Here is a 57671-nt window from a genome sequence, read left to right as displayed (position 1 = left end):
CCAGGAATGATCTCGTGGATGTCCTGGTCGCTTAAATTCGGGTTGCGCAGCAGGCTGACACAGGCTTGGGCTACCTCACGCAGGTTGTGCGACGGAATCTCGGTGGCCATCCCGACAGCAATCCCCGATGCGCCGTTAAGCAACATGATGGGCAAGCGGGCTGGCAAGGTCACCGGCTCTTTCTGGCTGCCATCGTAGTTGGGGATAAAGTCCACCGTGCCTTCGTCCAGCTCGTCCAGCAGCAAACGCGAGAACGGAGTCAGGCGCGCTTCCGTATAACGCATAGCGGCGGCATTGTCGCCATCGCGCGAGCCAAAATTGCCCTGCCCGTCCACCAGCGGATAGCGCAGCACAAAATCCTGCGCCATACGCACCATGGCGTCATAGGCGGCCTGGTCACTGTGGGGGTGATATTTACCCAGCACATCCCCCACCACGCGCGCCGATTTCACAGGCTTGGCCGTTGGGCCCAGACCCATGGCATCCATCGCATACAGAATGCGGCGCTGTACCGGCTTCTGACCATCGGTCAGGTCGGGCAAAGCCCGTCCGCGTACGACCGAGACGGCGTAATCCAGATAAGCCTGTTCCGCATAAGTCCCCAGCGTGATGCTATCGTCCGATCCCGCCGGCTCAAAATCCAATTGATTGCTGTCCATAAATAACTCTTAAATCGGGCTTAGACGTCCAGATCGGCCAAATTGCCTTTTTCTTCCAACCAGGCACGGCGGGCAGAGGCCTCGCCCTTGCCCATCAGCATGGTGAACATGGCCTGCGTGCCGCTTAAGCCATCTTCGCCCCAATGCACTGGCAATAAACGACGGGTATCCGGATTCATGGTGGTATCCCACAACTGCTCCGCACTCATTTCACCCAAACCTTTAAAACGGCTGATGCTCCAGGACTCGTTGCGTATGCCTTCATTGCGCAACTTCTCCAAAGTGGCATCCAGCTCGCCCTGATCCAGACAATAGATCTTGCGAGCCGGGCGTTTGCCAGCGGCAGGCACATCGACGCGGAACAAAGGTGGGCGCGCCACATACACGTGCCCGGCTTCGATCAGCTTGGGGAAATGGCGGAAAAACAAAGTCAGCAAGAGCACCTGAATGTGCGAGCCGTCCACGTCCGCATCGGACAGGATACAAATGCGGCCATAGCGCAAACCGGACAAATCCGGCTCGGACTGGGCATCATGCGGGTCCACGCCAATGGCTACGGAAATATCATGAATTTCCTGGTTGGCGAACAGGCGATCCCGGTCCACTTCCCAGGCGTTCAGCACCTTGCCGCGCAGGGGCAAGATGGCCTGAAATTCCTTGTCGCGGCCCATTTTTGCAGAGCCACCGGCCGAGTCGCCTTCGACCAGAAATAGTTCGGAGCTCTCCAGATCGTGCGATTCGCAGTCCGTGAGCTTGCCGGGCAACACGGCTACCCCGGAGCTTTTACGTTTTTCCACTTTCTGGGCCGAACGGGTACGGGCCTGAGCCTGACGCACCGCCACTTCAGCCAATTTTCGACCCTGATCCACATTCGCATGCAGATGCAGTTCCAGTGCGTTGCGTACATAGCCACTGACCAGACGCACGGCATCGCGGCTATTGAGTTTTTCCTTGATTTGCCCCTGGAATTGCGGATCCAGCACTTTGGCCGACAGCACAAAACTGGCACGGGCAAAAACGTCCTCAGCCTGCAGCTTGACGCCCTTGGGAATCAAACTGTGCAGCTCGGCAAAGCTGCGCACGGCCTGATACAGACCATCACGCAAGCCCGATTCGTGCGTCCCCCCGGCACTGGTCGGAATCAGATTGACATAAGACTCGCGCACAATCTGAGAGTCCAGGGTCCAGGCCACGACCCAATGAGCCCCTTCACCAGGGGAGAAATTATCGTCATCTTTCGGGGCGTACTGGCGGCCCTCGAATAGAGGCACCAACAACTCCACGCCGTCCATCTCTTCTTGCAAATAACCGCGCAAACCGTCCTCATAGCACCATTGCTGGCGCTGGCCGGTTTTCTGCTGCACCAGCTCCACGGTCACCCCTTCCAGCAAGACCGCTTTGCTATGCAGGATGTGCGTCAGTTGAGCCAGGGGAATCTGGGCGGAGTCAAAGTACTTGGGGTCAGGCCAGACCCGCACACGGGTCCCGGTCTTGCGCTTGCCCACGGTGCCCGTCTGGGTCAGGGGCTGCTCCAGCTCGCCGTCGGCAAACACAATTTCATTGGCTTGCCCGTCGCGCCAGACCAGCACTTCCAGGCGACGCGACAAGGCGTTGGTCACCGACACACCCACCCCATGCAAACCGCCGGAAAAGGCATAGGCTCCGCCATTGAGCTTGTCGAACTTGCCCCCGGCATGCAGTCGAGTGAACACCAGCTCAACCACGGGCGCATTCTCTTCAGGATGCAAGCCAACGGGAATACCGCGCCCATCATCCTCGACCTGGATACCGCCGTCCTCCAGCAAGGTAACGGTCAGGGTGCGGGCAAAACCAGCCAGGGCTTCGTCGGCGGCGTTATCGATGACCTCCTGCACAATATGCAGGGGATTATCCGTGCGGGTATACATGGCCGGGCGCTGCCGGACCGGTTCCAGCCCTTTAAGCACCCGTATAGAAGATTCGTCGTAACGTGTAGTAGACAACTTGATTCCCGGTAGATCGTACAGAAAAACGCTATTTTACGAGTGGTTAGGCGCCAGTGGGGAAACGCTTTATTGGCGCGCGTTGCGCAGTGAATGCACATTATCAACCAGACGCAATGGTATCCTGTCAAAAATTGGCAACAAGACCGTCGCAATTGGCCGTAGAATACATTGTGCTCAGGTCACGCCACACGTATAGTTTTTCGTTATCTTTTATTTTTTTGCATTTTGCCATGAGCGACTCCATCATTCACGTTACAGACGCCTCCTTCGAGAGCGACGTCCTCAAAGCCGACCTTCCTGTTTTGGTCGATTATTGGGCTGCCTGGTGCGGCCCCTGTAAAATGATTGCACCTTTGCTTGATGAGGCGGCCGAACTGTATCAAGGTCGTGTTATCATCGCTAAGCTCAATGTCGATGAAAATCCCGACACTCCTGCTCAATTCGGTGTTCGCGGTATTCCAACGCTCATGCTGTTTAAAGACGGTAAAGTCGCCCAGACTAAAGTCGGTGCACTTTCCAAGTCTCAACTTAGCGCGTTTCTCGACAGCTCCCTGTAATCTCTGATTAACCGCACGCAGGCCCATCGCTGGCCTGCGGTCTGCTGCTGAAAGCCCTTCCCCACACTCATGCACCTGAACGAATTAAAAGCTCTGCACGTCTCGCAGCTGCTAGAAATGGCTGCCACTTTGGAAATCGACAACGCGAACCGCTTGCGCAAGCAAGAGCTGATGTTCGCGATCATGAAAAAGCACGCCAAAAAAGGCGAGCAGATTTTCGGTGACGGGGTGCTTGAAGTCCTGCCGGATGGTTTTGGCTTCCTGCGTTCGCCAGAAACCTCCTACCTGGCCAGCACAGACGATATTTATATCTCTCCCTCGCAGATACGCCGTTTCAATCTGCACACAGGCGACTCCATTGAAGGCGAAGTGCGCACCCCTAAAGACGGTGAACGCTACTTTGCCCTGGTCAAGGTCGACAAGGTCAACGGCATGCAGCCCGAGGCCATCAAACATCGCATCATGTTTGAGAACCTGACCCCGCTGCATCCTGATCAGCCCATGCGCCTGGAGCGTGACATCAAAAGTGAAGAGAACATCACAGGCCGTATCCTGGATATCTTCTCGCCTATCGGCAAGGGCCAGCGCGCCCTGATCGTAGCCAGCCCCAAATCCGGTAAAACCGTGATGATGCAGCACATGGCTCACGCCATCACGACCAATTACCCCGAGGCCGTCATGATCGTCCTGCTAGTGGACGAACGCCCCGAGGAAGTGACCGAAATGCAGCGTACCGTACGCGGCGAAGTGGTGGCCTCCACCTTTGATGAACCCGCGACGCGTCACGTACAAGTGGCCGAAATGGTGATCGAAAAGGCCAAACGCCTGGTTGAATTGAAAAAAGACGTGGTGATCCTGCTGGACTCCATTACCCGTCTGGCTCGCGCCTACAACACTGTGGTCCCTGCTTCGGGCAAGGTATTGACCGGTGGTGTAGACGCCAACGCCCTGCAGCGCCCCAAACGCTTTTTTGGTGCTGCCCGTAATCTGGAAGAAGGTGGCTCCTTGACCATCATCGGTACTGCCCTGATCGAGACCGGCAGCCGCATGGACGAAGTCATCTATGAAGAATTTAAAGGTACCGGCAACTGCGAGATCCATCTGGAGCGCCGCCTGGCCGAAAAACGCATTTACCCTGCCATCAACCTGAACAAGTCAGGTACACGTCGCGAAGAATTACTGATCAAACCCGACCTTCTACAAAAGGTCTGGGTTTTGCGCAAATTCATCCACGGAATGGATGAAATTGAAGCCATGGAGTTTATCCTGGACAAAATCCGGGCAACAAAGACCAACTCCGAATTCTTCGACATGATGAAGAAGTAAATCGAACATCCTGCGCAAGCCTCTCTATACGAGAGGCTTGCTTGCGATGGGCGTATTGATCGGGTGCAATCCCATGCATCCATTCTTTCAATCTGCTGAGTTCTACTCGAAATCTCAGTATTGCAAACAGAGTTCGCTTGCAATGAAATCTATCTCTCTAGAACAGTTCCTAGCCAGAGTGCAGTCCCGCGACCCAAGTCAGCCTGAATTTATGCAGGCCGTACGGGAAGTGATGACCAGCTTGTGGCCCTTCATCGAGAAAAACCCCCAGTACGCCGACCACGGTCTGCTCGAGCGTCTGGTTGAACCCGAACGTGTTATCCAGTTTCGTATTTCCTGGGTAGATGATCGTGGTCAGGTTCAGGTCAATCGCGGTTTCCGTATTCAGCACAATAATGCCATTGGTCCTTTCAAGGGCGGCATGCGCTTTCACCCCTCGGTCAATCTGTCTATCCTGAAGTTCCTGGCTTTTGAGCAGACCTTCAAAAATGCCTTGACCACCCTGCCCATGGGCGGCGGCAAAGGCGGCGCGGATTTTGATCCCAAAGGCAAATCAGATGGCGAAGTCATGCGCTTTTGCCAGGCCCTGATTGTTGAGCTTTACCGTCATCTGGGTCCAGACACCGACGTTCCTGCAGGTGATATCGGCGTAGGCGCGCGTGAAGTGGGCTTTATGGCCGGCATGATGAAAAAACTCTCCAACAGCGCGGCCAGTGTCTTTACCGGCAAGGATTTGTGCTTTGGCGGCAGTTTGATTCGTCCTGAGGCCACGGGCTATGGCACCGTATATTTCGTACAGGAAATGTTGGCACGTAAAGGGCTGTCTTTAGACGGCATGACAGTGTCCGTTTCTGGCTCGGGCAATGTCGCTCAGTACGCCATTGAAAAATGCCTGGACCTGGGTGCCAAAGTGGTGACCGTTTCCGACTCGCAAGGTTGCGTGGTGGATATGGATGGCTTTACGCGTGAAAAACTGGCGGCTCTGATGCACATTAAAAATGTACAGCGCGGCAGCTTGGTCGATTATGCCCAACAACACCGCCTGCTGTACGAGCACGGAAAACGTCCTTGGCACATCCCCGTCGATGTCGCCCTGCCTTGCGCAACCCAGAACGAGCTCGATGGCAAAGACGCCGAAATTCTGATCAAGAATGGTGTGCGTTGCGTCGCCGAAGGTGCCAATATGCCCAGCACGCTGGACGCAGTCGATGCCTTTATCCACGCCAAGATTCTGTATGCCCCAGGTAAAGCCAGCAATGCTGGTGGTGTCGCCGTCTCTGGTCTGGAAATGAGCCAAAACGCCCAGCGTTTGAACTGGACACGTGAACAAGTTGACGCAAAGCTGCACTCCATCATGCGTGACATCCACGAAAATTGTGTGAACTATGGTCAAGAAAGCGACTTCATCCACTACGTTAACGGCGCCAATATTGCCGGCTTTGTCAAAGTCGCCAATGCCATGCGTCATCAAGGTGTTTATTAAGTTTTGCGCCTTGCTCAGTAGTCAAAAAACCGCCCACAAGGCGGTTTTTTTTGTCCACAGAATCCGACATTCATATAACGGCAGCCAGATAAGCTCCCTGAAAAAAGCTCGTCAGCGCTCCACAAAAAATCAAAACCGAGCTTTTTGATCCACCGCCGCTGCCATGGCCTTGCCAATCGTGGCTATGGCCGCATTGCGCGCTTCCATCGAGGCCTTGGTTTCCGTGATGTAGACAGCCGCCACCAGCGGCCCACGCTCAGGGGGCCACATCACCGCCACGACACCGCGTGTGCCGTAAGCGGCTGCCCCGGTTCGGTCTGCTACGGTCCAGCTTTCAGGAACGCCAGCTCGCAACAAGGGTCCGCCCACTTCGTTATGGCGCAACCAGTCAATCAGCCGATCACGGTCTGAGGCTTTAAGCGCGTCGCCCAAAACCAGATTCCGCAAAGTTTGCACCATGGCTTGCGGGGTCGTTGTGTCGCGCAGGTCGCCGGGCGTGGCTTCATTCAAGCTGGGCTCGTTGCGATCCAGGCGCGTCACCGTGTCACCCACGCCACGAAGAAAGGACGTGATAGCCTCAGGCCCGCCCAGAATCTCCAAAACCCCATTAGCGGCACTATTGTCGCTGTTGCGCATCGTGATCGCACACAATTGAGCTGCTGATACCTGCTGGCCGATCAGCTCCTTTGTGGTGGGTGCGTAAGACTGAATGGCCTCCTCCTTGATCAGCCAGGCAGTTTTCATCGCACCTGGCCCTCGGGCCAACAAAGCCGCACAGATCAAGGCCTTGCTGGTACTGGCCATAGGAAAGCGCTCATCGGCACGGTATTGCCACCACTGCCCGTCTGCCGTGTCCAGTACGGCCAGACCAACACGGGCCTGCAAGGACTGTTCGACCTCTTGTACGGCCCGAACCACCGGATGGGTTTGCGCCCCAACAGCATGGAAAGACAGGCCCGCCACAACCAATGTCGCTGCCAGTCGTTTCAGTCTATGTGCGCTCATCGGCCCATCCTTGGTATAAGAGTTAAATCACGAAAAAACCTTGCTGCTACCCTGACGAAGACCTACGCAAAAGCGTTTTGGGTAAAGCGCCTGGTCTCAAGGCTCAATCCGCGGCTGCTTCTCTTTTTTCGCAGTGCTGGCCGCCGGCACCTCCAGCTCTTTGAGCTGCGGATCATCAATCTTGCCTGTCACTGCATAAGAGACAGACAGGTGACTGCTCATTGGGATCTGCATCAACCACTGCGTCAACAAAGCCCCTACCCCTACCATCGGGTTAACCGTGAAATAGGCCGCAATCGCCGCGCCGCTCATATCCAGATTCGGATTGACCACCGCAATCAAATCCAACGTCTCATCCTTGATATCAATCCAGCCTTCCAGGTTGACCGCTCCCGCCGGTCCCTTGATCTGATAATTATCCAGCTCCAGCTTGCCCTGCGACAGGTTCATGCGCCCGGTCAGGCTATCGAATGCAAAGCCTTGCTTCACGGCGCCGAACAGGTCCATATCCAGTCTGCTCAAGCGTGAAATGGACTGCAGGCTGAGCAACTCCAGCAATTTGGCCGAGCGTGATTTCAGGCTAATAAAGCGTCCTTTACGTAGATCCACATTGAACTGGCCACGAATGTTGCGCTTATCAAAAGACCAGGGGAAATTACTCCAGAACAAGGCGGCCTGAACCGTTCCCTCGCCATCTTTAATGGACTCTGTCAACAAGCCGCTGACATCCACAAACTGCCCCAAATTGCTTACCTGGCTATTGGCGAGCAATTCCAGCCCTCGCTGTGGCCCACTCAATGCCAAAGAACCGTAACCGTGCAGTTGCATGCCCTGTGCGTTCAAGGAAACGTTTTCAAGGGTCCATTTGTGGCCCTTTCCTGCGGGCTTGCCTTTGGCTTCCAAAGCACCAAAGCGCACGCCCTGTATCTGCAAATCATCCACCTTGAACGAGATCGCAGGCAAAACCAGATCATCGCTCATGGGCAGGTCGGCGTCGGGCCAAGCCCAATCCGGCCTGCCACCATTCAGGTACAAATGGGAAAAATTGGCGTTGAACATGCCGGTATAGCGGCCACCTTGATGCTGCGCCTGCAAACGCCCTTCAGCTTGCTTGGCCTTCAGGCTCAGAAACAAGCTGCCAGCGGCATCTTCCGTGCTTTCCATCTCCAACTGATCCAGCACTTGCCCTCTAAAAAATGCCTGATCCGCTTTCAGGCGCACCCGCTCCAGCAAAGGCAACAGGGGACGGCCCGACGGAATCAAAGGACTGCCGTCCAGATTCTGACCGAACTCCTCGACAACTCTCTCCCAGGCATCCAGATCCATACGGTCATAGCGGCTATGCAATTCCAGGCCACGTTTGGGCCAACTCACCAGCCCCGGCGTTCCCATGCTGCCACTTTGAAAATAGCTGCCTTGACGGGAACCTTGAGCATGCAACAGGTTCAACAAAAAGGTCTGTCTGTCTTGCAGGCTGATCTGCAAGCGGTCCATCTTGGCGGCAGAGTCGCTGCTCCAATCTGCCTTCAATTTGGCTGCACGCTCAGCAGGTTTGTAGAAAGGCTCGGGCAAGTTCAGCGCCAGCCCCGTCAGATCGGACTCCGCGCCAAAGGAAAAAGAACCCTTGGCATCGAGCTTCATTAATACCTGATAGGGAGTCTGCCCTTGCAGACGCTGCACGCCCTTCAATTCCAGGTATTGCTCCAGACCTTGCGCAGTGATCACACCATTTATGCGCAAACCGGGCTTGCCGGGCTCGAGCACACCACTGATTTGGGTGTCGCCCCCCAGCACCTTGCCCGTCAAGGTTTGGGCACTGACGCCCTTTTCACTGAAGGCGAGCTCGCCCTTTAACGCCGTCAATGACGGAGCTTCAGGCATGTACTGAAACTCGCTATTGTTCATCTGGATTTGCCCCTGTACCTGGGTGTCATCCGCATTATCCAAAGGAACCTGCAATTTGATGGGTACAGTCCAATCCCCTTTAACGCGACTGTCGGCCAGCAAGCCATCCAGCAAGGCGTTCAGGGGGGACTGGTGCACCAGGGCCAGATAGCTGGTCGCTGGAGCCTGAGACACGCCCTCCAGCTTCAGAAAGCTGTTTTGCTCCAAGGACGTGATGTGGGTCTGAATATCGCGCAGCACAATATCCGGCTGCTTGGCGATAGGCATGCGCGCCTGCTGAGCCACAATATCCAGATTATCGTTATGCATGCGTATGCTGCCTTGTATGCCTTCCAGACGTGGCCAGGCCAAACGTTGGGGCTGGGCAGGCTGATAATCCACAATCCCTTCACCCAAAATCCCGACCACTTCAAAGCTGCCATCCGCCGGGCTCAGGCCATACGGGAAGGTGTCCAGGCCACCTTGCAAGCGGATTGTCCCGTCTCGTACCGCCCCCTGTACCAGTCCAGCCTGCATCCATTCACGCGCCAAAGGGTTGACCGTCAAAGGCAGGTAATTCACCAAAGCCGCCAGATTCAGGTGCGTGAATTGCCCCTGCCAGTCAGCCACACCCGCCTCAAACTTGGCATCCTCACGCCAGCCACCTGTTAATTGCGCATCTAAATCAGGATTACGCAGAGCCAGATTCATGTTGCCAAGGCGCAGTCTGGCCTGCTCATCGCGATGAACCATGCCTTGGGCATTGAGCTGATCCAATGCCAAATAGTGGGCAAACAAATCGGGCAGGCGCAGACCAAAGCCATTCATCGACAGCGTCCACTGCACATCGCCACTTTGCTTGCCTTGGGCCAATGCCTGCACATCACGTAAACTGCCATTGAGCTCCAGATGGGCTTGCTCCAACTGCAGGCGATCTTCGCTATCCGTCAGCACGGCCACATCCCGCAATTGGGCTGCCAGTTGCATCTGTACGGCCTGGGCGGCTTGAGGCTGACGGGCCTGGGCACGCACATCGATCCAGCCTCTATCCAGAATCACAGGTACGTCCAGCCAAGGGCGCAGCGCGGGAGTATCGACCCCATTGGCCTGCACCGTCATCTCCCAGGGTAAATCCATGACGTCTACATTTTCTGGCAGACGGCGCTTACCCTGCACCCGTAAGGCCAAAGCCAGGGATTCGCCCAGATCGGCGGGCAAGGCCGTAGCCAGATTGACCTCGTGCCAACCCTGCCTGTAGCCAATCTGCAATTCAATCGATGGCAGAGTCAAGGCAGGCGCGCCACGCAGATCATCCTGCCATTGCAAGGACGTACCCTGAATATGAATGCCACGCTGCTCCAGCAACCAACGAACCGGCCCTTGCCAGACTTCGGGTTCTGCTGGGGCACGGTCATTGTTGAGATCCAGTACCTGGCCCATCACCAGAATCTGGCCCTCAGGATCGCGCCGCACCGGGATCGTCAAACCTTGTACATCCAGCTGGCGCAATTGCAGCGAACCGCTGAACAAGGACTTCCAGCTGATATCGGCTTGCAGCTTGGGCAACTGCAACATGGGCTCTTGCCCTGGCTCTGACAGCGACAGGTTCGTCACAGAAAGATGGGGATTCCAGCCCTGCCAGTCGCCTTTTAATTCTTGAATCTGAACTTGCAGGCCGGTTTGCTCACTGATTTTCTCCACCAGATAGGGGCGCAGATTATCCAGTTGGGGCACGAGCAGATAACGTAGCCCGACAAGGCTTAGCATCAGCGCAAAATAGAGCACTAGCGCCAGTCGCACAAGCCCTCGAACTACCATGCAATCAATTCCCGAGTATAGTTAGATACGGTCATTTCCGGCCTTGTCAGACAAGTCATCTCACTTGTCGTCCCCCCTTATCCGAAAAGCCTCTTATCGTATGAGCCAGTCCATTATATTGAAGCCCGTGATGCAATGGTCCGGCCCCTTGCGTCGAAAAGTAAACGCTCAGCCACAATTTGGGGCGTGGTTGCAAGAACAAGCCCAGCACCCTGTCACCGCCACACTGATTACGCAATGGTATAGGACTTTACTGCCCGAACCCGATAATGATCGCTTGGCACAAGTGCGTCAGGCCTTGCGCCAACTGCGTGAACGGGTCTTTCTGGTACTGATGATCCGTGATATCAATGGTCTGGCCCCTCTTGAAGAGGTGATGCTGGCCATGAGTAGCCTGGCTGATCTGGCCGTGGCACAAGCGTATGAAACCGTCGCCCGACAACTGGCTGAAGTACACGGTATTCCTAAAAACTCGGAAACTGGCTTACCCCAGGAGATGATTATTTTAGGTATGGGTAAGCTGGGTGGAGGGGAATTAAACGTTTCCTCAGACATTGATCTGATCATGCTCTATGACGAGGACGGTGAGACCGATGGCCGCCGCCCCCTGAGCTATCACGAGTTTTACGGCAAAGTAACCCAGCGCATGATGCCCGTGCTGTCCGATACCGACGCCTTCGGGCAGGTATTTCGCACGGACCTGCGCCTGCGTCCGGACGGGGATTCCGGGCCGCTGGCCTGGAGCATGCAGGCGCTGGAAAACTATCTGGTCAACCAAGGCCGGGAATGGGAACGCTATGCGTGGATCAAGGCCCGCCCTATCAAGGCCCAGGCTTTTGAGGGCAGCCGCAGCGCCGGTGATGTGCATCACTTCGAGGCACTGCGTACCCCTTTTGTGTACCGCAAATATTTTGACTTTGATGCCCTGTCTGCCTTGCGCGGCCTGCGCGAGCGCATTCGCCAGGACTGGACGCGCCGCGCCCTGAACCGCAATGGCGTGGAAACCTGGCACAACATCAAGCTGGGAGACGGTGGGATCCGGGAAATTGAGTTCGTCGTCCAGCTCAATCAGCTGATTCGCGGGGGACGACAGCCTTCCCTGCAAACACCCAGCCTGCACAAAGCACTGCAAGGTCAATGTGCGGCCGGTCTGCTGGACCAGGAGGTCTGCGACAAGCTGCTGGCCGCTTATACCTTCTTGCGACGTGTCGAACACCGCCTGCAGTATCGCGAGGACGAACAAACCCATTTGCTGCCCCAGGACGAGGAGCTACGCACCGAGCTGGCGGCCACCTTGGGCCTGAGCCTGGCTGATTTCGACGAACAGTTAGGCCAGCACAGAAAATTTGTCTCGCACACCTTCCGCAACGCCTTCCGTCTGGCAGGCATGGGCGAAGAAGCCAGTACCGAACCTCCTGCGGCGGCTGCACCCGCCCCCGAAGAAAGCAAGGCAGAGCACGATCAGGCTTTGCAGGAACGCATCGAACAATTGCGTCAGGCTCTGCTAAATAGCCATCGTCTGCGCAGCCTGCCCAATGCCAGCCTGGATCGCGTACAGCGCCTGATCCCCTTGGCCGAGGACTACGCCTGCCGCTCCGAGAACCCGGAAGTCACCGCAACCCGCCTGTTCAACCTGATCGAGCTGATCGCCCAGCGTAGCGCGTATCTGGCTTTGCTGGCCGAGTACCCAGATACGCTGGCCCGCGTTGCCCGAATTGTCTCGGCCAGTCCGTGGGCCGCACAGTATCTGGCTCAATACCCGCTCTTACTGGACAGCCTGATCGAATGGCATTCGCTGATGGAGATTCCGGACTTTGCCGCCCTGTCCGAGCAAATGCGCCGCGATCTTGATGCCTGCCGCTTGCCCGATGGCCAAGCCGATGTCGAACAGCAGATGAACATGATGCGCGACTGGCAGCACCAGATCACGTTCCAATTGCTGGCCCAGGACCTGGAAGGTGTACTGACCGTCGAGGCTCTGGCCGACCAACTCTCGGCTCTGGCCGATATGATGCTGGCCGAGACACTGGAACGCACCTGGCCTCTGACACGCCCCCGCAGCCTGGGCCCAGAACACGACTCCTCACCGCACTTTGCCGTCATTGCCTACGGCAAGCTGGGGGGCAAGGAAATTGGCTATGCGTCCGACCTGGATCTGGTATTTCTGTACGACGATCCCAGCCAAGACAATGTAGAGCGCTACATCAAGCTGGCGCGCCGCATGACCAGTTGGTTGTCGGCCATGACCTCCTCGGGACGTCTCTACGATATTGACCTGCGTTTACGCCCCGATGGCGATGCCGGTTTGCTGGCTGTCAGCGTGGATGCCTTCGAGCAGTATCAGACACGGAGTGCCTGGTCCTGGGAGCATCAAGCCATTACCCGTGCCCGTTTCGTGACCGGGGATGCCCAGATCAAAAACCGCTTCGATGACATCCGCCGATCCATCTTATTGATGGAACGGGACCAACGCAAATTACGTGCAGATATTCTGGACATGCGTGACAAGATCAGTGCCGGACACCCCAACCGCAGCGAACTTTTTGACTTGAAGCACGACCGGGGCGGCATGGTGGATGTGGAGTTCATCACCCAGTATCTGGTGCTGTGCCATAGCCGCGAGCATCCCAAACTGCTGGAAAACCTGGGCAATATCGCCTTGCTGGGTATTGCCGCGCAGGCGGGCCTGATCGCGGTCGACCATGCTCAGGAAGTGGCCGATGCCTACCGCGCCCTGCGCCGCCGTCAGCACGCTTTGCGTCTGGAAGGAGCAGAAAAAGCCCGTGTGCCGCAATCTGAGCTGACCCAGGAACGGCAGGCCGTGACACGCCTTTGGGACGAGGTCCTGGGGTACTAAGGCAACAGATTGATTTCACTAAACTTTGCCAAGAATCTACAATAGTCGCATTGATTTATTGTGCGACCGACTCGGGACGCCTTTTTACTCGGATTCAGATTCATGTCCACTCAGCTCAATCGTCCAGTTTTAACCATGCCGGAGAAGCGCGAGAAATTGCTGCTGCACTCCTGCTGCGCCCCCTGTTCGGGCGAGGTGATGGAGGCCTTGCACGCCTCGGGGATTGAATACACCGTTTTTTTCTACAACCCCAATATCCATCCTGTACGCGAGTACGAACTGCGCAAGCAGGAAAACATCCGTTTTGCCGAACAGCACGGCATCGAGTTCATTGACGCCGACTACGACGTAGATAACTGGTTTGAACGTGTACGCGGCCTGGAGCACGCTCCCGAGCGTGGCGAGCGCTGCACGGTCTGCTTTGACATGCGCTTTGAGCGCACGGCCCTCTACGCCCATGAAAATGGCTACGACATCATCTCCAGCGTGCTGGGTATCTCGCGCTGGAAAGACATGAACCAGATCAACGACTGCGGCGAACGCGCCGCAGCCCGTTATCCGGAGATGAAGTACTGGACCTACAACTGGCGCAAAGGGGGCGGCTCGCAACGCATGCTGGAAATCAGCAAACGCGAGAACTTCTATCAGCAGGAGTACTGCGGTTGCGTGTACTCGCTGCGGGACACCAACCGCCACCGCCGCTCGCAAGGCCGCCCTCGTGTCGAGATCGGTGTGAAGTTCTACGGCAAGGACGAACTGGACCTGACACCGCCTCCAGCTCCGGTTCAAGAGAACGCTTAAAAATGGGGATAGGCTGGTGGCTGGATTGATCATCTCACTGGGGCCCATTCCTCTTGAGACCCTAGGCAGGAATGATTTAGAGGCCAGCCGATAGGCACTTAGCCGATTAACCTCCGCCTACGACACGGAATATCAGCATTCATCTAGATGCTGACGGCCAAGCGATCAAACCACTTCAATCCAAAACACCATCGCCTAGTCTCAAAGTCACGTGTTCCAAATAGCAATGAGCACAAAAAAACCGCCTTGGATTTCCAAGGCGGTTTTTCTTTACAACGTCGATGACGAGGTGCAACACGGCAGCCTACTTTAAAACGTCAACTTGAGTGACGCATTAAGCAATCCGGTAGCACCGTCGCCATCAAAGCCCTGCTGATTACTGGATACTGCGGGTGAACGTAAACTCGCCGTCCTTCCAGTCCACAGGCACCACGTCTTTAGGACCAAAGCGGCCTTCCAGGATCAGGCGTGCCACCGGGTTCTCAATATACTGCTGGATAGCACGTTTCAAAGGACGGGCACCGAACACAGGATCGAACCCGGCCTTGGCCAACTGCGCCAAAGCAGCGTCGCTCACTTCCAGATGCATGTCACGCTGAGCCAGGCGCTGATCCAGACGTTCAAGCTGGATACGAGCAATGGACTCGATGTGTTCTGCTTCCAGACTGTGGAACACCACCACCTCGTCGATACGGTTCAGGAACTCGGGGCGGAAATGCTGTTTCACTTCTTCCCACACCACTTCCTTGATCACATCGTAAGGCTCGCCCGACAAACGCTGGATATGCTGCGAACCCAGGTTGGAGGTCATGATGATCACCGTGTTGCGAAAGTCCACCGTACGGCCCTGGCCATCCGTCAAACGACCATCATCCAACACCTGCAAGAGCACGTTAAAGACATCCGGGTGAGCTTTCTCCACCTCGTCCAGCAAAATCACCGAATACGGTTTGCGACGCACAGCTTCAGTCAGGTAACCGCCCTCTTCGTAGCCCACGTAGCCGGGAGGCGCCCCGATCAAACGAGCCACCGAGTGTTTCTCCATGAATTCGCTCATATCGATGCGAATCATGTGATCCTCGGAGTCAAAGAGGAAGTTGGCCAATGCTTTGGTCAGCTCGGTCTTACCCACACCGGTTGGCCCCAGGAACAAGAAGGAACCATACGGGCGGGAAGGGTCAGACAGACCCGCACGCGAGCGACGGATAGCATCCGACACCAAACGTACCGCTTCACCTTGGCCGACCACACGCTTGTGCAGGTAGTCTTCCATTTGCAAGAGCTTTTCACGCTCGCCCTGCATCATCTTGGACACAGGAATACCGGTTGCACGCGAGACCACTTCCGCGATCTCCTCGGCACCGACCTGCGTGCGCAGCAAGCGAGGTTTGTCCTGATCGGCCTTGTCCATATTGGCTTCGGCCGCTTTCAGGCGCTCTTCCAGCTCGGGCAGCTTACCGTACTGCAGCTCAGCCAATTTATCGAACTGGCCCTTGCGTTGCAGCTCAGCCATTTCGGCACGAACTTTCTCGATTTCCTCTTTAACGACTTGCGAGCCCTGAACCGCCGCTTTTTCGGCTTTCCAGATCTCTTCATAGTCGTTGTACTCGCGCTGCAGCTTTTCCATCTCGTCATTGATGGCCTGCAAACGACGCTGAGAGGCTTCATCCGTGTCCTTGATGACGGCTTCACGCTCGATCTTCAACTGAATGATGCGGCGATCCAGCTTATCCATGACCTCGGGCTTGGAGTCAATCTCCATACGGATACGGGCAGCGGCCTCATCGATCAGGTCAATGGCCTTATCGGGCAGGAAGCGGTCCGTAATGTAACGCTGCGACAGCTCGGCCGCAGCCACAATAGCCGGGTCGGTAATCGCCACACCATGATGCAGCTCGTAGCGCTCCTGCAAACCACGCAGGATCGCAATAGTGGACTCCATGTCCGGCTCGTTAACCAGCACCTTCTGGAAACGACGCTCCAAAGCGGCATCCTTCTCGATGTACTGGCGGTACTCGTTCAGCGTGGTGGCACCAATACAATGCAGTTCACCGCGCGACAAGGCCGGTTTGAGCATGTTGCCGGCATCCATCGCACCTTCGGCCTTACCGGCGCCCACCATGGTGTGCAGCTCGTCAATAAAGACAATGGTTTTGCCATCGTCCTTGGACAGCTCTTTCAAGACAGCTTTCAGACGCTCTTCAAATTCGCCACGGTACTTGGCACCGGCCAGCAAAGCAGCCAGGTCCAACACCAGAACGCGCTTGCCCTTCAGGGTTTCAGGCACTTCGTTGTTCACGATACGCTGCGCCAAACCTTCCACGATGGCGGTCTTACCCACCCCAGGTTCACCAATGAGAACAGGGTTGTTCTTGGTACGGCGCTGCAGAATCTGGATCGTGCGGCGAATTTCGTCATCACGGCCAATAACCGGGTCCAACTTGCCCAGACGAGCACGCTCGGTCAAGTCAGTGGTGTATTTGTCCAAGGCCTCACGATTGCTGTCACCTTCAGCGTCACTCACATTGGCACCACCGCGTACGGCTTCAATGGCCGCCTCCAGCGCACGGCGCTGCAAACCCGCATCGCGCAAAGCACGACCGGTTTCGCCTTTATCATCGGCCAGGGCCAGCAAGAACAATTCACTGGCAATATAAGTATCACCGCGTTGAGCGGCTTCCTTGTCGGTTTTAGCCAAAGCGGCTTGCAAGGCCGAACTGAGCTGCTGCTGACCTTCCGCCCCTTGCACCTTGGGCAGATTGGAGATCAGGCGGTTAAGCTCGTTTTCCAGGCGGGGAATGGCAACGCCCGCACGAGCCAGCAAACTGCCTGTGCCTGAATCGGCATCAGCCAGCAAGGCGACCAGTACGTGGGCGGGTTCCAAATAGGGATTGTCTTCGCGAACAGCCAGGCTCTGCGCATCGGCTAGAGCCTGTTGAAACTTCGTTGTCAATTTATCGATTCGCATAGAATTTTCACTTGAGAAAATATGCGAGAAGCTAAAGCAAACAGTTACTAAATACTGCTTGCCCAGATTTCGCAACAAATAACAGGATGAATTGAAGATGAGGACAAAAACCAAGTATTCAAGTGTTTAGATCGCTTTTAAACAACAGCATGCCAAGAGCAGTATTACCGCGCTGTACCCGGCATGGACAGCCGTTTCACGTGTGACAAGAGCCTTAAGAACTAAACATATTAAGGATTAGCGGGAATACCAACCAATAAAAAGCTACAATTACACTTGATTTGACTCAAAGATTTAGCGTTTCGCCATCTGACATTATTCCTTATGCAAAAACGTATCTCGGTTACCGCTGACTCCATACGCTGCTCCAGCTGTATGCTCAATGAGGTGTGTCTACCTCTTGGGATGCCTAAGCACGAAATGGAGCGGTTGGACGAATTAGTCAAGGAGCGCATCCGCATCCCTAAGGGCGGCGTGCTGTTTCGACTGGCCGACTCAGTCGAAGGAATCTATGGTCTGCGCTCTGGTTCGATCAAGATGCAGCTGGAAGATTCCACTGGCCACATTCAGATTACGGGTTTTTTATTACCAGGAGAAATCCTGGGCATGGACAGCCTGGTTGAAAATCGCCATGTTTCCCATGCCATCGCCTTGGAAGACAGCGAAGTCTGTGTGATTCGCCTTGATGATCTGGACCGCCTGTCGGCCCAGTTGCCTATATTGCAACAACAGTTCCGTCGCCTGATGAGCAAGGAAATCAACCGCGCCCATCAGTTGATGATGACCTTGGCTGGACTGCGCTCCGAACAGCGCCTGGCTGCCTTCTTGCTGAACCTGTCCCAGCGTCTATCACTGCTGGGCTACTCCCCTTACGAGTTCATTCTGCGCATGAGCCGCGAAGAAATCGGCAACTTCCTGGGCCTGACGCTGGAAACCGTCAGCCGCCTGTTCTCACGCTTTGCACGCGAAGGTCTGCTGAAAATCTCTCAGCGCGAAGTCCACTTGCTGGATCTGGCCGCCCTGCGCTCTCTGGCAGGCACGGAGTGCGATTGAGCCTCATGGCTGCTGCCTAGGCCTCAAACAGGCTGCTGAACGTCTTTACAGCCCACTATACCGCTCCCCAGCACCCAAGCCCACACAAAAAAAGCACATGCAATTTGCATGTGCTTTTTTATCGTTTGGTGCTTGTCCGAATCAGTCCAGACTATCTGCCGGTTCAGCCAATACCGCTGGCGAACCGGCCGACATATACAAGCTAAGCGCGCACGCAACTGCAACGGCCAACCAAAACAGAAAAAACGCCACCGTATAAAAGGTCAGTCGATCTACTTGCATATGTCCAAGCACAACGATGTCCAACGGGTCTACCAAAGCAAACACAATTGCACTGAGCACCCCGGCGACCAGGAATGAAGGCCACAGTATCCACATCAACGATCGGATGGTCATTCGTACCCCCTTCTTGAACGGAAACATACTTCTCTCAACCCTAGCGTAACGGTGAATCGATTACGTTTAGCGCTGCTCAGGGGCAGGCTCTACCTTGCTGACAACCAGACCCTGCTTGACCCCCCCGTCCGTAATCCCTTGATTACTGAAATTCTGAAAGGCCAAGACAATCGTAATGACGCAGCCCACAATAGCCAGAGCTGGCCCTGCCATCAACAACCATGGCCACGGCTCGCGCCACCAGGGTCCACTGTCCTTTGATTCGTCCATGTTTTGCTCTTTATAAAATTACTGAGGAATGTAAAAACTACTGCGTTCGTTCACGTAGGTCTTGCGGCCCCCGTCGTGCTCGCCTACCGCCTGAATAGAAATATCATACAGGCCCGGCTTGGCACTACTAATTGGGACTTGCACCACGACCGGCAACAGTCTATTGCCTGCAGGCGCCACATGAATGTGATCCTGGCCGTTCTCGGTCAAATGAATGCGCGCGCCTTCCAGACCTGTGACGGACAACTGCAGCTCCATAGCCTCTTCCGAGGTATTGATCACTTGTAGACGGAACACGTTTTCAATCATGCCGCCGGGCACTTCGCGCCCCAGCGCGCCACGATCACGAATCACGTCCACGCGCATGGGCGTACGGGTCGCCAAGGTGTAGACGAAAGCACCACAAATGACGGCCAGAATCAGGATGTAAGACAACACGCGCGGTCGCAGCATGCGACGTCGCACCTGAGACTGCGTCATGCGTTCCTTGATGGCACGCTCTGAGGTGTAGCGGATCAGGCCTTTTTCGTAGCCCATCTTATCCATGACCTGGTCACAGACGTCCACACAGGCACCACAGCCGATACACATGTACTGCAAGCCATCACGAATATCGATACCGGTCGGACAGACCTGAACGCAGAGGCTGCAGTCCACACAGTCGCCCATGCCGGCTTCTTTGTGGTCAATCTTGCGAGATCGGCCACCACGGGTTTCACCCCGCACGAAGTCGTAGGTCACCACAAAGGTATCGCTGTCCACCATGGCACTTTGGAAACGTGCGTAGGGGCACATGTACTTACAGACGGCCTCGCGCATGAAACCGGCATTACCCCAGGTGGCAAAGGCGTAGAACAAGAGCCAGAACCACTGCCAAGGGCCCAGGGACAGAGCGATCAGCTCGCCGCCCAGTTCGCGGATAGGAGCGAAGTAGCCAATAAAGGTAAAGCCGGTCCACAAAGCAATCACGACCCACAGGAAGTGTTTGGTGGCTTTGAGACGTAATTTACGAGCGTTCCAGGCCTGTTCATCCAGACGGATACGCGCCAGACGATCCCCTTCCACCTTGCGCTCGACCCACATGAAAATCTCTGTGTAGACCGTCTGCGGACAGGCGTAGCCACAAAACAAGCGGCCCGCCATAGCGGTGAAAAGGAATAAAGAGAAAGCAGATATCAGAAGCAGCACCGTCAGGTAAATAACGTCCTGGGGCCACAGAATCATGCCAAAGATATAGAACTTGCGTTCCAGCAGGTCAAACAGCACGGCCTGACGGCCATGCCATTCCAACCAGGGCAGACCATAGAAAATGATCTGCGTGAAATACACCATCCAGATCCGCCAACGGGCGAACACGCCCTTGACGGATCGTGGATAGATTTTGCTACGAACATCGACCAGCGCCTTCTCGACTTGCGGAGAGGTTCCACCCGCTCCCTTGGTGTTACGTGGAGGTTGCCACTTGGGCACAGTTCCCTGCGCATTATCAGCGCTGGGTTGGGAAGAATCACTACTCATTGCATGTCCTGAAGGCGTCAGATCAATTTAAAAGACATTAGTTAGCCTGAGTCGGCGCGGGATTGGACAAGCCCCAAACCCAGCCCGCCAGCAACCGGATCTGCTCTGGCGTCAATGCTCCTTTTTGTGCCGGCATCTGGTTCGTGCGGCCCTGCAGCACCGTCTGAACGATAGTGGCCTCGGAACTGCCATACAACCAGTAATCGTCCGTCAGGTCAGGCGCCCCCATCAGCGTATTACCTTTGGCATCCGCGCCGTGGCAGGCAAAACATGCACTGTCGTACACACGTTTGCCCGCAACCAGGCGCAAAGGATCTGCCGCCAGACCAGACAAAGAACGCACATACTGAGCGACGTCCGATGCTTCAGCCGGGCTGAACTGGGACTGTGGCGGCATAATGCCGGTACGGCCTTCGGTAATGGTGTACAGAATCGCATCGGGCTCGCCACCCCACAACCAGGCTTTGTTGGCCAGGTTAGGGAAGCTTGGAGAGCCTTGGGCATCCGAACCGTGACACTGGGCGCAATTGTTCAGGAACAAACGCTGGCCAATTTCACGCGCTTGCGGATCATGAGCAATCTCTTCAATGGGCATTTCGCGGTAACGAGCGTACACAGGCTCCAGACGCTCATTAATTTCGGCCTGTTGCTGCTTGACCTGCTGACCAGCGGTAAAGCCCAAAGTCCCCTTGAAGCTACCCAAACCGGGATACAGCACCAAATAACCCAATGCAAACACACACAGGCCGATGTACATCACCGTCCACCAGCGAGGCACAGGTGTATTCAGTTCGGTCAGGTCACCGTCCCAGACGTGGCCAGTATCTTCCACGTCCACTGTTTTGCCCAGAAATGCGCGCTGGGTAAAGAGCAGCCACAAACAAAATATGATGCCAAGCAAGGCGATGCCGGAGATCCAAAGGCTCCAGCCATTATTAAAAAAGTCACTCATTCGGAACCCCCAGGGTTTTTATCGTTGCTTCCCTCGTCGGGCAAGGCGAAAGGCAGAAGCGCTGCTTCTTCGTTGGCCTGGCGGCGTCCCCGAGAGAACGCCCACCAGCAAATGCCAAGGAAGGTCGCCATCGCCAAAGCAGTCATAACACCGTTGATGATGGCTACCATTTAGAAGCTCCCCTGCTCCACAGCTTTGGCAGCTGCGTCGCGACTGGCCACACCCAAACCCTGCAGATAAGCGACGACCGCATCTTCCTCGGTCTTGCCTACCAATTGCTCGGGAGCGGCATCAATTTGTTCCTGCGTGTAAGGCACACCCAATGTACGCAGCACATTCATGCGATCCTGAATGTTTGCACCTTCCACCGAGTTCTTCTGCAGCCATGGATAGGCAGGCATATTGGACTCTTTGACCACATTACGTGGATTGCGCAGGTGGATGCGGTGCCACTCATCGCTGTAACGCTGACCCACACGGGCCAGATCCGGACCGGTACGCTTGGAACCCCACAGGAAGGGGTAGTCGTACACAGACTCACCGGCCAGCGAGTAAGGACCATAGCGTTGCACTTCGGACTGCAACATACGGATCTGCTGGGAGTGACAGCCAACACAACCTTCACGGATGTAGATGTCACGCCCCATCAGACGCAAGGGTTCGTAGGGCTCGACCCCTTCAGTGGGCTGGGTGGTCGAGTGTTGGAAAAACAAAGGAACGATTTGCACCAGGCCCGCGAAGGAAATCACCAAGATACTCAGAATGATCAGCAGCCCGGTATTTCTCTCGATCGTGGCGTGAGAAAAGCGCTTATTAGTGTCATTAGCCATGATTTACTCCTTAGGCCAGCAAGGTGGTTTGGCCCACCAGCGCTGGGTCGCGGGCATCCGGGTTTTTCAGAGGCACAACGGGGTTGATATCTTTTTGACCTGCACGAATGGTCAGGAACACGTTCCAGGACATGAGCAAGATACCGGCCACAAAGAAGGCGCCGCCCAAAGCACGGATTGCGTAGAAGGGGTAAGTAGCCTTCACGACTTCCACAAAGCTGTACGTCAAGGTGCCATCCACACCGGTTGCACGCCACATCAAACCTTGCATGACACCGGCAATCCACATCGCGGCGATATACAGCACGACGCCCAGAGTCGCCAGCCAGAAGTGCAGGTCGATCAGACGAGGACGAGCCATTTCCGTGCGGCCGTACAAACGTGGGATCAGGTAGTACAAGGAACCGAAGGTAATCATGGCAACCCACCCCAGCGCACCAGAGTGCACGTGGCCCACTGTCCAGTCGGTGTAGTGCGACAGCGCGTTGACCGTACGGATAGCCATCATGGAACCTTCAAAGGTGGACATGCCGTAGAAGGACAGGGCCACAACCATGAACTTCAGAATGGCATCAGTACGCAGCTTATGCCAAGCACCCGACAAGGTCATGATGCCGTTGATCATACCGCCCCAAGAAGGAGCCAGCAGAATCAAGGAAAACGCCATGCCCAGCGATTGCGTCCAGTCTGGCAAGGAGGTGTACAGCAGGTGGTGAGGACCGGCCCACATGTATGTAAAGCCCAGGGCCCAGAAGTGGACAATGGACAAGCGGTAGGAATAGATAGGACGGTTGGCCTGTTTGGGGATGAAGTAGTACATCATGCCCAGGAAAGACGTGGTCAGGAAAAAACCCACGGCGTTATGACCATACCACCACTGAACCATGGCGTCCTGCACACCGGCGTAAGCCGAGTAGGACTTCATGAAGCTGACAGGCAATTCCAGGTTATTGAAAATATGCAGGACAGCGATCGTGACAATGTAAGAGCCAAAAAACCAGTTGGCCACATAAATATGACGCACGCGGCGCTTGACGATCGTGCCAAAGAACACAATAGCGTAGGCCACCCAGACCAGCGTAATCAGGATGTCGATGGGCCATTCCAGCTCAGCATACTCTTTGGAGCTGGTGTAACCCATAGGCAAGGTAATGACCGCTGCCACCAGCACGGCCTGCCAACCCCAAAAGGTAAAGGCAGCCAGCTTATCGCAGAACAAACGGGCCTGACAGGTACGCTGTACCACATAGTAGGAAGTGGCAAACAAGCCAGTTCCACCAAAGGCAAAAATCACAGCGTTCGTATGCAGTGGACGTAAACGTCCAAAACTAAGCCACGGTGTGTCGAAATTGAGTTCTGGCCAAATCAACTGCAAGGCAATAAAAAGGCCTATTGCCATGCCGATGACGCCCCAAAATACGGTCATGATGGTGAACTGCCTCACAATCCCGTAATTGAAGACTTCGGCGTTATTTCCGACTGCATCGGAAGTGCCCATTTGCTTCCCCTAAACAAACATTGTTAATACAAGCGACAACAAGCTACATCATCCCGCAAGTCGATAAACTGCTACTTGATGCTTATCAAAAAACATCGGAAAGCACGCGTTCACGCGTGTTTCCGCCCTGCAGACTGTGTGTCGCCGACCATTTGCAGGGCTAAAAAACAAAACAGTAAGAATCAGGTATCAGGTGGACGCTCTGCGCCCGACAGACCCGCAGTGGAGTCGTCGTCCAGCAAGATGGAATCAGCTGCGTTGCCCGTATCCTCAAACTGGCCGGCAAAAATTGCCCACCAGAAAGACACGCCGATAACAATGACTAGAAAAATGGAGATGGGGATCAGGACCAGCAACGAGCCAAACATCTCAGCCCTGCCTTGCTGCTGGAGCGGTCCACTGGGCCGGTACCTCGCGGCTGCGGCTGCGATAGATACGCCAAGAGTTGGCCGCAACAGCCAAAGAGGACACCAGCATAGAGACGGCAGCCAACCAAGGGGCCACAATACCCATGGCCGCCAGGGGTGTCATCAGCAGATGCCAGACTATAGAACCGTACAGGTTTTGACGGGCGATGCGGCCCGTTTGCTGGGTCAGCTGTACAACTTCAAACTCGCTTTTGGCGGGTCGAGCCAGCAAGCCAGCATGCGCCGAGGCAACGGCTGAAGGAACCGACATAGACATAGCACAGGGACAGCTCATGACCAGCATGGCGACCACCACCGGGACGACATGCGAGGGGTCCATCCAGTACCAAACCAAGCCAAAGGCGGCGGCCAACACCAACTGAATACTGACAAACCAGAAAGCCAAGGTATTGGCATGGCCTGTGACGGACTGACGAAAGCGTTCAATCAGGTCATGGGAGGCGGACTGCGTCACCGACTGGCGCGCGCACAGCTCCAGATAACGGGCCGTCAACAAAAAGGCCACGAACATCGTGACCGAGTCGTAATACACCTCGCCCTGCTGCGTCCAGGTGTTATAGACGCTAGGTAGGAAGGCGCCAACAATACCCAAGGCCACGGGCACATCCATGCCTACGCGACCTTCGGACAAGCTTTTGACAGCCCCCTTCAAGATGGGCCAGGCACAGTACAGGACAACGGGCATGGTCAAGCACAGACCGGCCCAGTTCATGAGCACAATGACTTGCGAGAGAGATTCAATATCTTCAGCACGAGTGCTGAAGGAGCGCATATAGCCGGGAAAAGCAAACATCATCACCTGCATGGCGGCCAGCCAGGACAGACCCAAACGGGCTAATGTGTGCCGCCGGCGTGACCGTTGCTCATCAGTGAGAGGCTTTGGGAGGGAAAAAATCGAATATGCGCGCATGAAAGGACTATAAGCCACTGATATTTCTTCATTCTTGATTTAAATCAATACGACTTTGTTTGGATCCTATATCGTTGTCCATATGCATCTTGTTCAGGCCGTTCCCCCCCCAACACGGCGCTAACTGTTCAATGCTTTCAAGGCTGCTTATTAGCAGCCTTTTTTTTATTCCCAAGCGCAAGGTGGAACAACGATTTTGCATTAGCTAATTACGCCTTGTGCGGCCAAAGTCTAGCACGCCTTTTCTCTATGCAAACGGCTTGATTTTCAAGGATTTTTATCACGAAATGATGCTGCAGCGCGAATGCAAATCAATTCATGAAAGCTTGAATCCTGAATTTAACAATACGCAGGCTTTGCCAGCCACGTCGCAAGCCTTTTCAGGCCTGTTTTCTGCTTCCTTTTCGATACTTTCAAAGTCTGTTCAAAACCCCTTCCAATAAATATCAAGCCTTCAAATTTGATATTTGAAATATGTAGCTTTTAAGCAAAAAAGTGGCACCCAAACAAAAAGCAGCCCACCGACTGGAGCGTACGGTGGGCTGCCTGCAACCAGAAAAGGGGCTATCTACCCTTCCCTGTCCTGCTTATGCCTCGGAGGGCGCGAACTGCTCGGCTTCTGTAGAGCCGGCCAGCGCGGTCGTCGAGGACTTACCGGCTTCAACTGTCTGAGTGACAGCGTCAAAGTAGCCTGTACCCACTTCGCGCTGGTGTTTCACAGCGGTAAAGCCCAGCGGTGCAGCGGCGAACTCCTTTTCCTGCAATTGAACGAAGGCGCTCATCTGGTTGCGGGCGTAGCCGTGAGCCAGTTCAAACATGCCGTAATTCAGTGCGTGGAAGCCAGCCAGAGTGATGAACTGGAACTTGTAGCCCATGGCACCCAGTTCGCGCTGGAACTTGGCAATGGTGGCGTCATCCAGGTTCTTCTTCCAGTTGAACGATGGCGAGCAGTTGTAGGACAGCAGCTTGCCAGGGAACTGACGGTGAATAGCTTCGGCAAAGCGGCGAGCGTATTCCAGATCCGGCGTGGAGGTTTCGCACCAGACCAGGTCGGCGTAAGGAGCGTAGGCCAGACCACGGGCAATGGCTTGGTCCAGACCAGCACGGGTGCGGTAGAAACCTTCAACCGTACGCTCATCCAGAATGAAGGGGCGATCGTACTCGTCCACATCGCTGGTGATCAGGTCGGCTGCGTCTGCATCGGTACGGGCAACCAGAATCGTGGGAACGTCCAGAACGTCAGCGGCCAGACGAGCAGCCACCAGCTTGGAGATGGCTTCACGAGTTGGCACCAGCACCTTGCCACCCAAGTGACCACACTTCTTGGCCGAAGCCAGTTGGTCCTCGAAGTGAACGCCAGCAGCGCCAGCCACAATCATGGCTTTCATCAGTTCAAATGCGTTCAGCACGCCACCGAAACCGGCTTCCGCATCAGCCACGATAGGAGCAAAGTAATCCACGTAGCCTTCATCGCCTGGGTTCACCCCTTCCATCCACTGGATCTGATCACAGCGGGCCAGCGAGTTGTTGATGCGGCGCACCACAGAAGGCACCGAGTTAACGGGGTATAGCGATTGGTCAGGGTACATTTCGCCGGCGCTGTTGGCATCGCCAGCCACTTGCCAGCCCGACAAGTAAATCGCTTTCAAACCGGCCTTGACCTGTTGCATGGCCTGGTTACCCGTCAGGGCGCCCAGCGCATTGACAAAGGGTTCCTGATTGATGGACTGCCACAGACGTTCTGCGCCACGGCGAGCCAGAGTGTGCTCCTCGACCAGAGAACCACGCAAACGAATGACTTCCTCAGCGGTGTAACCACGCTTGATACCTTGCCAGCGTGGATCTTCTGCCCAGCGTTTTTGCAAGTTGCGGATCTCAGTTTCTCGAGCATTCATGATGGACTCCTAAGATGGATTTAACAGTGAACAAGATGACTACAGTCTACCCAAATGCTGCATCGCAACCATGTTTTCTATCTTATATAAGAGTAAATATTTTTTCCTTTTATATCAAATATATAGATAATTTATTTCGAGATATGAAATGACTTATCTGTTTATGAAATGAAAAACAGTGCAGCGCGACAGCCGGTTTTTGCATACTGAGACAAGGATTTCACAATGTGGGATAATCGCCCTTATACCACCCGGCGGGCGCCTGTTCGCTGCACCGGTTTTCTTATCTATTTCTGCAATACCCGCCAATGAGCAACACCTCCCCACTTAAAGACTCGCCTCTTGGACACGATGTGGTTTATCCCACACGGTACGATCCCAGCGTCCTGTTTGGCATTGAGCGCTCCCTGAACCGGCAGACACTTCGCGTTCCGGAACAATGGCATGGTGCCGATATCTGGAATGGCTACGAAATTTCCTGGCTCAATCCAAAAGGCAAGCCCGTCGTCGCTCTGGCGCGGTTTGTCATCCCCTGGAACAGCCCACGCATCATCGAGTCCAAGTCGTTCAAGCTTTACCTGAACTCGTTTAATGATGAGGTTGTGGAAGACATAGCCAGTCTTGTGCAGCGCATGGAGCAAGACTTAAGCACGGTTGCCGGTGCCGCCGTCAACGTGACGCTGATTCCGCTCAGCGCCTTGAATGGTCAGCCTATTGCCCAGTTGGAAGGCCACTGTATTGATGAGCTGGATATCAGTATTCAGGACTACACGCCACAAAGTGGCTTGCTTCAATGCCTACCAGACGCCCCCATCGTGACCGAGTCTCTGGTCTCTGATTTGCTCAAGTCCAATTGCCCTGTCACCGGCCAGCCCGACTGGGGCAGCGTGCAAGTGCGTTACACAGGCCCGCAGATTGATCCTGCTTCCTTATTGCGCTATATCGTTTCGCTGCGCCGTCACACCGAGTTCCATGAACATTGCGTAGAGCGCCTGTATAGCGATATTCAGCAAAGCTGCCAGCCCGAGCGTTTGCTGGTGTATGCGCGTTATACCCGCCGTGGAGGCCTGGATATCAACCCCTGGCGCAGCAGCCATGCGGATAGCGTGCAAGAGCCACGACTGGCGCGCCAGTGATCACTATAACGATGCGCTCAAACCAGAAAGGCCAATGTGCTTTTCTGGTTTCACAGTGCCAAGCTCCACACTAAGACACGACAAGGCCAAGCAAGGCAAGAAAAAGCCCCAAAAACCGATCAAGTTTTTGGGGCTTTCTTTTATGACCGCATCAGACGGTCATCATTGCAAAGTGCATCAGGATTTAGTCGCGCGACTTACTGTCGAGGCCACATACATAGCCAAGCCAGCCGCCGTCCAATACCCGATGGCCGCCCCGTACCAGGGAGCCTGAGTCAAACCCACATCCAAGAGCAAGCCAAATCCCACGGGCGCCAGAGAAGAACCGACGTCCATGCCGGAGTACACCAGGCCATAGACAGCGCCAGTAGAACCTTTGGGGGTGACACGACGTATCAGCATGTCGCGCGATGGTGAAGCGATGCCCGAGCAGAAACCAGCCGCCCCCACCACGAACAAGGCCAGGGAAGGCATGATCCAACCTGCGCCCAGCACCAACAGCAAAGCCCCGGATACGCATAGAGACACAAACACAATCACTTCAGAGCGCGGTGTGGTGGAAGCAATGAAGCCACCGACAAACATGCCCGCCGCCGAGGCCAGCATAAAACCGGACAAGGCCGTGCCTGCCACCACCTTATCAATGCCGTACGTGTTATGCAGCATGGGAATAGTGTAGTTTTGCACGACCGCCATCGCCGCTGTGGCAAAGGCAAAGAAAAGGAAGGCGCCCCATAAGGAGGGACGCGACAGCAAGGTAGACAGTGTCGTCCAGACCGATTCCTTGCTTTGTGGACGAGCCGGCGCCGCACCCGAGGCTGTACGCCCCGCCAAGGCATCCCGGTTTATCAGTACCAACACCAACACAGCCGCAATCAAGGCCGCCGCCGACAATACGGCAACACGCCAGTTGAAATAAATGGTCAGCGTCGTAATAAAGACAGGCGTCAAAGCCCAGCCCAGATTTCCTGTCAAGCCATGGGCGCTAAACGCGTGCCCCAGACGAGCCGAGCTGACACGATGGTTAAGAATGGAGTAGTCCACGGGATGAAACACCGCATTACCTACCCCACCAATCAATGCAGCCGCCAGCAACATGCCGTAGCCATTGGCCATGCCAATCAGCAAAGCAGCGACTACAAAACAGGACAAGCCCACTTTCAGAACCGGCAAAGCGCCGATACGATCAACCAGAAAGCCCGAGGATGCCTGCCCAAAGCAGGAGACCAGATAAAAGGTGGTGACCAGCCCACCCAGCTTCAGGAAGTCGTACCCGAACTCCTGCCCCAAAGCGATGTAAAGCGTAGGCAAAATCAGTTGAAAAAAATGCGAACTGGCGTGCGCAATACCGATAACACCAATCACCTGCCAGTCCTGTGAACCGTCAGGCCCCGCCCCGTCCAGCGTTCTTGTCGATGAATTAGCCATTGGTCTTAACGTTGCTTTTTCTTGATCTCCGGCCAGGCCTTCTGCAAGTAGTAGCACATGGACCAGACCGTCAGGACCGCAGCAACAATAATCAGGGCTTGCCCAATGATCCGTGTCGGCAAGCCCATGACGGGCGACCAGTACAGCAGACAAGGGATGGCAACCATTTGCGCGGCGGTTTTGAATTTACCCAAGCGATGAACAGCCACACTACCACTGGCGCCAATCTTGGCCATCCATTCCCTCAGTGCCGAAATGGTAATTTCACGCCCAATGATGATCAGGGCGATAAACGCATCCACACGGCCAAGATCGAGCAAAACCAATAACGCGGCGCTGACCATGAGTTTGTCCGCAACCGGATCCAGGAAGGCCCCGAACGAGGAGGTCTGGTTCCAGCGACGAGCTAGCCAACCATCAAACCAATCCGTCGCGGCGGCCACGATAAATACGGAGGCGGCCCACAGATCGCGTGTCTCCATGCTCAGCCAACTGGCTGGCAGATAAAACAAGGCAACGATCAGCGGAATCAGGACGATGCGAAGCCACGTCAGGGCTATGGGCAGATTAAAAGGCATAGCTTGGATACCAACCTAATTTAAAACAAAGGCTCTCGCCTATCGTAAAGCATGATAAATGCGTTCGGCCAGTTCAACGGATATTCCATCAACCGCACTGAGCTCATCAATACTGGCATCGGCAACCCCGCTAAAACCACCAAAGCGGGCTAACAGACGCTGACGCCGTTTGGCGCCAATCCCGTCAATATCTTCCAGGCGTGACACATTACGCGTTTTGGCACGTTGAGCGCGCATGCCCGTAATGGCAAAACGGTGCGCTTCGTCACGTACCTGAGCAACCAGCATCAGTGCCGCAGACTCCACCCCCAAAGCCACAGGCGGGCGATCATCGGCAAATACCAGGGTTTCCAGACCTACTTTACGCTTTTCACCCTTGGCAACACCGACCAGAACATGAATATCCAGGCCCAGTTCCACAAAAACCTGACGGGCGATCTCGATCTGACCCTTGCCTCCATCAATCAAAACAATGTCGGGCAAGGGCGCCAAACCCTCTGCAACCCGCGAGAACCGTCGGTTCAGCACCTGGCGCATGGCCGCGTAATCGTCACCGGGCGTGATGCCTGCAATGTTGTAGCGGCGATAAAGCGAATTCTGCATTTCATGGTGTTTATAAACCACACACGAGGCCTGTGTGGCCTCCCCTGCTGTGTGACTGATGTCAAAGCACTCGATGTGCAAGGCATCGAGCTGTGCCTCATCCAGATCCAATTGCAAGGCTTCGGCCAGTGCCCGGGTGCGATCGGCACGGGCGGTCGATTCACTTAAGACCCGGGCCAATGCCAGGCCAGCGTTCTTGGTAGCCTGCTCCAGCCAGATCTTGCGCACACCTTGGGGGCGCACCACGACACGCGCCTTCACCCCCGTCTGCTCGGCCAGCAAAGGCATCAGGTCTGCATCGGGTAAGGCGTGTGAGCACACCAGAACCGGCGGCATGCGACGCTCAAGATAGTGCTGGGCGATAAATGCCGCCAGCACATCACTGGGAGTGTCATCGTTGATTTGTGTGGGAAAGAAAGCGCGGTCGCCCAGGTGACGGCCACCACGCACCATGGCCAGGTTCACACAGAACTTACCACCGGCGTTCAGCACCACGATAATGTCGACGTCTTCCTTGCCCACCTGCTCCATGCTTTGCTGCTGCAAGACAGCAGACAAGGCTTTCATCTGGTCGCGCAACATCGCTGCCTGTTCGAAATCCAGCGAATCTGAGGCCTGCATCATGCGCTCTTGCAGCTCGCCCAGAATTTCCGCCGTATTACCATCCAGAAAACTGATGGCGCGCTGTACATCAAGCTGATACTGCTCGGGCGAGATCAGGTTGACACAGGGTGCCGAACAGCGCCCGATCTGGTGCAGCAAACAGGGGCGACTACGGTTGGCGTAGACGCTGTCCTCACAGGTACGCAAACGAAATACCCGTTGCAGGATCTGAATGGTTTCACGCACCGCCCAGGAGTTGGGATAAGGGCCGAAGAAATGCCCCTTCCCGCTGGTACTGCCCCGGTAATAAGCAATACGCGGCGCCTGGTGGGCGCTGATCATCAAGTAGGGGTAGGACTTGTCGTCCCGGAAAAGAATGTTGTAGCGCGGCCGCAGACGCTTGATAAGGTTGTTTTCCAGCAGCAAGGCTTCAGCCTCGCTGCGGGTCACGGTGACCTCGATGCGCGCGACGCGCGCCACCATATGGGCAATACGGGGACTGCTCAGCGTTTTCTGGAAGTACGAGCTGACACGGCGCTTGAGATCACGCGCCTTGCCCACATACAGTACCTCGCCCTGTTCGTCGATATGCCGGTACACGCCCGGCAGATTCGGCAAATCAGACAGATAGGATTTTAGATTGAAGTCCGCGGGCATATTGATAGTGTTCATCCGCTTGCAAAGCGTCCCAATCCAAGGCTGGCGTGGTGGGCATCAGACGACGAATGCGGTTTTGCGATTCCTCGGACATCGTGAAGTCCAGGCGCGAGAGCAAGTCGTCGGCCAGATCAGGACGATTGCATACAAGCACCATGTCGCAACCGGCCCCCAAGGCGGCCTGAGCACGTGCCAGGATATCGCCCACAACAGTGGCGCCTTCCATGGTCAGGTCGTCAGAGAAAATCACACCATCATAAGCAAGGGCTTTGCGCAGCACGCGTTGAATCCAATAGGGTGAAAAACCGGCTGGCAGTGGGTCAACCTTGGAGTAAATCACATGAGCGGGCATCACCGAGGGTAATTGCAAAGTGCCCAGCCAACCGTAAGGGGCCGCATCCTCATCCAGAATTTCTTCCAGGCTACGGTCATCGACGGGGATCTCGTGATGCGAATCCGCCTCTACCCCGCCATGCCCTGGAAAATGTTTGCCACAAGCGGCCATACCAGCTTTGTTCAGGCCACGAATCAAGCCGGCAGCCAACATGGACACGGCGCGCGGGCTGCGGTGGAAAGAACGGTCACCAATCACTTTGCTAACCCCCCAGTCCAGATCCAGCACGGGTGTAAAGCTCATGTCCACACCGCAGGCGCGCAGCTCGGCAGCCAGCACATAGCCTGTGTCGGCAGCGACGGCAGCCGCCTTGACGGCATCACGCGTCCAGAGTTGACCAAGCTGGCTCATGGCGGGCAAAGTCGTAAAACCGTCTTCGCGGAAACGCTGGACGCGGCCACCTTCGTGGTCCACGGCAATCAACAAAGGCTCATTGCGTACTTCGTGAATGGACTGGCACAGAGCGGTCAGTTGGGCACGGCTTTCAAAGTTGCGACTGAACAGGATCACGCCGCCGACCAATGGATGACGCAGGCGCTCGCGCTCCTGATCCGTCAGAACCATGTCTTGTACGTCCACCATGACCGGGCCCGGAGGCAATACTGCTTGCGAGGAAAAACTCATTTAGTGTCAGACTCAGCTAAGGGTAAAGGGGATACTTCCGGCGCTTTGGCTTCCAGCACCACAAAGGCCATGGCCATATCGGATTCATCCGTCAGGGAAATATGGACGGCCCCGAACCGGGCATCAAACCAGCGGCGCAGATCTGCGGACAGGTGCACCGCAGGACGGCCTCCGGGTGCATTCAGGGTTTGCATGCGCGACCAGGCCATCGGCATGCGCATGCCCAGCCCCACCGCCTTGGAAAAGGCTTCCTTGGCCGCGAAACGGGTGGCCAGATAGCGCAGGCCACGCACCGGATCACGTGCCTGACGGCGGGCGTAGACTTCGCGCTCTTGCTCGCCCAGGATGCGCTTTACAAAGCGATCACCATGACGAGCCAAGGCGCGCTCGATCCGGTCAATACGGATCAGGTCGGTGCCGATGCCGGCAATCAAACCGGGCTGTATTGGGGGCATGATGTCATCGGAAAAAAAACGCAAAAACGGCCTGCGCCGCCTACCAGCTTGCAATGATACCGTGAGAGCGCCGAATACAAAAACGGCCCTGCCTGGGCAGAGCCGTTTTTTTTACTTCAGGCCAGGCACGTTCAGAACGCGCGCTTGTCGATCACGCGTTTGGCTTTACCGGTTACGGTACGCTCGACCATGCCGGAGGACTGCACCCGGATACGTGCGCTGACACCGATAAAGGTCTTGATAGAGTGAGTCAAACGACGAGCCAGTTGCTCGCGCTGGGCTTCATTCAAATGATTGAACTCGGCACGCACTTCCACCAGAATTTCCAGCTCGTCCATATTGCCATTACGGCTCAGAACCAGTTGATATTGGGCAGCCAGCTCAGGCATTTTCAGAACCAGTTCTTCGACCTGGGTCGGGAACAGGTTCACGCCACGCACAATCAACATATCGTCGCTGCGGCCCGTGATCTTGCCGATGCGGCGCATGCTACGCGAAGTAGGAGGCAACAACTGTGTCAAATCGCGAGTGCGGTAGCGAATGACAGGCATGGCTTCCTTGCTCAAGGAGGTAAAGACCAACTCACCGCTTTCGCCCTCGGCCACCGGTTCGCCGGTTTCAGGGTTGATGATTTCCGGGTAGAAATGGTCTTCCCACACCACTGGGCCGTCCTTGCTTTCCACACACTCCATGGCCACGCCTGGGCCCATCACTTCGGACAGACCGTAGATGTCCACGGCATCAATACCGGCACGCTGCTCAATGTCCAGGCGCATCTGGCCTGTCCAGGGCTCGGCACCAAAAATACCGATACGCAGGGAGGTATCGCGTGGGTCCATACCCTGACGCTCAATCTCTTCGACGATATTGCAGAAGTACGAGGGGGTCACCAGAATCACGTCGGGACGGAAATCCTGAATCAGCTGAACTTGTTTTTCAGTCTGGCCACCGGACATGGGGACCACGGTACACCCCAGACGCTCGGCACCGTAATGCGCACCCAGACCGCCGGTGAACAGGCCGTAGCCGTAAGCCACGTGAGCAATGTCACCGGGACGGGCACCGGCCGCCCACATGGAACGGGCAAACAAGTCTGCCCAGGTGGAAATGTCCTTCGCGGTATAGCCAACCACGGTAGGCTTGCCCGTGGTGCCGCTGGAAGCGTGAACACGTGCTACCTGCTCACGGGGAACCGCAAACATCTTGAAGGGGTAGTTGTCACGCAAATCTTGCTTGGTCGTGAAGGGGAACTTGGAAATATCCGACAACTGCTTCAAATCGTCGGGGTGTACGCCCGCTTCATCAAATTTCTGCCGGTAATGCGGCACATTGTCGTAAGCATGCTTTAGCGTCCATTTCAGACGTTCCAGTTGCACGTTACGGATTTCGTCAACACTGGCATGCTCGATGGCATCGCGGCCAACCTGTTCTTTAATTGCTGTCATGGTGTACTCCTGCCCTGCCGCTGGTGTGGTACTACCGACCCCCCCGGGGTCCACAGGGTATGTATCGTCAAAAATTATTTTTTTTCAATCCCGCCCAATACCGTGCCATTTAGCCGGTACGAGCGCCCACGGAACAAGGCAATGCGCTTGTCGTTCTGGTTGACCACCTCGATGTCGTAGACACCGGTGCGGCCTGCCAGGGACGCCTCGACAGCGCGAGCTGTCAGGACATCCCCTTCAAAAGCAGGTGCCAAGTAATCGATAGTGCAACCGGACGCAACCGTCGGTGCATTGCGAGAATTGCAGGCAAACGCAAAGGTGCTGTCAGCCAAGGCAAAGATGAAACCACCGTGACAGGTCTTGTGGCCGTTGAGCATGTCGGCGCGCACCGTCATGCTCATATTGGCTGCACCCGGTGCCACGCTGTCCAGGCTCAGGCCCAGGCCCTGAGAGGCCTGGTCATTGCCATACATATGCTCGCTGACCTGTTGGGCCAGCGTTTGTGGGTCTTCAACAGCAAGTGCGTTGCTTTGCATTACTTTCCTTTGAATTGGGGGGCACGTTTGCCCAGGAATGCATTAACACCCTCGCGATAATCCTCGGATGCACCCAGTTCACGCATCAAGTCGCGCTCCAGATCCAGCTGTTGATCAAGCGAATGGGCATCACTGGCATAAATTGCTTTCTTGGCATAGGCCAGACCTTTGGTCGGCGCCTGTGCAAAATGAGCTGCCAGCTCATTCAGGCGAGCCTGAAACGCGTCGTCATCCACACATTCCCAGATCAGGCCCCACTGAGCTGCCTGCTCGGCCGAGAGCTTATCGCCCAGCAAAGACAGCCCCATGGCACGCGCTGTACCCACCAGACGCGGCAAGAAGAAGGTACCGCCGGTATCGGGCAAGAGGCCCAAGCGGCAGAAAGGCTGGATGAAGCTCGCCGAGCGGGTGGCGATCACGATGTCACCGGCCAAGGCCAGGTTGGCTCCGGCACCGGCTGCCACACCATTGACGCCGACCACCACAGGGGCCGCCAGCGCGCGCAGACGACGCACCAGCGGTGCATAGAATTTTTCAATGGTGGCACCCAAATCCACGGGGGCATCGCCTGCACTCATCTGGCGCTCGGACAAGTCCTGGCCAGCGCAAAAGCCACGGCCATTACCCGTCAGAATCAGTACACGCAAATCGGTGCACTGTTCGACTTTATCCAGGGCCTGAGCCAGCTCACCGTGCATATCGGCCGTAAAGCTGTTGAGCTTGTCGGGACGATTCAAGGTAATGCGTGCTACGCCATTTTCCAGCTTAAATTGAATACTTTGGTCAGTCACCTGGCCACCCTCCTTTAGAAATGCCAGCGAGTCTGAACGACACGGAAACGATTAGCAACATAGGCCGAATCCGACAGGGATGCGTTAGCGGCCGGGTTGGCGCCCGTGCCGTGGAAGTCGCTGTAAGCGGCGGTCTGGTTGATGAACACAGCTCCGGTCAGGTTCAGGGACAGAGACACGCCGGAACGCTCAGCCATGCGCTGGATCTTGGCGGTCACCGCATCATCGGTGCTGTAAGCCGACAAGGTCAGAGCACCGTGCTCAATCACGTTGCGACCGGCCACTTCAATGCTTTGCTCGGTCGAATCGGTTTGCACCACAAACACGATGGGGCCAAACCACTCTTGCTGGATCTCGGGCTGGTCCACTCGGGCCTGCAAGACCAGCGGTGTGCGTACGCGGGCACCGGGAAATGCGGGGTGTTCCAGCGTCTGGCTGTCAGCCAGGATAGGCATGCCCAGTTGGCGAGCCTGATCAATACGCTGTGCGCAGGCTTCGTTTTGCACGGCGCCGGTAATTTCAACGGCACGGGCCGGATCGGACACCAGCTTTTGCACGGCTTGTGCCAAACCTTGAGCGACTTCATCAAAGCTCATCACGCCATCGGCAGTACGGATACCGTCGCGAGGCACATAGATGTTTTGAGGAGCGGTACACATCTGGCCGGAATACAGCGCAAAGGAGAAAGCCAGATTGCGGGCAACAGCCTTGAAATCATCAACCGAATCAATAATGACCTGGTTCACACCGGCTTTTTCGGTGTAGACCAAAGCGTGGCGAGCATTTTCTTCCAGCCAGTTACCGTTCTGGCTGCTGCCGGTAAAGTCGATCAGCTTGACGGCCTTGTTCATGGCCAGTTGCTGGGCGGTGTCTTCTTGAGGCTCGTGAGCGGCCAGCAAGACCACATTAGGATTGAAACCGGCTTCGGCCAGCACGTCGCGGGCGACGGCAACGGTAATGGCCAAAGGCAGGATTGCGCCAGGATGGGGCTTCACAATCACGGTGTTGCCGGTAGCCAGGGAAGCAAACAGGCCTGGATAACCGTTCCAGGTCGGGAAGGTGGAGCAACCAATCACCAGACCTACGCCACGGGGCACCACCTTGAACTGCTTCTTCATCTGGATGGGATCGTGCTTGCCCTGGGGCTTGATCCAGTCAACCAGACCAGGGATACGGGACATTTCCTGCCAGGCATAGGCCACAGCTTCCAGCGCACGCTCCTGAGCGTGAGGGCCACCGGCCTGGAAGGCCATCATGAAGCCCTGGCCCGTGGTGTGCTGCACAGCGTGAGCAATCTCGAAGCTGCGCTGGTTCAAGCGATGCAGAATTTCCAGGCAGATACCAACCCAGGCTTGCGGGCCAGCGTCACGCCAGCTGTCCAGCGCCAGTTGCGACTGGGCCAACAATTGATCCACGGGAACTTTGGGGTAACGAATGCCCAGATCAAAACCAAAAGGCGATTGCTCATTGCCCACTTCTCCTTGGGCGCCTTCCAGCGTCAAAGGAAAGGCTTTGCCGCGGTAGGCTTCAAAAGCAGCCTGACCATCCTGAGCCGCGGTTTCACCGTAGGCGCGCGGGCTGGGATTTTCAGGATAAGCGCTCCAGAAGTTGCGCTCCAGAATGCTGCTCAACGCGTGATCCAGCGTCGCCTGATGCGTTTTGAAAAAATCTGCTGCCATACAATGTGCTCCTGAAACTAGTAGGACGCCAAGCTGGGAAGCTGGCGTCCAAATTCTTGGAAAACCGCTTGTTCGCTGCGGTCTTAGGTTTCCTGATCGAAGTCAATGACCACCCGGTCGGTCACCGGAAAGCTTTGACAACTGAGCACGAAACCGCGGGCTACTTCGTAATCTTCCAGTGCAAAGTTGGCGTCCATGTCCACTTCGCCCTCTACCACTTTGCAACGGCAGGTAGAACAAACCCCACCCTTACAGGAATAAGGCAACTCCAGCCCTTGCTCCAGTGCCGCATCCAAAATACTGCTGTTGCTCTTGCTGATGGTCAGGTTGCGAGTAATGCCATCCTGAATCACGGTCAGCTCGCACTCTTCCTTGCCCGGAGCCTTGCGCGACTCCTCGCCCGTACGCAAGGCACGCGGGCCTTTAGGGGCACCGAACAGCTCGAACTTGATCTGGGATTTTTCCAGGCCATTTTCCTGCAAGGCGGCAACCACCTGCTCGCTCATGTCCTGGGGACCGCAGACAAAGGCCACATCCACACTGGCGGGATCGAACCATTGCTGCATTAGCTGACGTACTTTTTCACCGTCCAGACGACCGTTGAACAAGTCAATATCCTGCGTTTCCCGGCTCATGATATACACGATGGAGAAACGTTCCATATAGGTGTTTTTCAGGTCCTCGATCTCTTCGCGGAACATGATGGCCGAGGAAGCGCGATTACCGAAAAACAGCGTGAAGGTCGATTTTGGCTCGGTATCCAGCGCGGTTTTCACCAGCGACAGAATCGGGGTAATACCACTACCGACCGCAAAGGCGGCGTAACGATGGGCCTGGCTGGGATCAAAGTCCACGGTAAAGTTGCCATCAGGTGGCATGACTTCCAGGGTGGCACCCGCTTGCAGATGGCTGTTGGCCCACGTGGAGAACGCCCCATCATTGACACGCTTGATCGCCACGCGCAGCAAACGGTCGTGCGGTGCCGCACAGATCGAATAGGAGCGGCGCAGTTCCTGGCCGTCCAGATGGGTGCGCAAGGTCAGGTACTGACCGGGGCGGAACTGAAACACATCCTGCAAATCGTCGGGCACGGTAAAAGCCACCACCACGGCATCGCGGGTGCTGCGGGAGACCGAGGCCACAGGAAGGGAATAAAACTGACTCATAGGACTAATGCGCCTTAAAGTAATCGAATGGTTCACCGCAGCTGATGCAGCGATACAGCGCCTTACAGGGTGTAGAGCCAAACTGGCTGATTACCCGTGTATGCGTGGAGCCGCATTGAGGACAGGCCACCACGGGCGCCTCGGGCTGACGCAGCAAACCAGAAATATCAACTGCACTTTGGGCCGGAGGAGCGATACCGTAGTCGCGCAAGGCCACTTTGCCCTGCTCGCTCATCCAATCGGTCGTCCAGGCCGGTGATAACTTCGTCTCTACCCGAACCTGCTCGATACCGGCCTGTTGCAAGGCCTGTTCAATCGAGTGGCTCATCTCGTACATCGCCGGACAACCGGAGTAAGTCGGTGTGATGGTGACCACACACACGCCCTGCTCCCAATTCACGTCACGCACAATGCCCAGGTCCAGCAAGGAGATCACGGGGATCTCCGGATCTGGAACCGTGGCCAATACTTGCATGACCTGCTCGGTGCTCCAGGTCTGTGTCATGACGATCACCAAGTGGCGTCGGGGTACATACGTGGCAGATGCTGCATTTCCGCCAGCAGATACCCTAACGCTTCCGTGTGGCGGCCTTGTGGACCACCGCGATAAGCCTTGTGCTGAGCATCCTGCTCGGCCGGGCAACGCAAGGTGGCACGCTCGAGCGCATTTTGGATGTATTCCAGGCAAGGCTGCCACAGACTGGCCATCAAAGGCACGGCTTGGCGCTGAGCCAGTTCCTCGGTGATCTCGTCATCCAGAAACAACTCACCCAGGTAGAACCAGGCATCATCAATGGCTTGCTGCATGCGTTTGTGGCTCTCTGGCGTACCGTCGCCCAGGCGCACAATCAGGTCGGTCGAGCGCCGCAGGTGATACAGCACTTCCTTATGCGCCTTCTGGGCAATTTCACGAATCTGCTCGTCGCTGGATTCGATCAACTGCTCCAGCAGGAAGCAATGCCAGGCATCAAACAGAAACTGACGTGCCAGCGTGTCGCCATAGTGACCATTCTCGCGCTCGACCAGCAGGTAGTTGGTGTACTCGTGAACATCACGGTGATAGGCCAGACGATCTTCGTCACGGCCCTGGCCTTCGGTTTCGCCAGCCAGAGTCAGCCACATGCGAGCCTGACCCAACAGGTCCAGTGCGGTATTGGCACAGGCCAACTCTTCTTCCAGAGCCGGGCCGTGGCCAGTCCACTCACCCAGACGCTGTGCCAGCACCAAGGTGGAATCGCCCATGCGCAGGGCGTAAGAAAACAGGGCTTTGTCCATGCCGGTTCCTACATATTGATGCCGTCAGGCATTGGGAAAAAAGTAGGGTGGCGGTAGACCTTGCTGTTGGAAGGCTCGAACAGCGGGCCTTTGTCGCCAGGGCTGGAGGCCGCGATATCGGCGGCACGCACGACCCAGATGCTCACGCCTTCATTACGGCGGGTGTACACATCGCGGGCATTGTTAATCGCCATTTCGGCGTCCGGAGCGTGCAGGCTGCCCACATGTTTGTGGGCCAGGCCGTGCTGGCTGCGAATGAAAACTTCCCACAGGGGCCAATCGCTCTTGCTCATAACTGAAAATTCCTTGCTGTGCAGCGGTGCTGTCAAAGCGCCTGCTGCGAATCGGATCGAATCAGAAACCGTACCGGCTTCTTAGCCTTGATGATCAGGCTACCTTGCGGACGCCTTCCTGCTTTTGGGCATGGGCATCCAGTGCATCACGGAACCAGGCGCCATTTTCGTGGGCCTGGACTCGGGCTTGGAGTCGCTCACGATTACAGGGACCATTGCCCTTGATCACTGCCCAGAATTCTTCCCAGTCAATCTCGCCAAAGTCGTAGTGACCGCGCTCTTCGTTCCAGCGCAGATCAGGGTCGGGAATGGTCAGGCCCAGGTACTCGGCCTGAGGTACGGTCTGATCCACCATCTTCTGACGAAGTTCGTCGTTGGAGAACAGCTTGATTTTCCACTGCATGGACTGAGCGCTGTTGGTGGAGTCCGCATCGGAAGGACCGAACATCATCAAGGCAGGCCACCACCAGCGGTTGATGGAATCCTGAACCATCGCCTTTTGCTCGGGCGTGCCATGCAAGCACATCTGGAGCAGCAAGTCGTAACCCTGGCGCTGGTGGAAGGATTCTTCCTTGCACACACGTACCATGGCACGGGCGTAAGGACCATAGGAGCAACGGCACAGCGGAATCTGGTTAATGATGGCTGAGCCGTCAACCAGCCAGCCGATCATGCCGATATCGGCCCAGTTCAGTGTGGGGTAATTAAAAATGCTGGAATACTTGGCTTTGCCCGACAGCAAGTCATCGACCAGCTTGTCACGGCCTACGCCCAGTGTTTCGGCAGCGCTGTACAGGTACAGACCGTGACCGGCCTCATCCTGCACCTTGGCCATCAAGATGGCTTTGCGTTTGAGCGAAGGGGCGCGGGTAATCCAGTTGCCTTCAGGCAGCATCCCGACGACCTCGGAGTGCGCGTGCTGAGAGATCTGGCGCACCAAGGTTTTGCGATAGGCTTCGGGCATCCAGTCCCTGGCTTCGATGCGGACACCCTCATCGATGCGCTCTTGGAACCGACGTTCTTCGTCGGACATCTGCTCGACATCCTGGACCTGCTTGACGCCTGTCTCTACAAGTTGTGCATACATGACCATCCCCGGTAAGAGTGCTGAAAGCGCCCAAACAAATTTTGTTTCGACGCAAACCATATACACTTCATTATTTAATACGAAAAATGTGATGTCAATCGCAAAACCGTATCATATGAGCCCAGAACAGATACTTTAAGGGTAAATACTTAGACGTAAAAAAACCGAGGAGCGACAAATCGCTATCCTCGGTTTTAATCCAGCCAAAGCGCCCCCACCTAGAACAGGCTGCCCGATTACCTATCTGGCTCGGACCCGCGCAACATCGACCTTGCCTGTTCTTGCTGCTTACAGACGGATGAAGTGCTCGCGGTAGTGTTTCAGCTCGTCAATGGACTCATAAATATCGGCCAAGGCCTCGTGACGGCTTTGCTTGACGAAACTTTTAACCACTTCAGGCTTCCAACGCAAGGCCAGCTCTTTGAGCGTACTGACATCCAGATTACGGTAGTGAAAGAAGGCTTCCAGGCGGGGCATGTAGCGGTACATGAAACGGCGGTCCTGACTGATGGTATTGCCGCACAAAGGCGATTTGCCAGCCGGTACGTGCTCTTTCAGGAAGTCCAGCAACTGGTCCTCGGCCTGCGCCTCGGTCAGGGTAGAAGCTTTGACCTTGTCGATCAGGCCACTGCGGCCATGCGTACCCTTGTTCCAGGCGTCCATGCCATCGAGCAATGCATTGCTTTGATGAACCACCAGAACCGGGCCTTCGGCCACCAGAGTCAAGTCTGCTTCTGTTACCACGACCGCAACTTCAATGATGCGCTCTTTGTCCGGATCCAGTCCTGTCATCTCCATATCGAGCCAGACCAGACGCTGTGTATGAACCGCCATATAATCATTCCTCAAAACGCCCATTTTACATATAGCCACCTACATGCTGACCTTGTTGTTCATTATCTTTCTGCTTGCAGACGTTTTGCTGCGCTTTTATCTAGGCCTGCGGCAGATCCGGCACGTTTATCGTCATCAAAACGAGGTGCCTGCCGAGTTTTCCGAACGCATTGGCCTGCATAGCCATCAACGTGCAGCGCGCTACACCATCGCACGCACCCGACTGGGCTTGAGCGAGCGTCTGGTCGAAGCCCTGGTGCTGCTAGGCTTTACGCTGCTGGGAGGCTTGCAATGGCTGGATGTCACGCTGGGCAACTGGATCAGCCATGAGCTGCTGCGTCAGCTCGCCCTGATTGGCGCGGTATTAGCGATTATGGGGGTCGTAGGCCTACCTTTTGCCTGGTATCGCAAATTTGTACTGGAAGCACGCTTTGGTTTTAACCGCATGAAGCCCGCGCTGTTCTTTGCCGATATCGCCAAAACGCTGCTTATCGTCCTGATTCTGGGTACCCCCTTGTGTGCCGCCCTGCTCAGTCTGATGGATTGGGCTGGCCCATCCTGGCCCTGGTACGGCTGGGGACTGTGGCTGGTTTTCAACCTGCTAGTGCTGTGGCTGTACCCGCGTGTTATCGCCCCCATTTTCAATACATTCAAACCGCTGGAAGATACCAGCCTGCGTGAGCGCATCAATGCCCTGGCGCAGCGTTGCGGCTTTCAGACCAATGGCTTGTACGTAATGGATGGCTCGCGCCGCTCCGCCCATGGCAATGCGTACTTCACCGGCCTGGGTCGCCAAAAACGCATCGTATTTTTTGATACCTTGCTAAACAAGCTGCAACCCGAAGAAGTGGAAGCCGTGCTGGCGCATGAGCTGGGTCACTTCAAACATCGCCATATACAACGTCGCCTGCTGATCAGCGTGCTCACATCCCTGATCTTTTTCCTGCTGGCTGGCTGGGCCTGGGGCAAGGTGGGTTTTTATACCGGGCTGGGCGTCATTCCCCAACTGGGCCGCCCCAACGATGCCCTGGCTCTGATCCTGTTCTTCATGGTGGTACCCACCTTCACCTTCTGGATGGGCCCCTTGAGCGCCCTGCTCTCTCGCCGGGATGAGTATCAGGCCGACAGCTTTGCCGCCCAGCACAGCCAGGCCCAAGACTTGATCAGCGCCCTGCTCAAGCTCTATAACGACAATGCCGCAACCCTGACACCCGACCCTGTGCACTCTGCCTTTTACGATAGCCACCCCAACGCGATTGATCGCATCCGACACCTGAAAAGCCTGGCATGACATCTCACTATATTAGCGGTCTGGTGACCGCCGCCCACGGTCGCCACTACTTTGTCGAGCTGCCTGATGGCGAAACCATCAAGTGCTTTCCACGCGGAAAAAAAGCCGGAATTGCGGTTGGCGATCAGGTCAATGTACTGATGCAGGCCAAAGGAGAAGGCTCTATTGAAGCGGTGCAGGAGCGACGCAATCTGCTGTATCGCTCTGACGATTTCCGCACCAAACAGTTTGCGGCCAATATCGATCAGCTTCTCATTGTGGTCGCGCCCGAACCTGCTTATTCCGAAGACCTGCTGGGGCGCGCCCTGGTCGCAGCCTGGAGTGTAGATATTGAGCCGGTGATCATTCTGAACAAAGCCGACCTGGGCACCCATCTGGAACGAGCTAGAACCAAGCTAGCCCCTATTGCCGCTCTGGGTGTGCCTATTCTGGAAATGGTTGCACTGGAGCCGGAACAGACACGCGCAGCCTTGGCCCCTTGGCTGGCGAACAAACGCACCTTGCTGCTGGGACAAAGCGGCATGGGCAAATCCACCTTGCTCAATGCCCTGGTCCCGGATGCAGGCGCACTAACCCAGGAATACTCGCAAGCTTTAGGCGCAGGCCGCCATACCACCACCAGTACCCGCCTGTATCACCTGCCCAATAGTGGCGACCTGATCGACAGCCCCGGTTTCCAGGCCTTTGGCCTGTCGCACATGACACAGGAAGATATTGCGCACGGTTTCCCCGACTTTCGCAAAGCCGTGGAGTCCTGCCGCTTTTATAACTGCACCCACAGGCATGAGCCGGGCTGTGGCGTACTGGCCGCTATCGAAGCAGGCAGCATCCACCCTGAGCGGCACGCGCTATACCAACGACTACTGGCCGAGCACGAAAACAAGCCACGTTATTAAGGGAATGAGGGGCGAAACACAACGCCCCTTTTTTTTGAAGGCAGGATCCGCTGCTAGAGTGCCCGCTTGTCAGGCCTGATTACAGGCCGTTGGACCGAGTATCCCCGCCAGCGGACAACTGCACCCAGGCAGCCGACAAATGGTGGTAGAGATTGCGGATCAAGACCGCTGTGGCACCCCAGATAAAATATGAGCCCCAAGGAATCGAAAAGTAATAGCGTCCCGCCCCATCCGGCAAATCCGCGTGGTGCAACTGATGGCGCTGCGGGTCTAACAAGACCGACAAGGGCACTTCAAAAACCTCGGCCACTTCGGAACTATCGGGCAAGACCTGAAAGCCCTCTTGCAACTCGCCAATAATGGGGCGCATTGCAAACTGGGTACTGGTGACAAAAATAGGATGCTGACCCAGGTAACGCACAAAGCGCGGCTCGATGCCGATCTCTTCCTGGGTTTCACGCAGGGCCGCTTCTACGGGCCCCAGATCCGACGCCTCTATACGCCCACCAGGAAAACTGATCTGCCCAGCATGGTTATGCAAATGCATGGCCCGACGTGTAAAATGACGGTGGGCCCCTCCGGGCGCTGCATCACGCCAATACACACGGCGGAGCGCACATTCATGGAACCGGGCAAAAACTCTGGATAAAAGGAGCCGCGAAACAACGGCTCGACCTGCCACTGGATGGGCTGGGCAAAGGCACTACGCAGAAAATCCAGTTGTTGGGCCTGAGCAGGCAATTCAGGCAAAGCGTCTAATGCAACCAGGGGCTGGCTGCGAGGGTCGAACCCAGGAACGATAACGGGCCTGATACGAGGCTTATCCATAAGAACGGGTAGTGATCCCACATAAAGACAAAGGCACCCGCCTGGGTGCCTTTGCATCGCTGTTCGCTAGGGGATTAGTTACCCGAACGACGAACGAGTTTTTCTTTGATGCGAGCGGCTTTACCCGAGCGTTCGCGCAGATAGTACAGTTTAGCACGACGTACAGCGCCACGGCGCTTGACTTCGATGCTGGCGATCTGCGGGGAGTACAGTTGGAATGTACGCTCAACGGCTTCGCCAGAAGAAATCTTGCGAACGGTGAAAGCAGAATTCAGACCACGGTTGCGACGGCCAATAACCACGCCTTCGTAAGCCTGCACGCGCTTGCGTGTACCTTCAACCACGTTTACGTTCACAACAACAGTGTCACCAGGACCGAACTCGGGAGGCAGCTTGCCACCGGTCAGGCGCTGGATTTCTTCTTGCTCAAGAATAGCGATCAAATCCACGATTGACTCCAAAACCATCGTATCAGCCGCACACATTATAAAAATCGCGCTGACAGAGGATGAAAAAATGATTAGCCAATGATTCTATCAGTAAAAGGCTTAAATCACCAAGCCTTTTGAGTGATTACGGCTGCGTTTCCAGGCGTTTAACTACGTTAAAATACGACACTTTGGGCATCATGCCCCTGTATTAAACGCAGTAAAAGCGCAGATTTACTCGCTTCGCCTCTCCCTTGGCAAAAAGGGCCGACCTTATTAAAGGACACAGTCTATGCATGCTGAATACAAAGTTCCTGGCGGCAAGCTGGTCGTGATCGATCTGGATGTCAAAGACCATATGATCGAACAAGCACGACTGAGCGGCGATTTCTTTCTGGAACCTCCCGAAGCACTGGGCCTGATCAATCAAGCCCTACAGGGCTTGTCCGTCAATAGCAGCGCCGAAGAAATTGCGGCTCACGTTAGCCGCGCCCTACCTACCAACATCGATATGTTCGGCCTGGACTCGCAGGCGATTGGCGTGGTCGTGCGGAGGGCCTTGGCATGATGAGCTGGAACGAGTTGCCTTGGGAGCTGATCCATATGGAGCCGCAGCCCGCTGCCCTGCATATGGCGCTGGATGAAATTATTACCCAGGAAGTCAGTGAAGGCACCCGCGCCCCTACCCTGCGTATCTGGGAGTGGCAGGAAGCTGCTGTAGTGATTGGACGTTTCCAGTCCCTGCGAAATGAAATTGAAGCCGAGGCCGCCGCCCATCACGGTATTCGTGTGGTGCGTCGCATCAGTGGCGGTGGCGCCATGTTTATCGAACCTGGCAATACCATTACCTATTCGCTTAGCGTACCCAAACAATTTGTAGCTGGCATGACCTTTCAGGAGTCCTACGAGTTTCTGGACTCATGGGTCATTGAAGCCCTGCGCGACATTGGTATTGATGCCTGGTACCAACCGCTGAACGACATTACCAGCGCCGGTGGAAAAATTGGGGGTGCCGCACAAGCACGACGTGGCAATGCCGTCTTGCATCATGTCACCATGGCCTACGACATTGATGCTGACAAGATGTTGGAAGTTCTACGCATCGGCAAAGAAAAGCTCTCGGACAAAGGCACTACCAGTGCCAAGAAACGCGTGGACCCTATCCGCAGCCAAACAGGTATGAGCCGTGAAGCGGTTATAGAAGCCATGCTGGATATATTCCGCAAAAAGACGGTTCTTAACCCCGGCACACTACCCACTTCAACATTGGAACAGGCCGAAAAACTGGCACGCGACCGCTTCCTGTCAAACGACTGGACACAACTGGTGCCCTGATCGCCCCCTCTGGAGCAGCACAAGGACGTGGCTTCAAAACCCGCCCATGCTGCCCAACCATAACAAGCCAGGAATACTGGCACCCCACACAGCAACCAAACACACATCCATGACCTTGGCTTTGAAAGACAAGGGCTTGTTAAATGGACTGGAAGAAGCTGCAGAGCGAACCGGGCCACGGAAACGTGGAGTGGCTTGCGGACGGTAATGACGGCTTGGACTAGACATGGCTAACTCCATTTACTGTTTTCTTATACAGTACTGTACTTAAAACCAGCAACCAGTGCAATCAGTACCTGTCATGATGTTGCGCTTGCCCCACTGACACACTGCAAACCCAGTCCTGACGCCACTTACAGCCAATTGACCATAAAGCGTACCATCCCTGCCCTAACCGTCTTCGCGACTGAAAAGCCACTTGCATCCAGTGCTTTGCACAGTAGTTCCATACCGTAACGATGCCCACAAAAAAGCCCTCGTGCCATAAGCAGGAGGGCTTTCTGTCTGAGCCTAAAGGCCAAGTAGCAATTACTTGTTAGGCTGAGGCGTCACACGCAGGTAGGGACGAATCTCGGTGTAGCCTTTAGGGAACTTCTGCTTCAGAACTTCAGGATCTTTCAGGCTAGGAACGATAATCACATCGTCGCCGTCTTCCCAGTTCACTGGCGTAGCCACGCTGTGGCTGTCGGTCAGTTGCAGGGAATCGATCACGCGCAGAATTTCGTTGAAGTTGCGGCCCGTGCTGGCAGGGTACGTAATGATCAGACGCACTTTCTTGGCAGGGTCGATGATAAACACCGAACGCACTGTCACGGTGGTGCTGGCGTTGGGGTGGATCATATCGTACAGATCCGACACCTTGCGGTCCGCGTCAGCCAGGATGGGGAAATTAACGGTGGTTTTTTGAGTTTCGTTGATATCGTCAATCCACTTGCCGTGGGAATCAACATCATCAACGGAAACAGCAATTACTTTTACGTCGCGCTTGGCGAACTCGTCCGCCAGCTTGGCGGTATAACCCAGTTCGGTGGTGCACACAGGCGTAAAGTCGGCTGGGTGGGAGAACAAGACGCCCCAGCTATTACCCAGAAACTCGTGAAACTTGATGGTGCCGGCGGAGGATTTTTGTTCAAAATCAGGGGCCAGGTCACCCAGACGAAGTGTAGCCATTGCGTTCCTCTTTTTGAAATGCAGCCGCGATCAGGAGATCGTCAACTTAAATGATCAGGACTAGTCAGATGATTTTGTCAGTATAAAGAGCGCGTTTCAAATAATTTAAAGCTATATCAATATACCGAAAAAAGGCCCGGCAGCCAAACAACTGCACGGGCCTTGATGGCTTGAGCCAGGTCGGCTTACAGCAGTTCGGTCGTCAGGTAAGGCATCAGCTCCGCACCATCAGCCACGGATTGAGCCAAAGCATTAGCACGTGGCAACAAGTGGCTGGCAAAGAACACGCTGGTCGACAGCTTGCGGCGCAGGAATGGATCCTGATCACCTTCGCTCAGTGCTTTTTCTGCTGCCAAGGCGGCACGAGCCATCTGCCAGCCGGTCAACACATAGCCGGACAGCATCAGGAAAGGTACGCTGCCCAGGAACACGGCAGGCAGGTCTTTCTGAGCGTTCATCAAGGTGAACATGGCAGCACGTTCCACACTCTTGACACCTGCCTCCAAACGATCAGCGATCAGGGTCAGTGCAGCTTTGTGCTCACCACCTTGAGCCGCACGTTCACGCAGCTTGGCAACAGTCGCGCCCAGCTCCGGAGCCAGGCCCTGGATCACAGCGCCGGCATCACGCAGCACCTTGCGACCGATAAAGTCGTTGGCCTGAATGGCAGTGGTGCCTTCATAGATAGGCAAAATGCGCGAATCGCGGTAGTGCTGGGCCGCACCGGTTTCTTCGATAAAGCCCATACCGCCATGCACCTGCACACCCAGGGAAGTGACTTCCAGAGACATTTCAGTGCTGAAACCCTTGACCACAGGCACCAGGAATTCGTACAGAGCCTGATAACGCTTGCGGGCATTTTCATCTGCACTGTGACGCGCCTTGTCGTTCACACCAGCGGCGAAGTACGCCAACGCGCGGGAGCCTTCCGTCAGGGCACGCATTTGCACCAGCATGCGCTGCACGTCGGGGTGATGGGCAATCGACACGGCCTTGCCGCCAGTCAGAGGCGCACCCTGCACACGATCGTTGGCGTAGTCAAGGGCCTGCTGGAATGCACGTTCGGCCACGGCGATACCCTGCACGCCCACCGCGTAACGAGCCGCGTTCATCATGATGAACATGTACTTCAGGCCTTCGTTTTCCTTGCCGACCAGATAGCCGACAGCGCCCTCGCCCACATCGCCTTTGCCTGAGCCATACAACAGTACAGCGGTTGGGCTGCCATGAATGCCTAGCTTGTGCTCCAGCGATGCACACCAGACGTCGTTACGAGCGCCCAAAGAGCCATCGTCTTTCACCATGAACTTGGGCACGATAAATAGCGAAATCCCTTTCACGCCGGCAGGTGCGTCGGGCGTGCGGGCCAGCACCAGATGGACGATGTTCTCGGCCATATCGTGCTCACCGTAAGTGATGAAAATCTTTTGCCCGCTGATGCGATAGCTGCCGTCATCTTGAGGAACTGCGCGGCTGGCAACCTGGGCCAGATCCGAACCGGCCTGAGGCTCAGTCAGGTTCATGGTGCCGGTCCAGCGGCCTTCCAGCAAAGGCGGCAGGAAGCGTTCTTTCTGTTCGTCTGAACCCACCATAGACACGGCTTCGATCACGCCATCGGTCAGCAAAGGACACAGGGAAAAAGCCAGGTTGGCGGCATTGATGTTTTCACACGCCACGGCACCGATCAGCTTGGGCAGGCCTTGGCCGCCCAGTTCAGCTTCGTGCTGCAAACCTTGCCAGCCGGCTTTGGCAAATTCTTCAAAGGCTTTTTTAAAGCCGGGTGTGGTGGTGACCACACCGTCATTCCATTTGGCACCATTCTGATCACCGGCGCGGTTCAAAGGTGCGACTTCCTGCTCAACGAAGCGGGCGTTCTCATCAATAATGGCATCGATCAACTCGGCCGAGAAATCCTCAAAGCCAGGCAATTCCAGCACACCAGGTAGATCAGCCAGCTCTTTAAGTGCAAAGCGGATGTCTTGGGTGGGTACACGATACGTCATGAACACTCCTACACAGAAACAAAAAGGACCGAAGCCACAACCAGGCCCCTGGGGTATACGCACTGAAAAAAAGCCTGCTGGAAAAGTATCCAGCAGGCCGTTTGGCGCTTAGAGCGCTTTTTCTAACTCAGGCACAGCCTCAAACAGGTCCGCGACCAAACCGTAGTCAGCCACGCCAAAAATAGGCGCTTCGGGATCTTTATTGATGGCCACAATGACCTTGGAGTCCTTCATGCCAGCCAAGTGCTGGATGGCACCAGAGATACCCACAGCCACGTACAACTGAGGAGCGACGATCTTACCGGTCTGCCCCACCTGCCAGTCGTTCGGTGCATAGCCGGCGTCCACTGCAGCGCGCGAGGCACCCAGGGCAGCACCCAGCTTGTCAGCCAGACCGTCCAGCAATTTGAAGTTTTCGGCGCTGCCCATACCACGGCCACCGGACACGACCACACCGGCACCTGCCAGTTCAGGACGGTCGCTCTTGGCTACTTCACGGCTGACGAACGTCGAACGGCCCGAATCTGCCACAGCGCTCAGCTCCTCAACAGCGGCACTACCACCTTCAGCGGCCACAGCGTCAAACGCGGTGGTACGCACGGTGATCACTTTCACGGCATCGCTGGACTGAACGGTGGCCACAGCGTTACCGGCATAAATCGGACGGGTGAAGGTGTCTGCCGACTCGACGGACAAGATGTCCGACAATTGGGCGACATCCAGCTTAGCGGCCACGCGAGGAGCAATGTTCTTGCCCGAAGCGGTGGCAGGGAACAGGATGTGGCTGTAGTTCGAAGCAATGGCCAGCACTTGGGCTGCCACGTTCTCGGCCAGACCCTCAGCCAATGCAGGCCCATCGGCCAGCAGCACTTTGCTGACACCCTGGGCTTTGGCAGCCGCCTGGGCCACGCCAGCGGCCTGATTACCCGCGACCAGAACATGCACATCACCGCCGATCTTCTGAGCGGCAGCCAGGGCATTGAGTGTTGCAGCCTTCAGCTGCTGATTGTCGTGCTCGGCAATAACAAGGATAGCCATTTAAATCACCTTCGCTTCGTTCTTCAGTTTCTCGACCAGTGTGGCAACATCGGGCACCATGATGCCAGCAGCACGAGCTGGGGGCTCGGTCACTTTCAAGGTTTTGATACGAGGAGCCACATCAATGCCCAGTTCTTCAGGAGTCAGGGTTTCCAACGGCTTTTTCTTGGCCTTCATGATGTTGGGCAGTGTCACGTAACGAGGCTCGTTCAAGCGCAGGTCAGTAGTGATCACGGCAGGCAGGCTCAGTTTCAGTGTTTCCAGGCCACCGTCCACTTCACGAGTGACCGATACGCTATCGCCCGACACTTCAACTTTGCTGGCAAATGTGGCTTGTGGCCAGTCCAGCAAGGCAGCCAGCATCTGGCCGGTCTGGTTGGCGTCATCGTCGATCGCCTGTTTGCCCAGGATCACCAACTGAGGCTGTTCTTTGTCCACCACGGCCTTGATCAGCTTGGCCACGGCCAAAGGCTGCAACTCGACGTCGGTTTGTACCAAAGTGGCCCGATCAGCCCCAATGGCCAGCGCCGTGCGCAAGGTTTCCTGGCTTTGCGCCACACCGCAAGAAACAGCAATCACTTCAGTGGCTGCACCGCTTTCTTTGAGGCGGGTGGCCTCTTCGACAGCGATTTCGTCAAAGGGGTTCATGGACATTTTCACATTGGCAATGTCCACCCCGGTTTGGTCAGATTTCACGCGCACCTTGACGTTATAGTCAACTACGCGTTTCACGGGTACTAACACCTTCATGTAATGTTCTCCAGTGCAGTCTTAAATAAAAATTGTTCTGTTGAAATAAGGCTTTGGAAGAATTCCAAAGCCCGGAGCCAATCGCCTAAAGCCCGGCGAAGGCCTTGATATGGGCCACCACGCTACGTCCCAGGGACGAGGGATCGTACCCCCCTTCCAGCATACTGACCAGACGATGTCCGGCACTGGGCGCACAGGCTTGGACCACCATGGCAGTCAATTCCGCATAATCGGCTTCAACCAGGCTTAGCTGTCCCATCTCGTCTTCACGGTGAGCATCAAAGCCTGCCGAGAAAAAGACCATTTCAGGGGCAAAAGCCTCTATGCGGGGCAAACAAACCTGCTTGAACAGATCGATAATCTGAGCAGACTTGGTGTAGGCCTCAACCGGTATATTTACCATGTTTTGCGCTGCCGGGTCCTGAAAGGAATCAGGAAAAAACGGGGACTGAAAAAAACTGCACATCAGAACTCGATCGTCGCCGGCAAAAATCTGTTCGGTTCCATTGCCGTGGTGCACATCAAAATCGACGATCAGCACCCGCTTGAGGCCATATTTTTCCAAGGCATAGGCTACAGCGACAGCGATATTGTTGAAAAAACAAAACCCCATCGCCCGCGCCCGCTCGGCATGATGCCCAGGAGGTCGTACAGCACAAAATGCACCGGCCGCCCCTTCATTCATGACGCCATCGACGGCATCCAGACCCGCCCCGGCAGCGGCATAGGCAGCTTCCAGGGTATGGGGATTCATCAGGGTGTCAGGATCGATATTGAAATACCCCTGCTTGGGCAATTGCTCTTTTAGCTTTTGCACATAAGCAGCATCATGCACCCGCAAAATATCCTCATCCGTGGCCAGCCGAGCTTGTCGCTGAGCCAGATAGGATGCCAGACCGCTGGATAGCAGTTGATCATTTATGGCATCGAGCCGCTGCGGACTTTCCGGATGCCATCGACCCATCTCATGCAAATGGCACGATGGATGGATAAAATATAGTGTCTCCATGAGGATGGATTATGTTCAGACCCACTCGAATTTTGCAAGCAGTACTGATCGCGCTGAGCACTGCCGGCTGCGCTTCCACCACTTCACAAGCTCCGTCTTCGGACACCAAACCCAATAACGGCGCGGTTTTCCTGACCCCAACAAAAAATACTGAGGCCATCACAATCAAGGCCTTAGCCGAACCCCAATCCATTCAGGCTGGCCAGTCCCGTTCTGGCCGGACACAGTTTTTAAAATTAAACGGTGAATTAAACGATGATATTGCGGCCTACGCCCAGGAAGTGGCAACAGCACGCGACATCCCATTGGATCTGGTCACTGATATTTTGCAGCAAGCCCAATATAACGAGACCGCTGCCAGATTAATGCGTCCCACCAAAGGGCGCATCAAACGCAGCTGGGTAACGTATAAAAAACGCAATGTAGACCCAGCCCGCATTCAAGGTGGCGTCCAATTCTGGCAAAAGCATCGATTGGCGCTGGAGCAGACCTCCAAAGACTATGGCGTGCCACCCTCAATTATTGTGGCCATCCTGGGCGTGGAAACCGTCTACGGAAAAATCATGGGTGATTTCAAGGTGCTGGACGCCCTATTTACGCTGGGCTTTGCCTATCCGGACGACAGTCGGCCCGAGCGCGGTCAACTATTCCGCGATCAATTGGCTGATCTGATCGAACTTCACTATCAAGGGGAGCTGGATGCCCGGATTGCTCAAGGTTCGTTCGCCGGTGCCATGGGTATGTCCCAATTCATGCCCGGCAGCCTGATACGCTATGCCGTGGACGGTAACGGAGATGGCCGCATTGATCTGCGCAACAATCCCGCCGATGCCATGGCTTCGATTGCCAATTTTTTGCGGGCACATGGCTGGGAACCTGGCTTACCCGTTTTTGCGCCGGTTGAGTTGAGTAACGCGAACAAAGGCATGGTGGACGGCGGCATCTACCCCAAGCTGAGCTGGACGCAATTGACTAATGCCGGTGCCAAAATGAAGGGCCAGAGCCACAATGCAGGCCCTTGGCAGCAGGCTCAATTAGGTGTGGTGAACCTGGTGGATGAGCCACGCAATACCACGGAGTATCGCCTGGGTACGCCCAACTTCTTTGCCATTACCCATTACAACCGCAGTTATTTTTATGCCAGCTCGGTCGCCGACCTGGCTTCCGAACTGGCTAAACAAATGGGTTATAGCAACCCTAATTAATTAAAGATGCCGGTAGACAGGTAACGGTCGCCACGGTCGCACACAATAAAAACGATCGTGGCGTTTTCTACGCGCTGAGCAACGCGCATAGCGGCCACCAAGGCACCGCCAGACGAAATGCCAGCGCAGATTCCTTCTTCAGCGGCCAGACGGCGCGTCATGATCTCGGCCTCTTGCTGGCCGATTTCCTCGAACAGATCCACTTTGGATGGATCGTAAATCTTGGGTAAGTACTCTTCTGGCCATTTACGAATGCCGGCAATTTGCGCCCCTGGTGCAGGTTGAGCACCCACCACCACAATGCCACTGTTCTGGCTGCGCAAGTAATTACCCACACCCATGATGGTGCCGGTCGTACCCATAGCGCTGACAAAGTGCGTAACCTGCCCGTCGGTTTGCTTCCAGATTTCCGGACCAGTGCTGTGCACGTGAGCTGCTGGATTGTCCTTGTTGGCAAACTGGTCCAGCACCTTGCCCTGCCCTTCGGCCTGCATCTTCAGCGCCAGATCACGAGCGTACTCCATGCCTCCTTGATCGGCGGGCGTCAGAATCAACTTCGCACCATACGCTGTCATGGACGCACGACGCTCCAGCGACAAGTTATCGGGCATGATCAAAATCATTTTGTAGCCACGTACGGCCGCAATCATGGCCAGCGCAATACCCGTATTGCCGCTGGTAGCCTCGATCAAGGTGTCTCCCGGCTTGATGTCGCCGCGACGTTCAGCCTCTTGAATCATGGAACTGGCCGCCCGGTCTTTGACCGAACCGGCAGGGTTATTGCCTTCCAGCTTGGCCAACAAGACATTACCGCGTGCCTGCCCAAACTCGCCCGGAATACGCTGCAAGCGCACCAAAGGGGTTTGGCCAACGGTATCTTCAATGGTGGGATAGTTTTTCATCGATCAATCTCTTACCTTGAACAAGAAGGCAGCCAGCTCGCACTGACTGCCCATGCAGACTCAACAAACCACTAGCTTAAAGCGAGTCTACGCCCAGAGCTACGGCTTTCTTCTTATATCCGCGCCGACCGTATTGGAAACGGCCTTGCTGGCCGCCTTGGCGGGCTCCACTTTCAAACCCGACTGCTCCATCGTAATAATCTTTTTGGCACCTATCCCTTTAACCCGGTCTGCCAAATCCTGTAGAGAATCAAAGGGGCCACCACGCTGACGTTCCTCAAGGATCAGCTCGGCCGTCCGGGGGCCAATGCCCTTGATTTGCTGGAGCTGCTGGGCATCCGCGGTATTCAGGTCGATTGCCGTCGCCAACCCCCAAGGCCCAAACAAACATAGGGCAAGCAGGACGCGCAAAACAGCACCACACCAGCGTTGCATCGAACGCAACTGGCGATTGGAAACAGGGGACGACTGGGCAGAGGTACACATGATAAAGGCTCCTTGAAAAGAAGCCTTTATGGTGCCGCCTAGATGATTGAAAAAGCGGCCAGAAGCGCGCGTTTAGCCATGCGTGGCAGCCCGCATGGACTTTCTTGTCCTGGCTCTTAACGCAGAGCGCCTGACTGAAGCAGACGACGTACGTACTCGGCCACGCCGGTCTGCACGTCATGGAAAGGCTTGTCGTAGCCAGCGGCACGCAATTGAGTCAAGTCAGCCTGCGTGTGGCTTTGATAACGGCCTTTCAAATCATCCGGGAATGGGATGTATTGCAGGAACTGTTGCGTCACCAAATCTTCCAATTCCAAGGCAGGCAAACCATCGTGTTCGCGCAAGGTGTTGACGACCGTTTGGGCCACATCATTGAATGGCTGAGCACGACCCGAACCGCAATTGAAAACACCGGACTGCTTGTCTTGACCCAGGAAATGCAGATTCACCGACACCACGTCATCAATAAAGACGAAGTCGCGCTGCTGGCCACCATCCACATAACCATCCCAACCACCAAACAGCAGCACATGACCGTCACGGCGGTATTGCAGCATATTGTGATAAGCCACCGATGCCATGCGCCCTTTGTGCTGCTCTTGTGGACCGTAGACATTAAAGTAGCGCAAACCCACCACGGGTGCGCTCAGTCTATCCAGATGACGACGCAGCACTTGGTCGAACAGGAACTTGGAATAACCGTAAACATTCAAAGGGGCTTCGTTACTAAGGTCTTCGGCGTACAGCGGGCCCGCACCGTAAACAGCGGCGGACGAAGCGTACAGGAGAGGGATGCGCTTGGCCTGGCAATACTCAAAGATTTCCAGTGTCACGCGATAGTTATTGTCCATCATGAACTGGCCATTGCGCTCGGTGGTGTCCGAACATGCGCCCTGATGCAGCACAGCTTCAATATTGGAGAACTCGTCCCGCGCCAAACGGGCACGGAAATCATCCTTGTCCATATAGTCAGCAATTTGACCATGCACCAGATTGACGAACTTGTCGCCATCGCTCAGGTCGTCCACCACCAGAATGTCGGTCACACCCTGCTGGTTCAGGCCTTTCACCAAATTGCTGCCAATAAAGCCAGCGCCACCGGTCACTACGATCATGCCAATTCCTTTGCCGTCACAATGGACGTACCCAATTTTCCGACCACGATACCACCGGCACGATTTGCCCAGCGCATGGCCTGCAACCAATCCAGGCCAGCCGCTCGCATCACCGCCAGCGTTGCCAATACCGTGTCCCCGGCACCCGAGACATCAAACACCTCTTGTGCCTGGGCATCCACATGCTCACGCCCCTGCTCGGTGAACAAGGTCATGCCTTGCTCGGAACGGGTAATCAGCAAGCATTCCAAATTCAGCTTACGACGCAAATCCTGGGCGCGTCGCATGAGATCATCTTCATCTTTCCAAGCACCCACGGCTTCCTGCATTTCCGAACGATTCGGGGTCAGAATAGTGGCGCCCTGGTAGCGCTCGTAGGTCTTGCCTTTGGGGTCGACCAAAACGGGAATATTCTTGGAGCGTGCCAAGGCAATCAGGCTTTCCACCTGCGCCAAAGCGCCTTTGGCGTAATCAGACAAAACCAGCACCTGATGCTGATCCAACAGGTCGCTCATATTTTGCTGTAGCTGCTCCAGAG

The 57671-nt window shown here is 55.6% G+C and carries 55 protein-coding genes (2 of these 55 running past the window's edge); 12 read left to right on the top strand and 43 right to left on the bottom strand.

Translation table 11 applies throughout. From position 1 onward, the window contains the following. Positions 1–659, bottom strand: partial view of a DNA topoisomerase IV subunit A gene (gene parC, locus LNA76_RS02565; protein ID WP_094197076.1) — the beginning only. It extends 1651 nt beyond the left edge of the window; 659 of the gene's 2310 nt are visible here — the first part of the coding sequence; its start codon is at positions 657–659; its stop codon lies off the left edge, out of view. Between the two features lie 20 nt (positions 660–679). Beyond that, positions 680–2641 carry a DNA topoisomerase IV subunit B gene (locus LNA76_RS02560; protein ID WP_094197077.1) on the bottom strand — a complete coding sequence of 654 codons (1962 nt, stop codon included), beginning with the start codon at positions 2639–2641 and terminating at the stop codon, positions 680–682. 233 nt (positions 2642–2874) lie between these two features. Between LNA76_RS02560 and trxA the strand changes: the two genes are divergently transcribed. The 3 genes from trxA (at position 2875) to gdhA (ending at position 6010) form a co-directional block, all read left to right on the top strand. Next, the gene (trxA, locus tag LNA76_RS02555) at positions 2875–3201 is read left to right on the top strand and encodes a thioredoxin TrxA (protein WP_094197078.1); all 327 of its coding nucleotides are present in this window, start codon (positions 2875–2877) and stop codon (positions 3199–3201) included. Positions 3202–3270: 69 nt separating this feature from the next. Continuing rightward, the gene (gene rho / locus LNA76_RS02550) at positions 3271–4527 is read left to right on the top strand and encodes a transcription termination factor Rho (protein WP_094197079.1); all 1257 of its coding nucleotides are present in this window, start codon (positions 3271–3273) and stop codon (positions 4525–4527) included. A gap of 142 nt (positions 4528–4669) precedes the next feature. After that, positions 4670–6010, top strand: coding sequence for an NADP-specific glutamate dehydrogenase (gene gdhA, locus LNA76_RS02545; RefSeq protein ID WP_094197080.1), 1341 nt, complete (start codon positions 4670–4672; stop codon positions 6008–6010). A 129-nt stretch (positions 6011–6139) separates the two neighbouring features. Here the strand turns inward: gdhA and bla are convergent, their stop codons facing one another. Further along, positions 6140–7015, bottom strand: a complete 876-nt coding sequence (gene bla / locus LNA76_RS02540) for a class A beta-lactamase (RefSeq protein ID WP_108727663.1) — start codon at positions 7013–7015, stop codon at positions 6140–6142. Between the two features lie 96 nt (positions 7016–7111). Next, the gene (locus LNA76_RS02535; protein ID WP_230017827.1) at positions 7112–10699 is read right to left on the bottom strand and encodes a YhdP family protein; all 3588 of its coding nucleotides are present in this window, start codon (positions 10697–10699) and stop codon (positions 7112–7114) included. Between the two features lie 118 nt (positions 10700–10817). Here LNA76_RS02535 and glnE point away from each other — a divergent pair, with 118 nt between their 5' ends. Both glnE and LNA76_RS02525 read left to right on the top strand, forming a co-directional pair. Further along, positions 10818–13574, top strand: a complete 2757-nt coding sequence (glnE, locus tag LNA76_RS02530; protein WP_108727665.1) for a bifunctional [glutamate--ammonia ligase]-adenylyl-L-tyrosine phosphorylase/[glutamate--ammonia-ligase] adenylyltransferase — start codon at positions 10818–10820, stop codon at positions 13572–13574. A gap of 102 nt (positions 13575–13676) precedes the next feature. Then, the gene (locus LNA76_RS02525; RefSeq protein WP_094197084.1) at positions 13677–14375 is read left to right on the top strand and encodes an epoxyqueuosine reductase QueH; all 699 of its coding nucleotides are present in this window, start codon (positions 13677–13679) and stop codon (positions 14373–14375) included. A 376-nt stretch (positions 14376–14751) separates the two neighbouring features. Here LNA76_RS02525 and clpB read toward each other — a convergent pair whose 3' ends face one another. Beyond that, positions 14752–17343 (bottom strand): ATP-dependent chaperone ClpB, encoded by a 2592-nt coding sequence (gene clpB / locus LNA76_RS02520; protein ID WP_094197085.1) that lies wholly within the window; start codon positions 17341–17343, stop codon positions 14752–14754. Between the two features lie 324 nt (positions 17344–17667). Between clpB and LNA76_RS02515 the strand changes: the two genes are divergently transcribed. Next, positions 17668–18396, top strand: coding sequence for a helix-turn-helix domain-containing protein (locus LNA76_RS02515; RefSeq protein WP_094197086.1), 729 nt, complete (start codon positions 17668–17670; stop codon positions 18394–18396). A 141-nt stretch (positions 18397–18537) separates the two neighbouring features. Here LNA76_RS02515 and LNA76_RS02510 read toward each other — a convergent pair whose 3' ends face one another. The 10 genes from LNA76_RS02510 to aceA all read right to left on the bottom strand — a co-directional run bounded on the left by LNA76_RS02510 (position 18538) and on the right by aceA (position 27093). Continuing rightward, complete coding sequence (locus tag LNA76_RS02510) at positions 18538–18792, bottom strand: hypothetical protein (RefSeq protein WP_094198378.1); 255 nt, start codon at positions 18790–18792, stop codon at positions 18538–18540. Between the two features lie 66 nt (positions 18793–18858). Beyond that, positions 18859–19062: a FixH family protein gene (locus LNA76_RS02505; RefSeq protein ID WP_094197087.1), complete on the bottom strand. Its 204-nt coding sequence runs from the start codon at positions 19060–19062 to the stop codon at positions 18859–18861. 18 nt (positions 19063–19080) lie between these two features. Continuing rightward, positions 19081–20580: a cytochrome c oxidase accessory protein CcoG gene (gene ccoG, locus LNA76_RS02500; protein ID WP_094197088.1), complete on the bottom strand. Its 1500-nt coding sequence runs from the start codon at positions 20578–20580 to the stop codon at positions 19081–19083. A 37-nt stretch (positions 20581–20617) separates the two neighbouring features. Next, positions 20618–21532, bottom strand: coding sequence for a cytochrome-c oxidase, cbb3-type subunit III (ccoP, locus tag LNA76_RS02495; RefSeq protein ID WP_125276683.1), 915 nt, complete (start codon positions 21530–21532; stop codon positions 20618–20620). Beyond that, positions 21529–21702: a cbb3-type cytochrome oxidase subunit 3 gene (locus LNA76_RS02490; protein ID WP_094197090.1), complete on the bottom strand. Its 174-nt coding sequence runs from the start codon at positions 21700–21702 to the stop codon at positions 21529–21531. Before LNA76_RS02490 ends, ccoP begins: the two co-directional genes overlap by 4 nt. Next, positions 21703–22362, bottom strand: coding sequence for a cytochrome-c oxidase, cbb3-type subunit II (gene ccoO / locus LNA76_RS02485; protein ID WP_125276682.1), 660 nt, complete (start codon positions 22360–22362; stop codon positions 21703–21705). Positions 22363–22372: 10 nt separating this feature from the next. Further along, positions 22373–23860 carry a cytochrome-c oxidase, cbb3-type subunit I gene (ccoN, locus tag LNA76_RS02480; protein WP_125276681.1) on the bottom strand — a complete coding sequence of 496 codons (1488 nt, stop codon included), beginning with the start codon at positions 23858–23860 and terminating at the stop codon, positions 22373–22375. A 182-nt stretch (positions 23861–24042) separates the two neighbouring features. Beyond that, positions 24043–24228 carry a cbb3-type cytochrome oxidase assembly protein CcoS gene (ccoS, locus tag LNA76_RS02475; RefSeq protein WP_094197093.1) on the bottom strand — a complete coding sequence of 62 codons (186 nt, stop codon included), beginning with the start codon at positions 24226–24228 and terminating at the stop codon, positions 24043–24045. Between the two features lies 1 nt (position 24229). Continuing rightward, a complete protein-coding gene (locus LNA76_RS02470) occupies positions 24230–25198 on the bottom strand; it encodes a hypothetical protein (RefSeq protein WP_230017826.1) in 969 nt (322 codons plus the stop codon). Positions 25199–25785: 587 nt separating this feature from the next. After that, positions 25786–27093 (bottom strand): isocitrate lyase, encoded by a 1308-nt coding sequence (aceA, locus tag LNA76_RS02465; protein ID WP_009455950.1) that lies wholly within the window; start codon positions 27091–27093, stop codon positions 25786–25788. A 308-nt stretch (positions 27094–27401) separates the two neighbouring features. On the opposite strand from aceA, the gene queF reads away from it, so the two are divergent. Beyond that, positions 27402–28229, top strand: a complete 828-nt coding sequence (gene queF, locus LNA76_RS02460; protein ID WP_230017825.1) for an NADPH-dependent 7-cyano-7-deazaguanine reductase QueF — start codon at positions 27402–27404, stop codon at positions 28227–28229. A 177-nt stretch (positions 28230–28406) separates the two neighbouring features. Here queF and LNA76_RS02455 read toward each other — a convergent pair whose 3' ends face one another. The 15 genes from LNA76_RS02455 to orn form a co-directional block, all read right to left on the bottom strand. After that, positions 28407–29657 carry an MFS transporter gene (locus LNA76_RS02455; RefSeq protein WP_230017823.1) on the bottom strand — a complete coding sequence of 417 codons (1251 nt, stop codon included), beginning with the start codon at positions 29655–29657 and terminating at the stop codon, positions 28407–28409. A gap of 5 nt (positions 29658–29662) precedes the next feature. Continuing rightward, complete coding sequence (gene pgsA, locus LNA76_RS02450) at positions 29663–30235, bottom strand: CDP-diacylglycerol--glycerol-3-phosphate 3-phosphatidyltransferase (protein ID WP_094197097.1); 573 nt, start codon at positions 30233–30235, stop codon at positions 29663–29665. 39 nt (positions 30236–30274) lie between these two features. Next, positions 30275–32098 (bottom strand): excinuclease ABC subunit UvrC, encoded by a 1824-nt coding sequence (gene uvrC / locus LNA76_RS02445; RefSeq protein WP_094197098.1) that lies wholly within the window; start codon positions 32096–32098, stop codon positions 30275–30277. Then, entirely contained in the window at positions 32061–33116 is a 1056-nt protein-coding gene (gene nagZ / locus LNA76_RS02440; protein WP_108727668.1) for a beta-N-acetylhexosaminidase, read from the bottom strand. The genes uvrC and nagZ overlap by 38 nt, the downstream gene beginning before the upstream one ends. Then, positions 33113–33571, bottom strand: a complete 459-nt coding sequence (gene acpS, locus LNA76_RS02435; RefSeq protein WP_094198380.1) for a holo-ACP synthase — start codon at positions 33569–33571, stop codon at positions 33113–33115. Before acpS ends, nagZ begins: the two co-directional genes overlap by 4 nt. A 131-nt stretch (positions 33572–33702) precedes the next feature. Beyond that, a complete protein-coding gene (paaK, locus tag LNA76_RS02430; RefSeq protein WP_042481657.1) occupies positions 33703–35016 on the bottom strand; it encodes a phenylacetate--CoA ligase PaaK in 1314 nt (437 codons plus the stop codon). 74 nt (positions 35017–35090) lie between these two features. Then, positions 35091–35552, bottom strand: a complete 462-nt coding sequence (gene paaI, locus LNA76_RS02425) for a hydroxyphenylacetyl-CoA thioesterase PaaI (RefSeq protein ID WP_094197100.1) — start codon at positions 35550–35552, stop codon at positions 35091–35093. Next, positions 35552–36343, bottom strand: coding sequence for a 2-(1,2-epoxy-1,2-dihydrophenyl)acetyl-CoA isomerase PaaG (gene paaG, locus LNA76_RS02420; RefSeq protein WP_230017820.1), 792 nt, complete (start codon positions 36341–36343; stop codon positions 35552–35554). The genes paaI and paaG overlap by 1 nt, the downstream gene beginning before the upstream one ends. 14 nt (positions 36344–36357) lie before the next feature. Further along, positions 36358–38022, bottom strand: a complete 1665-nt coding sequence (gene paaN / locus LNA76_RS02415; RefSeq protein WP_094197102.1) for a phenylacetic acid degradation protein PaaN — start codon at positions 38020–38022, stop codon at positions 36358–36360. Positions 38023–38105: 83 nt separating this feature from the next. Further along, positions 38106–39188, bottom strand: coding sequence for a 1,2-phenylacetyl-CoA epoxidase subunit PaaE (paaE, locus tag LNA76_RS02410; protein ID WP_230017817.1), 1083 nt, complete (start codon positions 39186–39188; stop codon positions 38106–38108). Positions 39189–39192: 4 nt separating this feature from the next. After that, the gene (gene paaD, locus LNA76_RS02405; RefSeq protein ID WP_094198381.1) at positions 39193–39693 is read right to left on the bottom strand and encodes a 1,2-phenylacetyl-CoA epoxidase subunit PaaD; all 501 of its coding nucleotides are present in this window, start codon (positions 39691–39693) and stop codon (positions 39193–39195) included. A 5-nt stretch (positions 39694–39698) separates the two neighbouring features. Beyond that, positions 39699–40463, bottom strand: coding sequence for a 1,2-phenylacetyl-CoA epoxidase subunit PaaC (paaC, locus tag LNA76_RS02400; protein WP_125276671.1), 765 nt, complete (start codon positions 40461–40463; stop codon positions 39699–39701). 8 nt (positions 40464–40471) lie between these two features. After that, entirely contained in the window at positions 40472–40756 is a 285-nt protein-coding gene (gene paaB, locus LNA76_RS02395) for a 1,2-phenylacetyl-CoA epoxidase subunit PaaB (protein WP_230017815.1), read from the bottom strand. Between the two features lie 94 nt (positions 40757–40850). Next, complete coding sequence (gene paaA, locus LNA76_RS02390) at positions 40851–41843, bottom strand: 1,2-phenylacetyl-CoA epoxidase subunit PaaA (protein WP_094197106.1); 993 nt, start codon at positions 41841–41843, stop codon at positions 40851–40853. Positions 41844–42131: 288 nt separating this feature from the next. Continuing rightward, on the bottom strand, positions 42132–42677 hold the full coding sequence (orn, locus tag LNA76_RS02385) for an oligoribonuclease (protein WP_094197107.1): 546 nt from the start codon (positions 42675–42677) through the stop codon (positions 42132–42134). A gap of 43 nt (positions 42678–42720) precedes the next feature. Here orn and LNA76_RS02380 point away from each other — a divergent pair, with 43 nt between their 5' ends. Together LNA76_RS02380 and rsgA are read left to right on the top strand one after the other, a co-directional pair. Beyond that, positions 42721–43968, top strand: a complete 1248-nt coding sequence (locus tag LNA76_RS02380; RefSeq protein WP_121739127.1) for a M48 family metallopeptidase — start codon at positions 42721–42723, stop codon at positions 43966–43968. Next, the gene (gene rsgA / locus LNA76_RS02375) at positions 43965–44864 is read left to right on the top strand and encodes a ribosome small subunit-dependent GTPase A (RefSeq protein ID WP_230017813.1); all 900 of its coding nucleotides are present in this window, start codon (positions 43965–43967) and stop codon (positions 44862–44864) included. Before LNA76_RS02380 ends, rsgA begins: the two co-directional genes overlap by 4 nt. A gap of 79 nt (positions 44865–44943) precedes the next feature. Here the strand turns inward: rsgA and LNA76_RS02370 are convergent, their stop codons facing one another. The 3 genes from LNA76_RS02370 to rplS form a co-directional block, all read right to left on the bottom strand. Further along, complete coding sequence (locus LNA76_RS02370; protein WP_326833641.1) at positions 44944–45411, bottom strand: NUDIX hydrolase; 468 nt, start codon at positions 45409–45411, stop codon at positions 44944–44946. Beyond that, the gene (locus LNA76_RS17975) at positions 45360–45692 is read right to left on the bottom strand and encodes a hypothetical protein (RefSeq protein WP_326833640.1); all 333 of its coding nucleotides are present in this window, start codon (positions 45690–45692) and stop codon (positions 45360–45362) included. Before LNA76_RS17975 ends, LNA76_RS02370 begins: the two co-directional genes overlap by 52 nt. 74 nt (positions 45693–45766) lie before the next feature. Further along, complete coding sequence (gene rplS / locus LNA76_RS02365) at positions 45767–46141, bottom strand: 50S ribosomal protein L19 (RefSeq protein WP_094197110.1); 375 nt, start codon at positions 46139–46141, stop codon at positions 45767–45769. Positions 46142–46412: 271 nt separating this feature from the next. On the opposite strand from rplS, the gene LNA76_RS02360 reads away from it, so the two are divergent. Both LNA76_RS02360 and LNA76_RS02355 read left to right on the top strand, forming a co-directional pair. Further along, positions 46413–46688, top strand: a complete 276-nt coding sequence (locus tag LNA76_RS02360; RefSeq protein ID WP_162496894.1) for a biotin--protein ligase — start codon at positions 46413–46415, stop codon at positions 46686–46688. After that, on the top strand, positions 46685–47455 hold the full coding sequence (locus tag LNA76_RS02355; RefSeq protein ID WP_230017811.1) for a lipoate--protein ligase family protein: 771 nt from the start codon (positions 46685–46687) through the stop codon (positions 47453–47455). Before LNA76_RS02360 ends, LNA76_RS02355 begins: the two co-directional genes overlap by 4 nt. A gap of 33 nt (positions 47456–47488) precedes the next feature. Here the strand turns inward: LNA76_RS02355 and LNA76_RS02350 are convergent, their stop codons facing one another. From LNA76_RS02350 to LNA76_RS02325, 6 genes are all read right to left on the bottom strand, one after another. Then, positions 47489–47683, bottom strand: a complete 195-nt coding sequence (locus LNA76_RS02350; protein WP_094197111.1) for a hypothetical protein — start codon at positions 47681–47683, stop codon at positions 47489–47491. Positions 47684–47983: 300 nt separating this feature from the next. Beyond that, positions 47984–48625 carry a peroxiredoxin gene (locus LNA76_RS02345; RefSeq protein ID WP_094197112.1) on the bottom strand — a complete coding sequence of 214 codons (642 nt, stop codon included), beginning with the start codon at positions 48623–48625 and terminating at the stop codon, positions 47984–47986. Between the two features lie 185 nt (positions 48626–48810). Then, complete coding sequence (locus LNA76_RS02340) at positions 48811–50628, bottom strand: acyl-CoA dehydrogenase (protein ID WP_230017809.1); 1818 nt, start codon at positions 50626–50628, stop codon at positions 48811–48813. Between the two features lie 108 nt (positions 50629–50736). Beyond that, on the bottom strand, positions 50737–51666 hold the full coding sequence (locus tag LNA76_RS02335) for an electron transfer flavoprotein subunit alpha/FixB family protein (RefSeq protein ID WP_086060209.1): 930 nt from the start codon (positions 51664–51666) through the stop codon (positions 50737–50739). Then, positions 51667–52416, bottom strand: coding sequence for an electron transfer flavoprotein subunit beta/FixA family protein (locus LNA76_RS02330; protein WP_094197115.1), 750 nt, complete (start codon positions 52414–52416; stop codon positions 51667–51669). Between the two features lie 85 nt (positions 52417–52501). Further along, positions 52502–53425, bottom strand: a complete 924-nt coding sequence (locus tag LNA76_RS02325; RefSeq protein WP_162496896.1) for a histone deacetylase family protein — start codon at positions 53423–53425, stop codon at positions 52502–52504. 11 nt (positions 53426–53436) lie between these two features. On the opposite strand from LNA76_RS02325, the gene mltB reads away from it, so the two are divergent. Beyond that, a complete protein-coding gene (gene mltB / locus LNA76_RS02320; RefSeq protein WP_230017807.1) occupies positions 53437–54630 on the top strand; it encodes a lytic murein transglycosylase B in 1194 nt (397 codons plus the stop codon). On the opposite strand, the gene cysM is transcribed toward mltB, so the two are convergent. The 4 genes from cysM to rfaE1 form a co-directional block, all read right to left on the bottom strand. Next, positions 54627–55532, bottom strand: coding sequence for a cysteine synthase CysM (gene cysM / locus LNA76_RS02315; RefSeq protein ID WP_094197117.1), 906 nt, complete (start codon positions 55530–55532; stop codon positions 54627–54629). The genes mltB and cysM overlap by 4 nt on opposite strands. Positions 55533–55631: 99 nt before the next feature. Then, positions 55632–56018 carry a ComEA family DNA-binding protein gene (locus LNA76_RS02310; protein WP_230017806.1) on the bottom strand — a complete coding sequence of 129 codons (387 nt, stop codon included), beginning with the start codon at positions 56016–56018 and terminating at the stop codon, positions 55632–55634. A 116-nt stretch (positions 56019–56134) separates the two neighbouring features. Further along, entirely contained in the window at positions 56135–57133 is a 999-nt protein-coding gene (gene rfaD / locus LNA76_RS02305) for an ADP-glyceromanno-heptose 6-epimerase (RefSeq protein ID WP_094197119.1), read from the bottom strand. Then, a protein-coding gene (gene rfaE1 / locus LNA76_RS02300) for a D-glycero-beta-D-manno-heptose-7-phosphate kinase (RefSeq protein WP_094197120.1) crosses the window boundary here: on the bottom strand, positions 57130–57671 show its 3' portion. 388 nt of this gene lie beyond the right edge of the window; the window shows 542 of its 930 coding nt (coding positions 389–930); the start codon falls outside the window, past its right edge; it ends in the stop codon at positions 57130–57132. Before rfaE1 ends, rfaD begins: the two co-directional genes overlap by 4 nt.

The organism is Alcaligenes sp. MMA (genome assembly GCF_020907215.1).
GTDB classification, from domain to species: Bacteria; Pseudomonadota; Gammaproteobacteria; order Burkholderiales; family Burkholderiaceae_B; genus Alcaligenes; species Alcaligenes aquatilis.
This window is presented reverse-complemented; position numbering and strand designations above follow the sequence as displayed.

Excerpts from the sequence above, each read along its gene's own strand:
- LNA76_RS02380 (WP_121739127.1), top strand. The coding sequence starts at position 42,721 with ATGCTGACCTTGTTGTTCATTATCTTTCTGCTTGCAGACGTTTTGCTG.
- paaB (WP_230017815.1), bottom strand. The coding sequence starts at position 40,756 with ATGAGCAAGAGCGATTGGCCCCTGTGGGAAGTTTTCATTCGCAGCCAG.
- paaK (WP_042481657.1), bottom strand. The coding sequence starts at position 35,016 with ATGACAGCAATTAAAGAACAGGTTGGCCGCGATGCCATCGAGCATGCC.
- nagZ (WP_108727668.1), bottom strand. The coding sequence starts at position 33,116 with ATGAGTTTTTCCTCGCAAGCAGTATTGCCTCCGGGCCCGGTCATGGTG.
- paaN (WP_094197102.1), bottom strand. The coding sequence starts at position 38,022 with ATGGCAGCAGATTTTTTCAAAACGCATCAGGCGACGCTGGATCACGCG.
- bla (WP_108727663.1), bottom strand. The coding sequence starts at position 7,015 with ATGAGCGCACATAGACTGAAACGACTGGCAGCGACATTGGTTGTGGCG.
- LNA76_RS02490 (WP_094197090.1), bottom strand. The coding sequence starts at position 21,702 with ATGGTAGCCATCATCAACGGTGTTATGACTGCTTTGGCGATGGCGACC.
- clpB (WP_094197085.1), bottom strand. The coding sequence starts at position 17,343 with ATGCGAATCGATAAATTGACAACGAAGTTTCAACAGGCTCTAGCCGAT.
- gdhA (WP_094197080.1), top strand. The coding sequence starts at position 4,670 with ATGAAATCTATCTCTCTAGAACAGTTCCTAGCCAGAGTGCAGTCCCGC.
- LNA76_RS02455 (WP_230017823.1), bottom strand. The coding sequence starts at position 29,657 with ATGGCTAATTCATCGACAAGAACGCTGGACGGGGCGGGGCCTGACGGT.
- rho (WP_094197079.1), top strand. The coding sequence starts at position 3,271 with ATGCACCTGAACGAATTAAAAGCTCTGCACGTCTCGCAGCTGCTAGAA.
- ccoS (WP_094197093.1), bottom strand. The coding sequence starts at position 24,228 with ATGTTTGGCTCGTTGCTGGTCCTGATCCCCATCTCCATTTTTCTAGTC.
- LNA76_RS02345 (WP_094197112.1), bottom strand. The coding sequence starts at position 48,625 with ATGGCTACACTTCGTCTGGGTGACCTGGCCCCTGATTTTGAACAAAAA.
- ccoN (WP_125276681.1), bottom strand. The coding sequence starts at position 23,860 with ATGGGCACTTCCGATGCAGTCGGAAATAACGCCGAAGTCTTCAATTAC.
- rsgA (WP_230017813.1), top strand. The coding sequence starts at position 43,965 with ATGACATCTCACTATATTAGCGGTCTGGTGACCGCCGCCCACGGTCGC.
- LNA76_RS02350 (WP_094197111.1), bottom strand. The coding sequence starts at position 47,683 with ATGTCTAGTCCAAGCCGTCATTACCGTCCGCAAGCCACTCCACGTTTC.
- ccoO (WP_125276682.1), bottom strand. The coding sequence starts at position 22,362 with ATGGCTAATGACACTAATAAGCGCTTTTCTCACGCCACGATCGAGAGA.
- LNA76_RS02360 (WP_162496894.1), top strand. The coding sequence starts at position 46,413 with ATGCATGCTGAATACAAAGTTCCTGGCGGCAAGCTGGTCGTGATCGAT.
- paaD (WP_094198381.1), bottom strand. The coding sequence starts at position 39,693 with ATGACACAGACCTGGAGCACCGAGCAGGTCATGCAAGTATTGGCCACG.
- trxA (WP_094197078.1), top strand. The coding sequence starts at position 2,875 with ATGAGCGACTCCATCATTCACGTTACAGACGCCTCCTTCGAGAGCGAC.
- acpS (WP_094198380.1), bottom strand. The coding sequence starts at position 33,571 with ATGCCCCCAATACAGCCCGGTTTGATTGCCGGCATCGGCACCGACCTG.
- ccoG (WP_094197088.1), bottom strand. The coding sequence starts at position 20,580 with ATGAGTAGTGATTCTTCCCAACCCAGCGCTGATAATGCGCAGGGAACT.
- LNA76_RS02510 (WP_094198378.1), bottom strand. The coding sequence starts at position 18,792 with ATGACCATCCGATCGTTGATGTGGATACTGTGGCCTTCATTCCTGGTC.
- paaE (WP_230017817.1), bottom strand. The coding sequence starts at position 39,188 with ATGAGTCAGTTTTATTCCCTTCCTGTGGCCTCGGTCTCCCGCAGCACC.
- LNA76_RS02355 (WP_230017811.1), top strand. The coding sequence starts at position 46,685 with ATGATGAGCTGGAACGAGTTGCCTTGGGAGCTGATCCATATGGAGCCG.
- orn (WP_094197107.1), bottom strand. The coding sequence starts at position 42,677 with ATGGCGGTTCATACACAGCGTCTGGTCTGGCTCGATATGGAGATGACA.
- ccoP (WP_125276683.1), bottom strand. The coding sequence starts at position 21,532 with ATGAGTGACTTTTTTAATAATGGCTGGAGCCTTTGGATCTCCGGCATC.
- LNA76_RS02330 (WP_094197115.1), bottom strand. The coding sequence starts at position 52,416 with ATGAAGGTGTTAGTACCCGTGAAACGCGTAGTTGACTATAACGTCAAG.
- cysM (WP_094197117.1), bottom strand. The coding sequence starts at position 55,532 with ATGAAAAACTATCCCACCATTGAAGATACCGTTGGCCAAACCCCTTTG.
- LNA76_RS02515 (WP_094197086.1), top strand. The coding sequence starts at position 17,668 with ATGCAAAAACGTATCTCGGTTACCGCTGACTCCATACGCTGCTCCAGC.
- LNA76_RS17975 (WP_326833640.1), bottom strand. The coding sequence starts at position 45,692 with ATGGATAAGCCTCGTATCAGGCCCGTTATCGTTCCTGGGTTCGACCCT.
- paaI (WP_094197100.1), bottom strand. The coding sequence starts at position 35,552 with ATGCAAAGCAACGCACTTGCTGTTGAAGACCCACAAACGCTGGCCCAA.
- aceA (WP_009455950.1), bottom strand. The coding sequence starts at position 27,093 with ATGAATGCTCGAGAAACTGAGATCCGCAACTTGCAAAAACGCTGGGCA.
- glnE (WP_108727665.1), top strand. The coding sequence starts at position 10,818 with ATGAGCCAGTCCATTATATTGAAGCCCGTGATGCAATGGTCCGGCCCC.
- LNA76_RS02335 (WP_086060209.1), bottom strand. The coding sequence starts at position 51,666 with ATGGCTATCCTTGTTATTGCCGAGCACGACAATCAGCAGCTGAAGGCT.
- LNA76_RS02325 (WP_162496896.1), bottom strand. The coding sequence starts at position 53,425 with ATGGAGACACTATATTTTATCCATCCATCGTGCCATTTGCATGAGATG.
- paaC (WP_125276671.1), bottom strand. The coding sequence starts at position 40,463 with ATGGACAAAGCCCTGTTTTCTTACGCCCTGCGCATGGGCGATTCCACC.
- rfaD (WP_094197119.1), bottom strand. The coding sequence starts at position 57,133 with ATGATCGTAGTGACCGGTGGCGCTGGCTTTATTGGCAGCAATTTGGTG.
- LNA76_RS02370 (WP_326833641.1), bottom strand. The coding sequence starts at position 45,411 with ATGCATTTGCATAACCATGCTGGGCAGATCAGTTTTCCTGGTGGGCGT.
- pgsA (WP_094197097.1), bottom strand. The coding sequence starts at position 30,235 with ATGCCTTTTAATCTGCCCATAGCCCTGACGTGGCTTCGCATCGTCCTG.
- LNA76_RS02470 (WP_230017826.1), bottom strand. The coding sequence starts at position 25,198 with ATGCGCGCATATTCGATTTTTTCCCTCCCAAAGCCTCTCACTGATGAG.
- LNA76_RS02525 (WP_094197084.1), top strand. The coding sequence starts at position 13,677 with ATGTCCACTCAGCTCAATCGTCCAGTTTTAACCATGCCGGAGAAGCGC.
- paaA (WP_094197106.1), bottom strand. The coding sequence starts at position 41,843 with ATGTATGCACAACTTGTAGAGACAGGCGTCAAGCAGGTCCAGGATGTC.
- LNA76_RS02340 (WP_230017809.1), bottom strand. The coding sequence starts at position 50,628 with ATGACGTATCGTGTACCCACCCAAGACATCCGCTTTGCACTTAAAGAG.
- queF (WP_230017825.1), top strand. The coding sequence starts at position 27,402 with ATGAGCAACACCTCCCCACTTAAAGACTCGCCTCTTGGACACGATGTG.
- LNA76_RS02505 (WP_094197087.1), bottom strand. The coding sequence starts at position 19,062 with ATGGACGAATCAAAGGACAGTGGACCCTGGTGGCGCGAGCCGTGGCCA.
- mltB (WP_230017807.1), top strand. The coding sequence starts at position 53,437 with ATGTTCAGACCCACTCGAATTTTGCAAGCAGTACTGATCGCGCTGAGC.
- LNA76_RS02310 (WP_230017806.1), bottom strand. The coding sequence starts at position 56,018 with ATGTGTACCTCTGCCCAGTCGTCCCCTGTTTCCAATCGCCAGTTGCGT.
- uvrC (WP_094197098.1), bottom strand. The coding sequence starts at position 32,098 with ATGCCCGCGGACTTCAATCTAAAATCCTATCTGTCTGATTTGCCGAAT.